The 57,323-nt window shown below is 71.6% G+C and carries 50 protein-coding genes and 1 pseudogene (2 of these 51 running past the window's edge); 27 read left to right on the top strand and 24 right to left on the bottom strand.

All coding sequences use genetic code 11. The features are described from left to right. Together IPQ09_10695 and tsaB are read left to right on the top strand one after the other, a co-directional pair. A protein-coding gene (locus IPQ09_10695) for an AAA family ATPase (GenBank protein MBL0194671.1) crosses the window boundary here: on the top strand, window positions 1-938 show its 3' portion. The gene continues 229 nt to the left of window position 1, outside the view; the window shows 938 of its 1,167 coding nt (coding positions 230-1,167); its start codon lies off the left edge, out of view; it ends in the stop codon at window positions 936-938. Between the two features lie 6 nt (window positions 939-944). Further along, a complete protein-coding gene (tsaB, locus tag IPQ09_10700) occupies window positions 945-1,598 on the top strand; it encodes a tRNA (adenosine(37)-N6)-threonylcarbamoyltransferase complex dimerization subunit type 1 TsaB (protein MBL0194672.1) in 654 nt (217 codons plus the stop codon). Window positions 1,599-1,689: 91 nt separating this feature from the next. On the opposite strand, the gene IPQ09_10705 is transcribed toward tsaB, so the two are convergent. Next, window positions 1,690-2,517 (bottom strand): hypothetical protein, encoded by an 828-nt coding sequence (locus tag IPQ09_10705; protein MBL0194673.1) that lies wholly within the window; start codon window positions 2,515-2,517, stop codon window positions 1,690-1,692. Window positions 2,518-2,690: 173 nt separating this feature from the next. Beyond that, window positions 2,691-3,353, bottom strand: a complete 663-nt coding sequence (locus tag IPQ09_10710) for a hypothetical protein (GenBank protein ID MBL0194674.1) — start codon at window positions 3,351-3,353, stop codon at window positions 2,691-2,693. A 126-nt stretch (window positions 3,354-3,479) separates the two neighbouring features. Between IPQ09_10710 and lon the strand changes: the two genes are divergently transcribed. Continuing rightward, window positions 3,480-5,840 carry an endopeptidase La gene (gene lon, locus IPQ09_10715; GenBank protein MBL0194675.1) on the top strand — a complete coding sequence of 787 codons (2,361 nt, stop codon included), beginning with the start codon at window positions 3,480-3,482 and terminating at the stop codon, window positions 5,838-5,840. Further along, entirely contained in the window at window positions 5,837-8,161 is a 2,325-nt protein-coding gene (locus IPQ09_10720) for a hypothetical protein (GenBank protein ID MBL0194676.1), read from the top strand. Before lon ends, IPQ09_10720 begins: the two co-directional genes overlap by 4 nt. Window positions 8,162-8,252: 91 nt before the next feature. Here IPQ09_10720 and IPQ09_10725 read toward each other — a convergent pair whose 3' ends face one another. Both IPQ09_10725 and IPQ09_10730 read right to left on the bottom strand, forming a co-directional pair. Next, window positions 8,253-9,935, bottom strand: coding sequence for a protein kinase (locus tag IPQ09_10725; protein MBL0194677.1), 1,683 nt, complete (start codon window positions 9,933-9,935; stop codon window positions 8,253-8,255). A gap of 167 nt (window positions 9,936-10,102) precedes the next feature. Next, the gene (locus IPQ09_10730; protein ID MBL0194678.1) at window positions 10,103-11,041 is read right to left on the bottom strand and encodes an SDR family oxidoreductase; all 939 of its coding nucleotides are present in this window, start codon (window positions 11,039-11,041) and stop codon (window positions 10,103-10,105) included. 251 nt (window positions 11,042-11,292) lie between these two features. Here IPQ09_10730 and IPQ09_10735 point away from each other — a divergent pair, with 251 nt between their 5' ends. Further along, complete coding sequence (locus IPQ09_10735; protein MBL0194679.1) at window positions 11,293-12,174, top strand: hypothetical protein; 882 nt, start codon at window positions 11,293-11,295, stop codon at window positions 12,172-12,174. A 72-nt stretch (window positions 12,175-12,246) separates the two neighbouring features. Here the strand turns inward: IPQ09_10735 and IPQ09_10740 are convergent, their stop codons facing one another. After that, entirely contained in the window at window positions 12,247-14,652 is a 2,406-nt protein-coding gene (locus IPQ09_10740; GenBank protein ID MBL0194680.1) for a DEAD/DEAH box helicase, read from the bottom strand. Between the two features lie 253 nt (window positions 14,653-14,905). Here IPQ09_10740 and lspA point away from each other — a divergent pair, with 253 nt between their 5' ends. The 5 genes from lspA to IPQ09_10765 all read left to right on the top strand — a co-directional run bounded on the left by lspA (window position 14,906) and on the right by IPQ09_10765 (window position 19,803). Next, the gene (lspA, locus tag IPQ09_10745) at window positions 14,906-15,823 is read left to right on the top strand and encodes a signal peptidase II (GenBank protein MBL0194681.1); all 918 of its coding nucleotides are present in this window, start codon (window positions 14,906-14,908) and stop codon (window positions 15,821-15,823) included. Further along, window positions 15,820-16,758 carry a prolipoprotein diacylglyceryl transferase gene (locus IPQ09_10750; GenBank protein ID MBL0194682.1) on the top strand — a complete coding sequence of 313 codons (939 nt, stop codon included), beginning with the start codon at window positions 15,820-15,822 and terminating at the stop codon, window positions 16,756-16,758. Before lspA ends, IPQ09_10750 begins: the two co-directional genes overlap by 4 nt. 42 nt (window positions 16,759-16,800) lie before the next feature. After that, window positions 16,801-17,679 carry a bifunctional methylenetetrahydrofolate dehydrogenase/methenyltetrahydrofolate cyclohydrolase FolD gene (gene folD, locus IPQ09_10755; GenBank protein MBL0194683.1) on the top strand — a complete coding sequence of 293 codons (879 nt, stop codon included), beginning with the start codon at window positions 16,801-16,803 and terminating at the stop codon, window positions 17,677-17,679. Between the two features lie 83 nt (window positions 17,680-17,762). Beyond that, window positions 17,763-18,740 carry a cysteine synthase A gene (cysK, locus tag IPQ09_10760; GenBank protein ID MBL0194684.1) on the top strand — a complete coding sequence of 326 codons (978 nt, stop codon included), beginning with the start codon at window positions 17,763-17,765 and terminating at the stop codon, window positions 18,738-18,740. A 175-nt stretch (window positions 18,741-18,915) separates the two neighbouring features. Further along, a complete protein-coding gene (locus IPQ09_10765; GenBank protein MBL0194685.1) occupies window positions 18,916-19,803 on the top strand; it encodes a serine acetyltransferase in 888 nt (295 codons plus the stop codon). Between the two features lies 1 nt (window position 19,804). On the opposite strand, the gene IPQ09_10770 is transcribed toward IPQ09_10765, so the two are convergent. After that, entirely contained in the window at window positions 19,805-20,593 is a 789-nt protein-coding gene (locus IPQ09_10770) for a GNAT family N-acetyltransferase (protein ID MBL0194686.1), read from the bottom strand. Window positions 20,594-20,672: 79 nt separating this feature from the next. Between IPQ09_10770 and IPQ09_10775 the strand changes: the two genes are divergently transcribed. The 4 genes from IPQ09_10775 to asnB all read left to right on the top strand — a co-directional run bounded on the left by IPQ09_10775 (window position 20,673) and on the right by asnB (window position 26,105). Beyond that, complete coding sequence (locus IPQ09_10775) at window positions 20,673-21,569, top strand: DUF455 family protein (protein ID MBL0194687.1); 897 nt, start codon at window positions 20,673-20,675, stop codon at window positions 21,567-21,569. Further along, complete coding sequence (locus tag IPQ09_10780; protein MBL0194688.1) at window positions 21,566-22,444, top strand: hypothetical protein; 879 nt, start codon at window positions 21,566-21,568, stop codon at window positions 22,442-22,444. The genes IPQ09_10775 and IPQ09_10780 overlap by 4 nt, the downstream gene beginning before the upstream one ends. A 194-nt stretch (window positions 22,445-22,638) precedes the next feature. Beyond that, on the top strand, window positions 22,639-23,922 hold the full coding sequence (locus IPQ09_10785) for a hypothetical protein (GenBank protein MBL0194689.1): 1,284 nt from the start codon (window positions 22,639-22,641) through the stop codon (window positions 23,920-23,922). 305 nt (window positions 23,923-24,227) lie between these two features. After that, a complete protein-coding gene (gene asnB, locus IPQ09_10790; protein MBL0194690.1) occupies window positions 24,228-26,105 on the top strand; it encodes an asparagine synthase (glutamine-hydrolyzing) in 1,878 nt (625 codons plus the stop codon). 531 nt (window positions 26,106-26,636) lie between these two features. Here asnB and IPQ09_10795 read toward each other — a convergent pair. Then, window positions 26,637-26,960: a hypothetical protein gene (locus tag IPQ09_10795; GenBank protein MBL0194691.1), complete on the bottom strand. Its 324-nt coding sequence runs from the start codon at window positions 26,958-26,960 to the stop codon at window positions 26,637-26,639. A gap of 77 nt (window positions 26,961-27,037) precedes the next feature. Beyond that, window positions 27,038-28,618, bottom strand: a complete 1,581-nt coding sequence (locus IPQ09_10800) for a glycerol-3-phosphate dehydrogenase/oxidase (GenBank protein ID MBL0194692.1) — start codon at window positions 28,616-28,618, stop codon at window positions 27,038-27,040. A gap of 318 nt (window positions 28,619-28,936) precedes the next feature. On the opposite strand from IPQ09_10800, the gene IPQ09_10805 reads away from it, so the two are divergent. Next, window positions 28,937-30,415, top strand: a complete 1,479-nt coding sequence (locus tag IPQ09_10805; protein ID MBL0194693.1) for a coniferyl aldehyde dehydrogenase — start codon at window positions 28,937-28,939, stop codon at window positions 30,413-30,415. Here IPQ09_10805 and IPQ09_10810 read toward each other — a convergent pair. After that, window positions 30,402-31,064, bottom strand: a complete 663-nt coding sequence (locus IPQ09_10810; protein MBL0194694.1) for a hypothetical protein — start codon at window positions 31,062-31,064, stop codon at window positions 30,402-30,404. The genes IPQ09_10805 and IPQ09_10810 overlap by 14 nt on opposite strands. Window positions 31,065-31,098: 34 nt before the next feature. Between IPQ09_10810 and IPQ09_10815 the strand changes: the two genes are divergently transcribed. Further along, window positions 31,099-32,307 (top strand): hypothetical protein, encoded by a 1,209-nt coding sequence (locus IPQ09_10815; protein MBL0194695.1) that lies wholly within the window; start codon window positions 31,099-31,101, stop codon window positions 32,305-32,307. 480 nt (window positions 32,308-32,787) lie between these two features. Here IPQ09_10815 and IPQ09_10820 read toward each other — a convergent pair whose 3' ends face one another. Beyond that, on the bottom strand, window positions 32,788-34,449 hold the full coding sequence (locus IPQ09_10820; GenBank protein ID MBL0194696.1) for a serine/threonine protein kinase: 1,662 nt from the start codon (window positions 34,447-34,449) through the stop codon (window positions 32,788-32,790). Window positions 34,450-34,500: 51 nt separating this feature from the next. Next, window positions 34,501-35,736, bottom strand: a complete 1,236-nt coding sequence (locus IPQ09_10825; GenBank protein MBL0194697.1) for a pyridoxal phosphate-dependent aminotransferase — start codon at window positions 35,734-35,736, stop codon at window positions 34,501-34,503. Window positions 35,737-35,805: 69 nt separating this feature from the next. Between IPQ09_10825 and IPQ09_10830 the strand changes: the two genes are divergently transcribed. Next, window positions 35,806-36,525 (top strand): DUF72 domain-containing protein, encoded by a 720-nt coding sequence (locus IPQ09_10830; protein MBL0194698.1) that lies wholly within the window; start codon window positions 35,806-35,808, stop codon window positions 36,523-36,525. Between the two features lie 36 nt (window positions 36,526-36,561). On the opposite strand, the gene IPQ09_10835 is transcribed toward IPQ09_10830, so the two are convergent. Both IPQ09_10835 and IPQ09_10840 read right to left on the bottom strand, forming a co-directional pair. Beyond that, the gene (locus IPQ09_10835; protein ID MBL0194699.1) at window positions 36,562-36,888 is read right to left on the bottom strand and encodes a YbjQ family protein; all 327 of its coding nucleotides are present in this window, start codon (window positions 36,886-36,888) and stop codon (window positions 36,562-36,564) included. A gap of 117 nt (window positions 36,889-37,005) precedes the next feature. Further along, entirely contained in the window at window positions 37,006-37,743 is a 738-nt protein-coding gene (locus IPQ09_10840; GenBank protein ID MBL0194700.1) for a phospholipase, read from the bottom strand. Between the two features lie 99 nt (window positions 37,744-37,842). On the opposite strand from IPQ09_10840, the gene IPQ09_10845 reads away from it, so the two are divergent. Then, entirely contained in the window at window positions 37,843-38,187 is a 345-nt protein-coding gene (locus IPQ09_10845; protein MBL0194701.1) for a DUF4286 domain-containing protein, read from the top strand. 19 nt (window positions 38,188-38,206) lie between these two features. Here IPQ09_10845 and IPQ09_10850 read toward each other — a convergent pair whose 3' ends face one another. Next, the gene (locus IPQ09_10850) at window positions 38,207-39,214 is read right to left on the bottom strand and encodes a tRNA-dihydrouridine synthase (GenBank protein MBL0194702.1); all 1,008 of its coding nucleotides are present in this window, start codon (window positions 39,212-39,214) and stop codon (window positions 38,207-38,209) included. A 74-nt stretch (window positions 39,215-39,288) separates the two neighbouring features. Next, window positions 39,289-40,386, bottom strand: coding sequence for a hypothetical protein (locus tag IPQ09_10855; protein ID MBL0194703.1), 1,098 nt, complete (start codon window positions 40,384-40,386; stop codon window positions 39,289-39,291). Between the two features lie 135 nt (window positions 40,387-40,521). On the opposite strand from IPQ09_10855, the gene IPQ09_10860 reads away from it, so the two are divergent. Next, a complete protein-coding gene (locus IPQ09_10860; protein MBL0194704.1) occupies window positions 40,522-40,848 on the top strand; it encodes an XRE family transcriptional regulator in 327 nt (108 codons plus the stop codon). A gap of 419 nt (window positions 40,849-41,267) precedes the next feature. Here the strand turns inward: IPQ09_10860 and scpB are convergent. Together scpB and IPQ09_10870 are read right to left on the bottom strand one after the other, a co-directional pair. Next, window positions 41,268-41,969 (bottom strand): annotated as a pseudogene (gene scpB, locus IPQ09_10865) (SMC-Scp complex subunit ScpB). 404 nt (window positions 41,970-42,373) lie between these two features. Then, window positions 42,374-43,669 carry a segregation/condensation protein A gene (locus IPQ09_10870; GenBank protein ID MBL0194705.1) on the bottom strand — a complete coding sequence of 432 codons (1,296 nt, stop codon included), beginning with the start codon at window positions 43,667-43,669 and terminating at the stop codon, window positions 42,374-42,376. 219 nt (window positions 43,670-43,888) lie between these two features. On the opposite strand from IPQ09_10870, the gene IPQ09_10875 reads away from it, so the two are divergent. Beyond that, complete coding sequence (locus IPQ09_10875; GenBank protein ID MBL0194706.1) at window positions 43,889-44,671, top strand: ATP-binding cassette domain-containing protein; 783 nt, start codon at window positions 43,889-43,891, stop codon at window positions 44,669-44,671. 34 nt (window positions 44,672-44,705) lie between these two features. On the opposite strand, the gene IPQ09_10880 is transcribed toward IPQ09_10875, so the two are convergent. Then, a complete protein-coding gene (locus IPQ09_10880; protein MBL0194707.1) occupies window positions 44,706-45,200 on the bottom strand; it encodes an acyl-CoA thioesterase in 495 nt (164 codons plus the stop codon). 87 nt (window positions 45,201-45,287) lie between these two features. On the opposite strand from IPQ09_10880, the gene IPQ09_10885 reads away from it, so the two are divergent. Both IPQ09_10885 and IPQ09_10890 read left to right on the top strand, forming a co-directional pair. Beyond that, window positions 45,288-45,977, top strand: a complete 690-nt coding sequence (locus tag IPQ09_10885; GenBank protein ID MBL0194708.1) for an alpha/beta fold hydrolase — start codon at window positions 45,288-45,290, stop codon at window positions 45,975-45,977. 58 nt (window positions 45,978-46,035) lie between these two features. Further along, a complete protein-coding gene (locus IPQ09_10890) occupies window positions 46,036-46,653 on the top strand; it encodes a hypothetical protein (GenBank protein ID MBL0194709.1) in 618 nt (205 codons plus the stop codon). Between the two features lie 58 nt (window positions 46,654-46,711). Here the strand turns inward: IPQ09_10890 and IPQ09_10895 are convergent, their stop codons facing one another. The 6 genes from IPQ09_10895 to IPQ09_10920 form a co-directional block, all read right to left on the bottom strand. Further along, window positions 46,712-47,494, bottom strand: a complete 783-nt coding sequence (locus tag IPQ09_10895) for a hypothetical protein (protein ID MBL0194710.1) — start codon at window positions 47,492-47,494, stop codon at window positions 46,712-46,714. 120 nt (window positions 47,495-47,614) lie between these two features. Continuing rightward, on the bottom strand, window positions 47,615-48,700 hold the full coding sequence (locus IPQ09_10900; GenBank protein MBL0194711.1) for a fatty acid desaturase: 1,086 nt from the start codon (window positions 48,698-48,700) through the stop codon (window positions 47,615-47,617). A 104-nt stretch (window positions 48,701-48,804) separates the two neighbouring features. Beyond that, entirely contained in the window at window positions 48,805-49,464 is a 660-nt protein-coding gene (locus IPQ09_10905; GenBank protein MBL0194712.1) for a hypothetical protein, read from the bottom strand. Then, window positions 49,440-50,120, bottom strand: coding sequence for a CPBP family intramembrane metalloprotease (locus IPQ09_10910; GenBank protein MBL0194713.1), 681 nt, complete (start codon window positions 50,118-50,120; stop codon window positions 49,440-49,442). The genes IPQ09_10905 and IPQ09_10910 overlap by 25 nt, the downstream gene beginning before the upstream one ends. Before the next feature lie 10 nt (window positions 50,121-50,130). Continuing rightward, window positions 50,131-50,883, bottom strand: a complete 753-nt coding sequence (locus IPQ09_10915) for an ATP-binding cassette domain-containing protein (GenBank protein MBL0194714.1) — start codon at window positions 50,881-50,883, stop codon at window positions 50,131-50,133. Further along, window positions 50,880-51,668 carry a hypothetical protein gene (locus IPQ09_10920; protein ID MBL0194715.1) on the bottom strand — a complete coding sequence of 263 codons (789 nt, stop codon included), beginning with the start codon at window positions 51,666-51,668 and terminating at the stop codon, window positions 50,880-50,882. The genes IPQ09_10915 and IPQ09_10920 overlap by 4 nt, the downstream gene beginning before the upstream one ends. Before the next feature lie 120 nt (window positions 51,669-51,788). Between IPQ09_10920 and IPQ09_10925 the strand changes: the two genes are divergently transcribed. The 5 genes from IPQ09_10925 to IPQ09_10945 all read left to right on the top strand — a co-directional run. Further along, a complete protein-coding gene (locus IPQ09_10925) occupies window positions 51,789-53,219 on the top strand; it encodes a serine/threonine protein kinase (protein ID MBL0194716.1) in 1,431 nt (476 codons plus the stop codon). Continuing rightward, a complete protein-coding gene (locus tag IPQ09_10930) occupies window positions 53,216-54,382 on the top strand; it encodes a hypothetical protein (protein MBL0194717.1) in 1,167 nt (388 codons plus the stop codon). Before IPQ09_10925 ends, IPQ09_10930 begins: the two co-directional genes overlap by 4 nt. After that, window positions 54,379-55,575 (top strand): hypothetical protein, encoded by a 1,197-nt coding sequence (locus IPQ09_10935; GenBank protein MBL0194718.1) that lies wholly within the window; start codon window positions 54,379-54,381, stop codon window positions 55,573-55,575. Before IPQ09_10930 ends, IPQ09_10935 begins: the two co-directional genes overlap by 4 nt. A gap of 62 nt (window positions 55,576-55,637) precedes the next feature. Next, on the top strand, window positions 55,638-57,023 hold the full coding sequence (locus IPQ09_10940) for a serine/threonine protein kinase (protein MBL0194719.1): 1,386 nt from the start codon (window positions 55,638-55,640) through the stop codon (window positions 57,021-57,023). 43 nt (window positions 57,024-57,066) lie between these two features. Next, window positions 57,067-57,323 carry the 5' portion of a hypothetical protein gene (locus tag IPQ09_10945; GenBank protein MBL0194720.1) on the top strand. It continues 841 nt past the right edge of the window, so the window shows 257 of its 1,098 coding nt (coding positions 1-257); the start codon lies at window positions 57,067-57,069; the stop codon falls past the right edge of the window.

Genomic DNA, 57,323 nt, shown 5'->3' on the forward strand with positions numbered 1-57,323 from the left:
CGAACGAGATCTTCGGCCCGGTCGACATCGCCGCGTTTCGCGAGGGGCGCTACCAGCGTCGCACCGAGGGCATGCTCCCGACCGCCGAGATCGTGTTCCTCGACGAGGTCTTCAAGTCGAACTCGGCGATCCTGAACTCGCTGCTCACGCTGCTGAACGAGCGTCGCTACTCGAGCGGCGGCGTCTCGCTGCGCTGCCCGCTCCTCTCGTGCTTCGGCGCCTCCAACGAGGTGCCCTCCGACGAGACGCTGACGGCCATCTTTGACCGTTTTCTCCTTCGAATTCGAAGCGATAACCTCGACGCTTACCACTTCCAGGACCTCCTCACGAAGGGGCTCCAGAACGAGGTGATGGGCATCACCGAGCAGCCCGTGCAGCCGATCGCGGCGGCGCGGGAGATCTACGAGCTGCACCGAGCCTCGGCGCAGCGGATGCAGTTCTCTGAGGAGTTCTTCAGCCAGTACAAGGGCCTCGTGTTCCAGATCCGGGCCGAGGGCATCACGCTGTCGGACCGCCGCGTCGTGAAGATGCTCAAGCTCTTCGCGGCGAGCGCGTTCCTCGACGGGCGGTCGCAGCCGGACGCGAGCGATTTCTTCGTGCTGAAGCACACCTGGAACAACGAAGACCAGGCCGCCATCCTCGAGGCGATCGTCACCCCCACGCTCGAGGCGCACTACCGCGACAACCCGCAGGCGAGGCGCGTGGGGTCGGCCGGCATCGGCATCGAGGCGATCGCCGCGGAGATCGACCGCGTGCGGCAGGTGCTCACGGGCGGCGGCGGGCTCTCGGACGTCCAGCTCTTCAGCCAGCTCAAGGCCCTGAACGAAATCAAGGCGGCGCTCGGCGCCTCGCCCGACCCGCGCGCCCCCGAGCTCGTCCAGCGCGTCGACCAGCTCCTCGAGGCCGCCTTCCGAAGCGGTCGCTTCGCCCAGCTCTGAGTGGCCGTGCGGAGGCTCGTCGCGATCGACACGGCCACGGCGCTCGGCTCGCTCGCCGTCTTCGAGGACGGTGTGTTGGTCCACGAGGAGGGCCGCCGCGTCTCGAACGCCCACGGCGAGTCGCTGCTGCCCATGCTCGCGAGGGCCCTCGAGGCGCGCGGCCTTGGCCCGGGCGACGTGCACGTGTGGGCCGTCGACGTCGGGCCAGGCTCGTTCACCGGGCTCCGCATCGGCGTATCGACCGTGATGGGCGTCGCGCTCGCGACGGGCGCGGCGCTGGTGGGAGTGTGCTCGCTCGAGGCGCTCCTCGAGCGGGCGGGCGAGGCGTCCGAAGAAGACGCGACGGTGGGGGTGCTGGCGTCCGTGCCGGGCGAGGTCTTCCTCGCGGCGCGAGACCGCGCGGGCGCCCGCGTGCCCCCGACGTGTCTGCGCGTGGGTGAGGTGGCCGCGCTCCTCGCGTCTCACGCGATCGCGCGCCCTCGGTTCGTGGGAGAGGCCGCCGAGGCGCTCCGCGAGCACTTCCCGGGCGCGCCGCTCCTCGTCGACGCGCCGCTGCACCTCCCGACCGCCGCGTCGGTGGGCCGCCTCGCGCTCGCAGGGCGGGGGGATGCGAGCCTCGCGCCGCGCTACCTGAAGCCCCCTTCCATTCACGGCAGGTGACGCGACAAAAAGGTGAAGAGGTGAGCCGCCTCGCGACCCACCTCTCGCCTCGCGCGCCTCGGCGCGCGTTACGCCGCGCGAGGGCGGAGATCTAAAGCTTGCCGGTGCAGATCGCCTTCGCCCCGCCCATCTTGTTGCAGTAGAACTCGAGCGCCATTTCGGTGCCGGGCCCCTGGTACCAGTCGATACGCAGCGAGTGCGTGCCCACGCGGAGGTGAACCGGGCCCGACTTCTCCTGCGTCGGGTGGACACCGTCGTTGTCGACGATCTTCGTGTCGTCGACGTACACGACGCTGCCGTCGTCGGAGCGCGTGGTGAGATCGTAGTCCCCCTCCGTCGCGACCGTGAGGGGCGCCTCGAAGCGGATCGCGAACCACTCGGTGCGCTTCGCCACGCCGGGGAAGCCCTCGGTGAACTGGCGGGTCGGGACGTTGAGCTCCTTCGCGAAGAGGGTGGCCGTGGGCTTGAGCGTGCCCAGATCGGGGAGCTTCTGGCTGTCGGCCGGGATGTCGTAGACGCTGCCGAGGAAGTTCGCCTCTTTCGGGTCACCGGAGCCGAACGGCGTGGGCCCGACGATGACCGGCGGCTCGCCGGGCGGGGTCGTGGGCGGCGTGGTGGGCGGCGTGACCGTGCCGGGCGTGCCCGGAGTGGCCGGCGGAGTGCCCCCCGGCCTGGCGAGGCCGGAGATGCGCCTGGTCGAGAGCGCGCCGAACGAGGTCCGCATGCTGAGTACGCGGGCCGACGGCGCGACGGGGGTCGGGGCGGGGATCTCGGCGGGTGTCGCCGCGCCTGGGGCGGCCGGCGCGGCCGGGGCAGCCGGGGTGGGCGACTGCGCGCCGCCCGTTCCGCCCGCCTGGATCTGACAAGCGACAAGGGCCGCCGAGGCCGTCGCGACGAGGAGCACGATGTGTTTCTTCATGAGAACGTAGCCTCCACCAAGGAAAAGGTGCGCGACGACGATCGCGCGTCCCCGTTCGACGGGGCACGGCCCGCCGCGATGCAATTCTCGCACGGGGAATGCCGCTGCGAGTCAGAAAATGCGCGCAGGAAGACACACCCGGGGCGACCCGCGCGAAGCCGATGTCGTCTCGGTCAGTCGAAATCTTCGATCTTCCACAGCCCGCGCTCGCGGACGAGCTGGAGAGTGCCGGCGCCGTACGGCATGGTCGCGCGGTCGCCGGTCTCCTCGATCGAGGCGGTCGGGAGGGCCTGCTTCAGCGCCGTGAGGACGTGGAGCATCTCCTCCTTGTCGGGGCCCTCCCACGCCTTCTTGAGGCGCTCCGCGTCGAAGCCCTCGCGGTGCGCGTCGGGGATGTAGCGGAGCACCACGTCGAAGCGTCGCCGCTCGAGGGCGCGGACGAAGCCCATGACCACGTGCTTGGGGGTGTCTTGAGCGTAGAAGTCGAGGCTCGCGGGGTCGAGCTTCCATTTGCCGTTCTCCAGCACGAGCACGAGCTGCTCGCCGTCCCCGCCGGTCACGGTGGCGGTGACGAGCGGAGCCGAGGTCGGTCGCGCGAGCGCGCGCCCAATCTCCCGGGCTTCGTCGGGGTTGTCCTTCATGATGCGCCGGAACGCCTCGAGGGAGATCCCGCGCCGCGCGTCGTCGCTGAGGAGGCGGTACGCGTCGTCGGAACGTCCCTGCTCGAGCGCCGTGGCGTAGGCTCGCAGCACGCTCTGCGGGTCCTCCGCGCGAGGCGCGCCGCATGCGCTGGCGAGCAGCGCGAACGCGAGGACGACCGAGGCTGTGCGGACCATCGCCCATAGCACTACCACCAACGCGCGCCCGCTTCGAGCGCAACCGCTGACCGGGCGCTCGCGTCGGGCTTCTCCCTTGGCGGCGTTTCGCGATAGCTTCCAGCGACATCCCTGAGGAGACGCCCCTTGTCGCAAGACCCACGGTTCGAGATCGAAAGCCTCCCCATCCTGCCGCTCCGGAACAGCGTGGTCTTCCCGGCGAGCGTGGTGCCTATCAACGTGGGGCGCGCGCGGAGCGTCCGCCTCGTGGAGGACCTGCTAGGGCAAGAGCGAGCGATCGTGGGGATCGTGAGCCAGCGAGACTCGTCGATCGACGAGCCCACCTTCGACGACCTCTTCGAGGTGGGCACCGTGGCGCGGGTCGTGAAGGTGATCCGCCTCGGGCCCTCGAACTACTCGGTCGTGCTCCACGGCCTGTCGCGGCTGCGCCTCGTCGGGCGCTCCGGCATCGAGCCCTACATGCGCGCGAAGGTGCGCCGCATCTCCGAGGACCTCGAGCGCGACGCGGAGCTCGATCGGCTGTCGAACCGCCTCCGCGACGGTACGCGCGAGCTGCTCGGCCTCATGCCGAACCTCCCCAAGGAGACGCAGGGCGTGCTCGACAACGTGCGCGAGGCGGGCAGCCTGGCCGACCTCATCACGTCGAACCTGAGCTCGGAGCAGGCGAGCGTGCTGGACAAACAGGCCATCCTCGAGACCTTCGCCGTGCGCGATCGTGTCCTCGCCGTGAGCCAGATCGTGCAGCGCCAGCTCGAGCTCTTTCGCGTGCGCCGCGAGGTGTCGAGCATGGTGGCCGACGAGGGGAAGAGCCAGCGCGAGCAGATCCTGCGCCAGCAAATGCGGAGTATCCGGGAGGAGCTGGGCGAGGGCGAGGACGACGAGATCGAAGACCTCCGTGAGAAGGTGCGCGTGGCCCAGCTGCCCGAGGACGCCCTCAAGATCGCGAAGAAGCAGCTCGGTCGCCTCGGCGGCATGCACCAGCAGTCCGCCGAGTTCAACGTCACCCGGACGTACGTCGAGTGGCTGGCGGACCTGCCGTGGCAGAAGACCACGACCGACAAGCTCGACGTCGAAGACTGCCGGCGGTGCCTCGACGAGGACCACTTCGGGCTCGACAAGGTGAAGCGCCGCATCGTCGAGTACATGGCCGTGCGCAAGCTGCGGAGCGACAAAAAGGGGCCGATCTTGTGCTTCGTGGGGCCGCCGGGCGTAGGGAAGACCTCCCTCGGGCGGAGCATCGCGCGGAGCATGGGGCGGCGCTACCACCGCATCGCCCTCGGCGGCGTGCGCGACGAGGCGGAGATCCGCGGCCACCGGCGCACGTACGTCGGCGCGCTCCCCGGACGCATCATCCAGGGGCTCAAGAAGGTAGGCGTCAAGAACCCGGTCTTCGTGCTCGACGAGATCGACAAGATGGGCGTGGACGTCGCGGGCGATCCCGCGTCGGCGCTGCTCGAGGTGCTGGACCCGGCGCAGAACAACGCCTTCCAAGACCACTACATCGACACGCCGTTCGATCTGTCGCAGGTCACGTTCATCGCCACGGCCAACAACCCCGACACCATCCCCGGACCGCTGTGGGACCGCCTCGAGGTCATCGAGGTGCCCGGCTACACGCTCGCCGAGAAGCGAAACATCGCCCGTGAGTTCCTCTGCCCGAAGCAGCTCTCGTCGCACGGCCTCACGGACGAGCGCCTCGAGTTCGACGCGACCGGCATCGCCTCGCTCATCGACAACTACACGCGCGAGGCGGGCGTTCGCGGGCTCGAGCGCCAGATCGGCAGCGTGTGCCGTCACGTCGCCATGAAGCTCGCCGAGGGGGAGGACGTGCGCGTCGTGGCCGACGCCGCGCGCGTGCAGGAGATCCTCGGGGCGCCCAAGTACGTGCCCGACCTCGCGGAGCGCACGAGCGCTCCGGGGGTCGTGACAGGCCTCGCGTGGACGCCGTCCGGCGGCGACGTGCTCTTCATCGAGGCGACGAAGATGTCGGGGCGCGGCGAGATCGCCGTCACGGGCAACCTGAAGAGCGTGATGCAGGAGTCGGCGGCCGCGGCGATGTCGTTCGTGCGCAGCCGCGCGAAGGACCTCGGCCTCGACCCCGAGTTCCTGCGTACGATCGATCTCCACCTCCACGTGCCGAAGGGCGGCACTCCGAAGGACGGCCCCTCGGCGGGCGTCACGATGTTCACCGCCGTCGCCTCGCTGCTGCTGCACGCGGCCGTGAAGCGCGAGGTCGCGATGACCGGAGAGATCACGCTCCGCGGGAACGTGCTGCCCGTAGGCGGCATCAAGGAGAAGCTCCTCGCCGCCCACCGCGCGGGCATCACGGAGGTGCTCATCCCGAGCCAGAACGAGCGCGACCTCGGCGACGTGCCGAAGGACGTGCTCGCCGACTTGAAGATCCACTTGATAAAGCGAATTGACGAAATTCTCCCGCTCGTCCTCGAGCCGCCCGCTCCGGCGGAGGAGGTCGCGGAAGAGCCGTGAGCTTTCGCGGTGCGCTCCCGGCAGCGCGGCGCTGGCTCGCGACGCCCGTCGGGGTCGGCGCGCTCGCGGTCGGTGCGCTCGGTGTGCTCGTGGGCTTCGTGCCGCTGTTCGGCGGCGTGGGCTACGAGCACGATCTCGCGGCCGGTCTCTTCTGCCCGAGCGTCGCCGCGATCGCGGTCGGACGCGAGTCGTCCCGCGCGCCGGGCGGCGAACCGCTGCGCCACGTGGTCCGGGGCCTCTCCGTCGGGCTGCTGTACGCGCTGCTCACGCTCGCTCTCGCGCTCGGGCACGGGCTCCGTTTGCGCGCCTGCGATCCCGTCGGCGGGGTCACGGTCTACGCTCTCACTGCGGGGGCCGGGACCGTGATGGGCGGGGCTTGGGGCGCGCTCGTCGGGGAGCTCGCGCGAGGCCGTCGCCGCGGGCGGCTCGCGTGCGCGACGTTGGGGATCGCCCTGCCGCTCGCGACCGCGCTCTTCTCGTTCGGGCGCTTCGTTCGGTCGCCGATGATCTTCGCCTACGACCCGTTCGTCGGGTTCTTCAGCGGCACGCTGTACGACACCGTCGTCGACGCGGGCACACCGCTGCTCGTCTATCGGCTGGGCTCCCTCGCCACGCTCACCGCCCTGCTGACGCTCGCCACGCTCCTCCGTCGGGCCGAGTCGGGTCGGCTCGCATGGGCCCCCCGCGGCGCGACGCTGCTCCACGAGCGGGCCATCGTCGCCGCCTCCGCCGCGGCCGCGAGCCTCTGGATCACCGCGAGCGGCAGCGAGCTTGGGCACTACCAGTCGCGCGAGACCGTCGCGGCGGCGCTCGGGGGCGCGCTGACGGGCGCGCGGTGCGATATCGTGTTCCCGAGCTCGCTCGCCCCCGAGGAGTCCGCGCTGCTGAGCCAAGACTGCGAGGAGCAGCTCGCCGCGGTCGAGGCTCGGCTCGGCGCGCGCGGCCCGGCGAAGATCACAGCGTTCTTCTTCCGTGACGCCGGGGAGAAGCGTCGCTTGATGGGTGCAGAGCACACGTACATCGCGAAGCCCTGGCGCGAAGAGGTGTATCTCCAGCTCGACAAGTACCCGCACCCGGTGCTCGGCCACGAGCTCGCGCACGTGGTCGCCGGCGCGTTCGGGCAGGGACCGTTTCGGGTGGCCGGATCGTTCTACGGGCTCGTGCCGAACCCTGGGCTGATCGAGGGGATCGCGGTAGCCGCCTCGCCGGACGACGATGACGTCACCGACCTCGCGTGGGCGAAGACCATGATGGATCTCGGTATCTTGCCGCCCATGCAGCGCGTCTTCTCGCTCGCGTTCCTCGGGGAGGCGTCGGCGAAGAGCTACACCCTGGCCGGGGCGTTTGTCGGCCACATCCTCGACACGTACGGAGCGAACGCGGTGCGCGCCTGGTACGGGGGCGCGTCCCTCGAGCAGGTGACGTCCGCCTCGTGGGAGGCGCTCGACGCAGCCTTCCGCGCGCGCCTCGCGACGATCGCGGTGGCGCCGGAGGCGGCGGCGATCGCGAGGGCTCGCTTCGACCGCCCGTCGCTCTTCGGTCGCCGCTGCCCGCACGTGGTCGACGCGCTCCGCCGCAAAGCGGACGGCTGCCGCGACGCTCGCCAGGTCGACGAGGCGCTCGCTGCGTACGCCGCGGTTCTTCGGGAGGATGCCCGTGACGTACCCTCACAGATCTCAGTGGCGTACCTGCAGCGCCGCTACCGCGACGCGGCGGCGGGCCGCGCCGCGCTCGATCGCCTCGCGGGCGACGCGTCATTGCCCATCGTGCACCGCGATCGGGCCGCCGAGGCGCTGGCCGACACCGACTTCTTGGACGGCGCGTACGAAGACGCCGCGCGACGCTACACAGAGCTCGCTGCGCGCTCCCTCGCCGAGGACCACGCCCGCACGCTCGAGGTGAAGGCGCTCGCCGCCCGCAGCGCCGACCTCCGCCGCCCGGTCGGACTGCTCTTGCTCGGGGACGGTGCCCGCGCGCCCGATCCGTTCGTGGCGGCGCTGGCCCTCGGTGCTGCGCTCGAGGCGCGCCCCGAGGATGCGGTGCTGTACTACCTCGCGGGTCGCAACCAGATTCAGCGCGCCTTCTACCCGCAGGGCATCGAATTGCTCGAGCGAGCGCTCTTCCTCGGCACGCTCCCGTCGCCCAGGCTCGTGCGCGAGGCCCTGTGGCAGCTCGCGGTGGCGGCCTGCGCGACAGACAACAAGCGGGTCGCCCAGCGGACGCGCGCGGCGATCGTGGACGGCGCCTCGCCGTTCCACCCTGGTGGTCGTCGCGACGCGGCGCTCGGGCTCCTCGGGCGATGCGCGGCGGGGCGACCGTAGCGCCCTAGAGGGAAAATTGCCTTAACTACCGAAGCGTTAGCGTGCCCTTTCGCGAGCGACCGGGGTCGCGCGCGAGAGGCTCACGAGACGATCAAGGGACCGGCTTGGGGTCGGCGGGCTTGGGGTCGGCGGGCTTGGGGTCGGCGGGCTTGGGGTCGGCGGGCTTGGGGTCGGCGGGCTTGGGGTCGGCGGGCTTGGGGTCGGCGGGCTTGGGGTCGGCGGGCTTGGGGTCGGCGGGCTTGGGATCGGCTGGCTCCGCTGGCTTGTCGGGCGCCTTCGCGCCCGCGTCGGCGCCTGACCGCGAGGCCGCGTCCGCACCGCCGTCACGGTGCCGCCGCACCAGGCCGGCGCCGTTGAGCCGGGGGAGCCCCGCGTCGTCGATGTCGCCGAAGTCGATGCTGTTGTCGCCCGTGGGCGGCGGCGCGGGCGTCGACGCCTCGAGGTCGACCGAGGGCGCGGGCGAGAGGACCGAGGCCGACGGAGCGGCGGTCACGGACGCGCTCCCCGTGGGGACCACGGGCGGGACGTTGTTGGCGTCGATGCGCTTCGAGACGATGACGGCGGTGGTCGCGGCCACGATGGCGACGCCGACGAGCGCGGCACCGAAGAGCGCGTTGCGGCGCCTGCTCGCGGCGCCTACGGCGTCCTGCGTGCCTGGCTCGGTCGTCGAAGCCGAGGTGGAGGTCGACCGGGACGTGGCCGAGGAGGAGAGCGTGGTGTTGCCCGCTTGGGGCTGGACCGAGGCAGACGATTCGGAAGGCGGCGCGATCGAGGGGGCGTGCGAGATGCGGGCGGGGTTCAGCGTGGTGTAGGCGCCCGAGCCCCCGGCGTTGCTGAAGCCCCCGGGCCCTTCGAGGTCGGAGCTCGGCGGCGGCGGCATGCTGAGCTGCCCGCCCTGGAACGCGGCCTGCCGCAGCGCGTGTTGCATGGCCTTGGCGCTCGTCCAGCGGTTCGCCTTGTCGAACGCGATCGCCTTGTCGACCACGTCGACGATGGCCTTGGGCGTGGCCGGCGCCGCGACGGCGAGCGACCGGGCCGGGGTCGTCGCCGTGAGGATCATGATCTCGTTCGGCGTGCTCGCGTTGTGCACGATCTCGCCGCAGATGAGCGCGAACATGGTCGAGCCCACGGACCACACGTCGGACTGGGCGTCGATCTCTTCGATGCGGCCGCGCGCCTGCTCGGGCGGCATGAACGCCGGTGTGCCCAGCAGCGTGCCGTCGTTCGTGGAGAAGGCGGAGGGCGCGGTCGCGTCGCGGAGGCGCGCGATGCCAAAGTCGAGGACCTTCACCAGCCGGTCCTTCGTGAGGAAGATGTTCTCCGGCTTGATGTCCCGGTGGACGACCCCCACCGCGTGGGCGGCGACGAGCACGTCGAGGAGCGCGTCCATCACCAGGATGGCGTCTTTCAGAGGGAGGCGCCCGCCGAGGCGGTTCGCCCGCGCGTCCGCGGTCTCGCCCTCGAGCAGCTCCATCACGAGGAACACCGAGCCGTCCTCGGCGATGTCGTCGTCGAGCACACGCACCACGCCCGGGTGGTTCACCGTGTTCGCGACGTAGCCCTCGCGGCGGAAGCGCGCGGTGAGCGCCGGATCCATCGACATGGTCGGGTGGAGCATCTTGAGCGCCACGCGGGAGCCGTTGCGGTGCGTCGCCGAGTACACGGCGGCCATCCCTCCGGTGCCAAGGAGGGCCTCAACCTTCCACTTCTCCTTGACCATCATGCCGACGCGTCGTTCGACGAAGTCGACAAACGATCCGCGCGGGTTACTCATGGGGGCACTTCGGAGTCATACAAAGACCAACCACCACGGTACCAACTTCCCGTGGGGCTGGACACGCTTTTTGCCCCGCCGCGGAAAGAAAGCGAAGGGCCGCGTGTGCGCTGCAAGCGTTGGGAAACACGAGGGTTTCGCCTGCGGCAACGCCAGGGGCGCGGCGCTCAGGCCGTGGGGGCGAGCGATTCCACGAGCGCCGCGAGCCCGTCGCGCATGGTCACCCGAGGTGCGTAGCCGAGATCGCGGCGAGCGCGCCCGATGTCCGCGAGCGAGTCCCGGACGTCGCCCGCGCGGGGCTCGGCGTGCGTGACGGTGAGGGGCTTGCCCGACACGTCGGAGAGCGTCGCGGCGAGCTCGAGGAGGGTGGTGCGCACGCCGCAGGCGACGTTGTAGGCCTGCCCGGAGGCCACGGCAGCGGGCGCCGTGCTGGCGAGGAGGTTCGCGGCGACCACGTCGTCCACGAAGACGAAGTCGCGGGTCTGCTGGCCGTCGCCGTAGATCCGCAGCTCGGCGCCGCGAAGGATCCGGTCGGCGAAGATGCTGATGACGCCCGAGTAAGCGGAGCCTGGATCCTGGCGCGGGCCGAAGACGTTGAAGTAGCGGAGCGACACGGTCTCGAGGCCGTAGAGGTGCGCGAAGGCGCGGAGGTACTGCTCGCCCGCGATCTTTTCGACGCCGTAAGGGGAGACCGGCTCCGGGCGCATGCCCTCGTGCTTGGGGAGCGTGGGCTCTTCGCCGTACACCGCGGCCGAGCACGCGAAGACCATGCGGCGAGCGCCCGCGTCGCGCGCCGCGAGCGCCACGTTCAGCGTGCCGAGGACGTTCACCGCGTGGGTCTCGCGGGGGTGCTCGACCGAGTACGGGACGCTGACGATCGCCGCCTCGTGGAACACCACGTCGACGCCCTCGGCGGCGCGCGCGCAGGCGGACTCGTCGCGCACGTCGCCCACCTGGAGCTCGACGTCGCGCGCGATGGTCGCCAGGTTCTCCCGGTGGCCGCTGGTGAGGTTGTCGAGCACTCGCACGCTGTGGCCCTCGCGGACCAGGCGCTCGGCGATGTGCGATCCGATGAACCCCGCGCCTCCTGTCACCAGCACCTTCATGCCGTGCTCCCTTCGGTCGCGTGGCATAGGCACGCCGCTCGCCTGCGGCTCGCTTGCATGTTCATGGCGCCACCTCGCCTTCGGCTCGGGGTCGCCATAGACCTACGTTCGCCGCTTCGGGGCTCACTTGGCGGTTCATCGCTTCCTTTGTATCGCGAGGACGGACCCGGAAACGAGCGAAACGCGCCGACGTCGCGAAACGGCGAGGAGCACATTGACGGGGCCGTCCGGCCGGGAAATGCTCCGCGCCCATGAGCACCGACGCGATCGCGCTCCTTCGGCCCCGCGACTTCCAAGCGCTCGCGCCGTTCCTCGATCTCGACGAGGACAGCGAAGAGAGCGACGGCCTCTACGCCGACCTCCTCGCGGACGGCGCGGTGCTCGTCCACACGTTCCAGCCTTACGAGGCCTTCGCCGCCGACCCACGCGTGGGGCGCGCGTGGCTCGCCCAGTTCGGTGAGAGTCTGCCCCTCGTGCACGACGATCCGCGCGGCGTGCTCTTCTTCCCCGACGACCTCGAGCCGGACGCGACGAGCTACGCGGCGGTGGTGGAGGCCATCGAGGAGGGCGGCGTGTGGATCGCGCCTGGCGCGCCCGCCGAGCCCGGCGAGCCCGGCCACCTGCTCGAGAAGCTCGCGGCCTCGCTCCAGTTCGGCGCGAGCCCGCACGACCTCGCGACCGCGGTGAGCGCCATGCAGAAGAGCGTGTTCGACGCGCTCGGCCTCGGAGCGCTCGGCGGGGACGACGACGACGACGAGGTCGGGCTCGTGGTCCTCCTCCGCAGCGCGGCTTCGGTCGCCGCGAAGCTCGACCTCGACGGCTTCGCGCTCGGCGACGTCGCGGCGCTCCAGGACGGCACGGCCGTCGTCTCCACCGTGTACACACCCCTCGCGCACGACCTCGTGGCGCTGCGGCTCGCCGAAGACCTCCCCGCGCTCACCGCCGGCCCCGTGGACCCGCGCGGTGTGCTCGCGTGCAGCACGAGCGATCTCGACGCGCTGGCCGAGGCGCGCACGTACGACGAGGCGCTCCAGGCGCTGGGCGACCGGGCGGTGTTCCTCGACCTGGCCGCCGCGCGCGCGCTGCCCGACGCGGAGAAGGCGCGCCTGCGGAGCTTGGGCGAAGAGGGGTGAACGACCGGGACTGCGCCCGGTCTGAAGGCCGGGGCAGGGAAATTCTGGGGTGGCCGCCTTGGGCTGGTCGAGCTACCCCAGCATCTTCCCCAACAAAAACAACGATGTAGCCTTGCGCGCCCCGTCGCTCGTGGGGCCCACGCACGAGGGGCAGCCGGCCTCGCACGGGCAGCCCGCGACCAGCCGCTCGGCGCGGAAGAGCAGCTCGGCGCGGTTCTGCCAGATTCGCTCGGAGAGGCCTGTGCCGCCCGGGATGTGCTCGTGCACGAACAGCGTCGGATCGTAGCCCGGTCGCGGCCCGCCGCGCGCGGCCTGGGGGGGCGCGCGCGGAGCGTCGTGCTCGCCGCCGGCCTCGCCGTCGTCGAGGCCCGTGTCGCCGAGCGTCGTTCCTAGATCGCGCGGATCGCACATGAGCGCCAGCGTGGAGACCAGCTCGAGCGCGACGCCCACGCCCCGGAGCCCGTCGATCGCCTGCGCCCGCCCGCCGGCGACCTCGGCGGCGAGCCCCTCGGGCACCGAGAGCCAGAACGAGGTCGTGTGCATCTGCATTTCGGGGAGCCGCACCTCGCCGTAGCCCGTGTTCTCGTGCGTGTGAAACTTGATTTTCTTGTATCCTACAACCTTCTCGACCACGCTCACCTCGCCGTGGCCGGCGCGGAAGCCAGCGTCGGCGGCGCCGTCGTCGCGGTCCGCGGCGCCGCGCTTACCGAGCGGGCCGAGCGGGCCGAGCGGGCCATGCGCGGTCTCCTCGATGACGGCGATCTGCACGTGGGTCATGGCGTCGGTGAAGTAGTCGGGCTCGACCTTCCGCACGTACGCCTTGTGGTTGTCGTAGTCGAAGCGCTCGACCTGCCAACACTCGCCGTCGTGTTGGTAGATGGCCTGCTCGTGCACCATCGTGTGGGCGCCACGGAAATCGATCTCGGCGAGCACCGCGTCGTGCTCGGCGTCGATGATGACGACGTTGTCCCAGCTCACCGAGCGGAGCGACACGTGGTTGGCGGGGTAGGCGTCGGCCGCCCAGTGGAAGGTGCCCTTGGCCTCGTGGAGCACGTGGTGCTGCGCGAGGAAGCGCAGCGCCTCGCGGGTGTCGTCGGCGGGCAGGGGACCGAACGCCTCGCCGGCCTTGAAGGGCAGCTCGAACGCCGCACACTTCAGGTGCTGCACGAGGATCTCGGCGTTCTCGGGGTCGATGCGCGCCTCCTCGATCGGCGCGCCGAACAGGAACGCGGGCTCCCTCGCGAGGTACTGGTCGAGCGGCGCGCTCGAGGTCACGAGCACGCACACGCTGCCCGCGCCCCGCCGGCCCGCGCGGCCGAACCGCTGCCACACCGCCGCGATGCTCCCCGGGTAGCCGGCGCACACCACCGCGTCGAGATCGCCCACGTCGATGCCGAGCTCGAGGGCGTTCGTGGCCACCACGCAGAGCACCTCGCCCTCGCGGAGCTTGCGCTCGATCTCGCGTCGCCGCTCGGGCAGGTAGCCGCCGCGGTAGCCCATGATGGCCTGGGGATCGAGCTCGCCCGCCACGCGCTCGCGGAGGTAGCGGAGCATGACCTCCACGTTGTTGCGCGACTGCCCGAACACGATGGTGGGCACCCGCGCGCGGACAAGATCGGTCGCGAGCTTCACGGCCTGCTTCACGTAGCTCGCGCGGACGCCGAGCTCCGCGTTCACGACCGGCGGGTTGTAGACGAAGAAGCGCCGATCGCCGTGGGGCGCGCCGCTCTCTGTGAGGGCCACGACGTCGTCTTCCTCGAGCCCGAAGAGGCGGGCCGCGTGCTCGCGCGGGTTGCCGATTGTGGCCGTCGCGCCGATGAGTCGCGGCCGCGCGCCGTGGAAGTGGGCCACGCGCAGCAGCCTGCGCAGCACGTTCGCCACGTGCGAGCCGAAGACGCCCTTGTAGGTGTGGAGCTCGTCGACCACCACGTACTCGAGGCTCTGGAAGGTGCGCGCCCAGGCGGTGTGGTGCGGCAAGATGCCCGCGTGGAGCATGTCCGGGTTCGTGAGGACGATGCCCGAGCGCTCACGCGCCGCGCGCCGCGCGTCGCCCGGGGTGTCCCCGTCGTAGACCACGGCAGGCACGTCGATGCCCGCGTCTCGCGCGAGCTCGCGGAGGCCGGCCTCCTGGTCTCGCGCCAGGGCCTTTGTAGGATACAAGTAAATCGCGCGGGCGCCCGGGCGCTTCACCATCGCGTCGAGCACGGGCAGGTGAAAGCAGAAGCTCTTGCCGCTGGCGGTGGGCGTGGCCACGACCAGGCCACGCGGTCCGTCCTCGCGAGCTCCTTGGTGAGCGAGCGCGAACGCTTCGGCCTGGTGCGCGTAGAGCTGGTCGATGCCGCGCTTCGCGAGCGCGCGCACGAGGCCCGGCGCGAGGTCGGCGGGGACCGCGCGGAGGTGGGCCTCGCGAGGGCCCCGGGCCTCGTCGGCCGTGATGCATGGGCGCACCGCGCGGCTCGCGAGCCACCGCGCGAGCACGGCGTCGACGCCGCGATCGTCGTGTGCCCAAGGGGAAGAGGGGCGGGGGAGGTCGGCCGAGGTCACGCTGAACAAAAAAGCAGGAGGGGGGCGGCGGCGCAAGTCGGCGCGCTCGCGCGGCCGCGAAAAGCCAGCCCGCGGGGCTGGGTAGTAGCGACTTCAGGCGAACTGGCGTACATGGGGGGCCTCGCGTCGCGCGCAGATGCGCGTCGCGCTCGGTGGCCTCCCGCCGCTCTCGTCCCTCGATTTCCTCATGAACGACGCCGCTCCCGAACCGACCGAAGAGACCGCACCCGCGGGGCTCGCCCCCTCCGTGCTTGCCAGCTCCGCGGTCGCCCCCCCCGCGGTCGAGCCGGCGCCGGCCCCTCCCGCCCCGCCGGAGCCCGCGCGGCTCGCCCCGGACGAGCCCCGCTTGGCGCCGCCGCAGTTCACAGCGAAGAAGATCGCCGATCCGCTGGCGGGCCGACCCTCGCGCTCGTTCCTGCTCATCGTCGCGATGGTGTCGCTCGTGGCCGACGTGGCCTCGAAGCTCTGGGCCGAGAAGGCGCTCGACGGCTACCCCGGGTTCGTCACCGTGCTCGAAGAGCACCTCATGTTCATTCTCGCGAAGAACAAGGGCGGGGCGTGGGGCCTGCTTCAGGGTCAGAGCGAGAACGTACGCCGGCCCTTCTTTCTCTTGGTCTCCGTCGCCGCGATCGCCTTCATCATGACGCTCTACCGGCGCCTGACGCCGCGCCAGCACGCGCTCCGCTGGGGGCTCCCGTTGGTGCTCGGCGGCGCCCTCGGGAACGTGTTCGACCGCGTTCGCTACGGTCACGTCATCGACTTCATCGACTACCGGGCCGAGTGGGTGCGCTCGATGAACACGTTCATCGCCAAACACGTGCCCGGCCACTACGTCACCGATCACTGGCCCACGTTCAACGTCGCGGACGTCGCCATCTGCGTGGGGGTCGGGCTCATGGCGGTGGACATGTTCACCGCGCGCCGCGGGCGCGAGCCCGGACCGGCCGCGCTCGTCGCGGCGCCCCTAGTCCCGGCCGCCGATGGCCCCGCGATGGAGGTGGCCCCCACCGAGGCGGCGGCGTCGCCCGAGGCGTCGGCCCACACGTCCGCTCCCGCGTCCCTGAAGCCCTCGTCCGAGGGCGAGGTGGCGAAGGAAGACGCTTGAGACCGGAGCTGTTTCGTCTCTTCGACGTCGGCTTCCCGTCCTACTTCGTCCTCCTCCTGACCGGCTTCGTGTTCGCCACGGCGCTCGGCGTCCTTTGGGCTCGTCGCATCGGCCACAACCCCGACGTCATCGTCGACCTGTCGCTGGCGATGCTCCTCTCGGGCGTCGTCGCCTCGCGCCTGCTCCATGTGGTGGCCGACGGATACTTCATGGATTACGTGCATTTGTGCACCGACCCATCGAAGGTGAGTTGGCCGCTCGAGCGCGCCGAGTGCCTCTCTTCGCGGTACCAGGGCGTGTGGGACGAGGCCGCCCGCACCTGCCACCCGTCGCAGACCGACTGCTTCGCGTGGGCGAAGTTCTGGGCCGGCGGCCTCACGTATTACGGTGGCTTCCTCGGCGCCACGGGCGCGGCGGTCGTGCTGCTCCGCCGCGACAAGTTCCCCTTCTGGAAGGCCGCCGACATGGCCGGCTTCGCGATCCCGATGGGGCTCGCCTTTGGCCGCATGGGCTGCCTGCTGGCTGGCTGCTGCTTCGGGGCGCGCTCCGGCTTGCCGTTCGCGCTCTCGTTCCCGCCACGGAGCCCCGCGAGCGAGGCGCAGGCCAAGCTCGGGGAGCTCGCGTCGGCGCGTGAGTGGAGTCACCCCGTGCACTCTACACAGATTTACGAGAGCGCCTTCTCCCTGGCTATCGCGGCCTTCTGCCTGTTCTACGTGCTCCCTCGCAAGCGCTACGACGGGCAGGTGTTCGTCGCGTTCATGGTGCTCTACCCCGTGGCGCGCTTCCTCGTGGAGATCCTCCGTCGCGACGCGCGCGGCGGCGCCCTCGGGCTGTCGACCTCCCAGCTCATCGGCCTCGGGCTCCTCGCGGCGGCGGCCCTCATCCACAAGGCGCGCGCTCCCGCGCCGCGCCCCGCGGCCGCGTCGAGTGATTGAAAATTCCGCCGTGGTCGGGTCGGGCTGATTTAGCCTGCCGCTATGGCCACCCTCCTGGACGGGAAGAAGATCGCCGAGTCGGTTCGTCTCGCGGTGAAGCACCGCGTCGCCGCGTTCACCGCTTCGGCCGGGCGGCCGCCGGGCCTCGACGTCGTGCTCGTGGGCGACGATCCCGCGAGCCACGTGTACGTGGGCGCGAAGGAGAAGGCCTCGGCCGAGGTGGGCGTGCGAGGCCGGGTCCACCGGCTGCCCGCCGACACCTCGGAGGGGGCGCTGCTCGCGCTGCTCGCCTCGCTCTCGTGCGACGACGCGGTCGACGGGATCCTCGTGCAGCTCCCGCTGCCGAAGCACATCCGCGAGGCGCCGGTGCTCGAGGCGATCTCCCCATGGAAGGACGTCGACGGCTTCCACCCGGAGAACGTGGGCCTCCTCGCGCTCGGCCGTCCGCGGCTCGTGCCGTGCACGCCCCTCGGGTGCATGCGCATCTTGGCGACCGCCGGCGTGGCTGTGGCGGGGCTCCGCGCGGTGGTCGTCGGTCGCAGCAACATCGTCGGGAAGCCTGTCGCTCAGCTGCTGCTCGCCGAGAGCGCCACCGTGACGATCGCGCACTCGCGCACCCGCGACCTCGCCGCCCTGTGCCGCGAGGCCGACCTCCTCGTCGCCGCCGTGGGCAGGCCGGAGCTGCTCACCGGCGAGTACGTGCGCGACGGCGCGGTCGTGCTCGACGTGGGCATCAACCGCGTGCCCCGGCCCGACGAGCCCGGCAAGACGCGCCTCGTCGGCGACGTCCACTTCGCGCAGGCGTCGGAGCGCGCCTCGGCGATCACGCCCGTGCCGGGCGGTCTCGGCCCGATGACCATCGCGTGCCTGCTCGAGAACACAGTGCGGGCTGCGGAGCTGCGCGCGGCCCTGTCGCGGTAGGCTCGACGGCCAAGCTTGCCCGATGTTTTCGTTCGCTATAGTATCGACAGTTCCAGTATAACGAACGACAGCAGGAGGGCACGATGGCGCGCATTTACGAGGACAACTCCCGAAGCATTGGCCGCACACCGCTCGTCGAGCTGCGGCGCCTCGCGAAGGGCGCTGGCGCGCGCGTGCTCGCGAAGATCGAGGGGCGGAACCCCGCGTACTCGGTGAAGTGCCGCATCGGCGCGTCGATGGTGTGGGACGCCGAGGAGCAGGGCCTCCTGCGGCCGGGCGGCGGCATCGTGGAGGCCACGAGCGGCAACACCGGCATCGCCCTCGCGTTCGCCGCGGCCGCGCGTGGGTACCGCTGCGTGCTGGCCATGCCCGACACGATGAGCCTCGAGCGGCGGAAGGTGCTCGTCGCGTTCGGCGCCGAGCTCGTGCTCACGCCGGGCGCGCAGGGCATGAAGGGCGCGATCGCCAAGGCCGAGGAGCTCGCGAAAGCCGACCCGACGCTCCACCTCATGCGCCAGTTCGAGAACCCCGCCAACCCCGCCATTCACGAGAAGACCACGGGCCCCGAGCTGTGGGACGACACCGACGGCGAGCTCGACGCGCTCGTCGCGGGCGTGGGCACGGGTGGCACGATCACGGGCGTCTCCCGCTACTTCAAGCAGACCCGCGGGCGCGCGATCGTCTCGGTCGCCGTCGAGCCGAGCCACTCGCCGGTCATCACGCAGACCCGCGAAGGCAGAGAGCTCGCGCCCGGGCCGCACAAAATCCAGGGGATCGGCGCAGGTTTCGTGCCCAAGAACCTGGACCTCACGCTCGTCGATCGGGTGGAGCAGGTCTCCAACGACGAGGCGATCGCGACGGCGCGCAGGCTCGCGAAGGAGGAGGGCATCCTCTGTGGCATCTCCTGTGGCGCCGCGGCGGCCGCGGCCTTGCGCCTGGCGAACGAGCCCGCGTTCGCCGGGAAGACCGTCGCGGTCATCCTCCCGGACGCGGGCGAGCGCTACCTCTCGGGCGCGCTCTTCGAGGGCATGTTCGACGGTCTCGACAAGGCGACCGGCTAGGGCCAGGCGCCCGGGCGCGACCGGGCCGCGCGGCGAGACCACGAGACCTTTGGCAGCGCGGGGCGGTCGCGCTATGGGGGCTGCGATGTCGCACCCCGAGCTCGATTCGTTCGTCGCGGCCATGGCGCAGAGCTACGCCGGCGATCCTCGCGGTCACCGCCTCAATCGCCGGTACATGCCCTCGAAGGCGGTCGTCGCCGAGATCGTGGAGCTGTGCCTCGAGGTGTTCTTCCCGGGGTACTTCGGGCGGCAAGACCTCACCGACGAGAACCTCACCGAGCACCTCCGCGGGCTCTTCGACGAGCTCCACGCACGCCTCGCGGTCCAGATCGAACAGTGCCTCTGTCACGCCATCGAAGAGGGCGAGGGCGACGGCTCGCGCGCCTACGCCGACTGCGCCGAGTACACCGCGAAGCTCTCGGGGCGGCTGCTCGCGCGGCTCCCGGCGCTCCGCGCGATGCTGCTCGACGACATGCAGGCGGCGCTCGAGGGGGATCCCGCGGCGCACGGGCTCGACGAGGTGATCCTCGCGTACCCCGGCTTCCTCGCCGTGGCGGTGCACCGGGTCGCGCACGAGCTCTACGAGATGGGCGTGCCTCTCATGCCGCGCATGATGAGCGAGTGGGCCCACAGCGTGACGGGGTGCGACATCCACCCGGGCGCGAAGATCGGCCACCGCTTCTTCGTCGACCACGCGACCGGCACGGTCGTCGGCGAGACGAGCGTCATCGGCGACGGGGTGAAGCTCTACCAAGGGGTCACCCTCGGCGCGCTCTCGCACCCACGTGACGCGTCCGGCCGCGTGATCCGCAACGTGCGGCGTCACCCCACCGTCGAGGACGACGTGACCATCTACGCGAACGCCACCGTGCTCGGCGGCACGACCATCGTGGGGCGCGGCAGCGTGATCGGCGGCTCGGTGTTCGTCACGAAGAGCGTCGCGCCGGCGTCGCTGGTCTCTCGCGGCGAGAGGGGGCACTCCTCGCGCCCGCTGCCTGCCACGGGGTCGCCCGCGTCGCCGGACGGGGACGCGGTCCCCGGCGCCCCCGAGTTTGACATCTGACCTATTCTCGAACGTCCGGGCGCCTCGTCGAGGCGGGCTGGCGCTCCCCCTCGGCGCTGACGAGCCCGCGAAGCCGAGAGGCCATCGAGGCGGCCGCCGCGCGCACGATCTCGAGGAGGCCGTCGTGCGGTTCGTGCGCGCGCTCGCCCTCGCGCCCGCCGCCCCTCAACGGGACCGCGAAGCCTAGCGTGGCGGTCTCCTGGGAACCGGCGCGCTCGCGGCGCAGGGCGGGGAGGTCGCCCTCCGAAGGCGGTCCCGCCGCGTCCTCGCTGGCGCTCAGCGTCGCGCCCACGCTGCGGAGGATGCCGAGCATGGGCTGGTTCGTCGCGAGGACCTCCCCGCGAAAGGTGTGCACGCCGCGCGCGAGGGCGGCGCGCGCGAGCTCGACGAGGAGCAGCGCGCCGAGGCCCCGGCCTTGAAACTCGTCGACCACGGTGACGGCGGCTTCGGCGACCGCGGGCGCATCCTTCGCGCGCACGAACCGCGCGACGCCCACGCCGCGCTCGGTCTTCAGGTCGGCCGAGGTCACCGTCGCGGCGATCGCGACGTGGTCGTGCTGGTCGACGTCCGTGAGATAGCGGAGCACGTGCTCGGAGGGCTCGGTCACGACTGAGAAGAACCGCAGGTAGCGGGTGGCCGGTGATAGCCCGCGGAAGGCCTCGCGGAACGCCTCCTTGTCGTCGGCGTGGAGTGGCCGCAGCGTGACCGCGGTCCCGTCTCGCAGCACGCGCCCGACCGACCACGGCTCGCGCTCGAACGGGGCGTCGTCGGGATCGCGGCTCGCGCTCATCCGCTGTACTCTAAGGCCGTGCGCGCGGGAGCACCCACGAAGTTGAGAAGGGTGGCTCGCGCGCGCGAGGGGGCTGGCCGTGCTTGACACGCGCGACGCGGCCGACGCGGCCGCCTGGCCGAGGTCCGGCACGTTGGAGCGCTGGGCGCTCGACTACGTCGCCTCGACAGCGCTCGTCACGAAGCTCGCCCCGCCGTCGCCGCCGACCCGGGCGGAGGCTCTCCGCGCCGAGGCCGACGCGCCGCGGTCCGCGCCCGTTCGCGTTCGCGTTCGCGCGCCCGGGCGCCCCCCCGAGCTTCGGGTTGTGGCCCGCGTGAAGGTCCCCCGGGGGCCGAACGCGGCGCGCGATCCGCGTGCGCGCGCCCACCTGCTGCACACGTTCCACCACCACGAGCTTCAGGCCGCGGAGCTAATGGCCGCCGCGCTCGCGGCGTTCCCCGACGCACCTTGGGCCTTTCGGGTGGGGCTGCTCCGGGTCTTCCACGACGAGGTGCGGCACATGGCGCTCTACCGCGAGCACCTCGGACGGCTCGGCTTCGCCATCGGCGACTTTCCGGTGCGCGACTGGTTCTGGGAGAAGCTCGGCGCCGTGCCCACGCCGCTCGCGTTCGTGGCGGCGCTCGGGGTCGGCTTCGAGGGCGGCAACCTCGACCACTGCGCGCGGTTCGCGGCGGAGCTCGACGCCGTCGGCGACGCGCAGGGCGCGGCGATTGTCCGCCAGGTCGGCGAAGAAGAGATCATGCACGTTCGCTTCGGGCTCTCGTGGTTCGCGCGGTTCTCGGGGCGACCACTCGTCGAGCTCGCGCAGCTCCGCGCGGCGTTGCCGCCGCCGCTCACGCCGAGCGTCATGCGGGGCCCCTCGCTGAACCGGCCGGCGCGACTGCGTGCAGGATACACGGAGCACGTGCTCGACGAGCTGGAGGAGTTCGCCGCGGCGCATCCCACCCGCCTGCCTTCGCCGGTGGTCCGCGCTTGAGCTCGACGGCTCGCGCGCGCGCCTGGGTCATGAACCTCGACGCCAACGAAGAGCTGGCCGGCCGGACGCCGGGGGCGCGCGCCGCCGCCGCACGCGCGCGCGCGGCGCAGGCCCCGGAGCTCGCGTTGCTGGTCGAGGGCGGGGTCGTGCTCGGCGCCGGGCGCGACGACGACGCCCGGGGGCTGGCCGGGCTCGCGTTCTGCCCCACCGCGAGGGCGCTCCGGGCGCTCGCGGCGGCCGGAGCCACACCGCCCAAGGCGCCCTCGATGGACGCGCTGCTCCGCGCCAACCACCGCAGCCTCTCCGCGGCGCTCGGGCAGGGCCTCGAGCACGGCGCGTTCGTGACCGACCTCGCCTCTCTTGGGGAGGTGATGGTCGGTCTCCCGGGCGCTGAGTGGGTCCTCAAGCACCCGTTTGGCTACGTCGGGCGTCTCCGCCTGCGCACGCACGCGCTCGACCACCGCGCGGCCGCGTTCGCCCGGCAATGCCTCACCGAGGCGGGCGGGCTGCAGGTCGAGCCCTGGGTCGAGCGCGTGAGCGACTTCGCGCTGCACGGCTTCGTCGACGAGGGCGGCCGTGTGACGCTCGGTGACCCGACCGCGCAGGTGTGCGACGAGGCCGGCGCCTGGCGCGCGACCTCGCGGGCGCACGACCTCGGCGCCGACGAGGCGGGGCGCCTCGCGCGGGAGGCGGCCGCCTCGGCCGCGGCGCTCCACGCCGTCGGATACTTCGGTCCCTTCGGCGTCGACGGCTTCCGTTATCGGGGGCGGGCTGGAGACGAGCGGCTGAACCTGCGGTGCGAAGTCAACGCGCGCTACACGATGGGGTGGGCGGTCGGCATGGCGGGCCGCCGGCCGGACCTCGAGCGAGCCTGAGCGCGGCCGTTGCCGCGGCAAGGCGCCTCGGCTCGGCGCCGACCTCGAGCGAGCCTGAGCGCGGTCGTTGCCGCGGCAAGGCGCCTCTGCTAACGCACCGACACCTTGTCGCGCGCCCGCCAGCTCATCCGTCCGGCATCGCTAGCAGCCGTCGTGCGCTGCTCGAGCGGGCCGACCCGGCCGGAGGTGGCGAGGTGGTAGACATCGTCTTCGGCTCACTGTGCTTCATCGCGCTCATCGCGGCGGTGTACTTCGCCCGCGAGCTCTCTACCGGCTTCGGCGCGTACTTGATCGGGTCGTACATCGCCCGCATCGTGATCCATTTCGTCTCCACCAACGTCCAGTTCTTCCACCACGAGATCGCGGGCGACGCCCGCATCTACGAGTGGCTCGCGACTTGGATCGCGACCCAGTGGGAAATCAGCGGCGTCCAGTACATGACGGCCCACGAGAACCCGCACATCGGCCCGACCGACCTGCCGCCGAACATCTTCGCCATTTTCATCTACCTCGCCGGGGGGCAGTCGGCGCGCATCGCCTGCACGTCGCTCGTCGTGCTGATCACCTGTTTGACCGCGCTCTATCTCCACCGGCTCGCCATCGAGCTCGGCGCCGCGCGCCGCACGGCCAGCGGGGTCACCATGGTCCTGTTCGGGATGCCGGGCGTCCTCTACTACTCGAGCGACATGTACAAGGACCCCCTCGTCCTTGGCTTCACCGTCGCGGCCGTCGGGAGCGCGATTCGGGTCTCGCGGAAGTTCTCGCTCCTGCACGCCGGCATCGGCGTCGTCGCGCTCTTGGCGCTCTGGCACGTCCGTTTCTACATGGTGTTCCTCGCGATCCTCCCGATCGTGGTCGGGTACATGGGCTTCGGCTCGGGGAGCTGGCTTCGGCCCGCCATCTCGGCGGTCCTCGTGGGCGTGGCGTTGTGGGCGCTCGCGGGTAGCCAGGGCGGCGCCGAAGCCTCATCCACCGTCGAAGCGACCTTCGATTTCGCGACGGGGCGAAAGGGCGACACCGGCGTCGGCAACGCCTACGGCGGCTCGGCGGTCGAGCTCGACAAGGGGGTCGGGAGCATCCCCATTCGTGTGATCTACACCTTGTTCTCTCCCTTCCCGTGGCAGGGGGGCACGATCGGCCTTCACCTCGGCAAGGTCGACGCCCTGATCCTCACGTTCCTCATCTACCGCGCGGTGCGCGCCACCAAACTGCTCGCCAAGGTCGATCGCGCCACGTTGCTGAGCCTGCTCGCGTACATCATGCCCACCACCCTCGCTTACTCGCTGACGATGGCGAACATCGGGCTCATGCTCCGCCAGCGCATCCCGGTCGTCGTCATGATCGGGCTCCTCGCCATGTTCAGCTGGCCGCTTGCGACGCGGCGAGCGACCGCGAAGCCGACCAAGGGGCGCGGCGCGGGCGCCCCGCGCCTTGGCCCGCGGCGCTTCCCGCGACCTCCTGCCCAGCCGGCCGCCTGATGCCCGCGCGCGCGCCTCGCGACTAGAGCGCCGAACCGCTTGATGATCGAGGAGTTTTACCGAGTTGCGAGCCGTGCGAGGCGCGACGACGAGGCCTACTGCTGCTAGACCTCTCGCAGATCTATGTATTCTACAACGCGAAGGACGACCGTGGGCGTGCGGGCTACCACCCCGCGATGATGGTGGCGCTGCTCGTCTACGCGCACTGCGTGGGCAAGGCTCGCCGGCGGCCTCGCGGATTTGCCTTTTCGAGCCGCTGCGCGGCTGGTATCGCATCGGTCGATGACGCCTCACGAGGCCCGCTGATGTGTGGAATCTTCGGCGCCATCGGCGCCACCCGCCCGGTCAATGCGGAGGCTGCACTCCGCGTGATGACCCACCGTGGTCCCGACCAGCGCGCCGTCCTCCGGCTCCCTGGCGCCGAGGGGCGCCCCGCCGCGGAGCTCGGCTTCGTTCGACTCGCGATCCTCGATCTCACGGAGAACGGCGCGCAGCCGATGCGCAAGGACGGCCTCGCCATCGTCTTCAACGGGGAGATCTACGACCACGCCAAGCTCCGGGCCGAGCTCGAGGCCACCGGGGTCTCGTTTCGCTCGCGCTCCGACACCGAGGTCCTCCTCGAAGGTTTCCGCGCCTTCGGCGAGGCGGTCGTCGATCGCGTCACGGGCATGTTCGCGTTCGCCGTGTGGGACGAGCGTACGGGCAGGCTCTTCGCCGCCCGCGATCCAGCGGGCAAGAAGCCCCTTTTTTTCGCGTCGCGCGCGGACGGATTCTTCTTCGCCTCCGAGATCAAGGGCATCGTCGCTTCGGGGCTGCGCACCGCGGTCGACGAGGCCGAGCTGCCCGTCTTCATGGCGCTCGGGCACGGCCACGGCGATCGCACGGCGCACGCCGAGGTCCGCGAGCTCCGGCCCGGGCACACGCTGCGGCTCGAGCCCGGAGCCCGCGAGCCCGTGGTGCGTCGCTACTTCCGTGCGCCGTTCGGCGCGCCCCCGCTCGACATCGGCGTCGACGAGGCCGTGGTGAAGGTGCGCACACTCGTCGACGCGGCGGTGAAGCGGAGGCTGGTGGCCGACGTCCCCATCGGCGCGTTCCTATCCGGCGGCATCGACTCGACGGTGATCGTCGGCCTGATGGCGAAGCACACCGCCGGGCGGGTGAAGACCTTCTCCATCGGCTTCCAGGGCGACCCCGCCTACGACGAGACCCGCTTCGCGCGGATGGCCGCGCGCCAGTTCGGCACCGAGCACACCGAGTTCATCGTGGAGCCCAAGGCTCTCGAGCTCATCGAGCCGCTCGTCAACGTCCACGACGGCCCGTTCGGCGACTCGTCGGCGCTTCCCACGAGCATCGTCTCGCGCCTCACCCGCGAGCACGTCACCGTCGCCCTCACCGGCGACGGTGGCGACGAGCTCTTCTGCGGATATACGCGCTTCCTCGCCGCGGAGATCTCGGAGCGCATCCCGCAGGCGCTGCGGTCGGGCGCAGCCTCCGTGGCGAACCTCGTGCCCCCGGGGGCGAAGGAGCGCAGCCTCCGCGCGAAGGCGAGGCGCTTCTTCGTGACCGCCGAGCGGCCCCTCGAAGACCGGCTGTTCGCGTACTCGCCGTATTTCCTCGATCGACTCGACGAGCTCTTCTCGCCAGAGGTCGCGGAGCGCGCCCACGGGACCGTGCGCGGGTTTGCCCGCGAGAGCCTCGACGCCTGCCCCGATGCCACGGCGCTTTCTCGCGTGCTCGCGTTCAACTACGAGACGTACCTCCCGTACGATCTGCTGGTGAAGGCCGATCGATCGTCGATGCTCCACTCGCTCGAGCTGCGGTCGCCGTTCCTCGATCGCGAGCTCACGCAGTTCGCTGCCAGGCTCCCCGATCGCTACCGTCGACGCGGCCTCAACAAGAAATGGCTGCTGAAGCGCGCCTTCCCGGAGCTGCTCCCCGACGCGCTGGTCAACCGCCCCAAGATGGGCTTCGGTGTCCCGCTCGCCGACTGGTTCCGCGGCCCCCTGCGCGAGCTCTTGAACGACCAGCTCGGGCCGAGCGCGAGGCTGTACCGCTATCTCCGCCGCGACGCCGTGATGAAGGTCCTCGCCGAGCAAGACGCGGGCACGTCGCATCACGCCCACCGCGTGTGGCTGCTCCTCACGCTCGAGGTCTGGCTGAAGTCCATGGAGCAGTCGGTCTAAATGGGGGGCTCAAGGTCTTCGAGCATGCCGCTGATCTAGTCTCCTGGAAGCGTGATCCCTTCCAGAAGTCGCGCGGCTCGGCCTTTCGCCACGAGGGAGCGAGGGGATGTCCCGTTTTCGGCGGCGGTGGGAGGATACTCATGTTCGAGGGTCGGCGTTCTCGCGCGGTCACACCCGAAACCACTGTCCCCTGAGCGCAAAGCGCCGCCTCCACCGCGCGGAACGACGTCCGAGTTGAGGACGGGCCCGCCGCCGCCGAAAACGGGGCACCCTCGCTCCCCCCCTCGCTCCTCGGCATGACACCGAAGACCGGACTTCTGATACGAACCACGACTCCAGGGGACTAGTCTGACTTGTCAGCGGAGGGCTCCGTCCGCGCGCCCCGCGCGAGAGCGGGGAGCCCGCTCGCTGGGGCCCCACCTCCTGGTCTTGGCGCCGGGCCCGAACGGCCGCGCTGCCCGTGCCGAGGATCACGCTCGGCGACCTGCCCGAGGACTCGACGCGCTCGAATCGTGGAGGGGCGCGGCTGGCTCAGTTCAACAGCGGGGGGGCCACCTCGAAGAACCTCTCGAGCCGCGCGCTGCAGCCCGAGCACTCGACGCGCCCGACGCGCAGCCTCCGGCCGGCCCGCTCTTCAGCGGTGTGCCCCACGACACGCACGCTCGCGCCGCAGGCCGGGCAGGGCAGGCCTCGCGCGGTGGGCTCGACGAGCGCCGCGGTCGACACCACGAGGGGGCGCTCCGGGGAGCCGCCGGGCTCGAGCCTCGCGAGCGCGAGCCGCTCGGTGCGGGAGTTTTCGGTCGCGCGGGCAGCTTCGCGCCGCACTGTGCGATCACGCTTAGGCTTCTTCGGCACGGGGGCCTCCAAGGGAGGGCGGGGGACTCGCTGGCTCTCGGCGTGCCGGACGCGGCGTCCGCGCCGCGCCCCGTCGCTCACGGGGGCGAATACGCCGCCTCCCACTCGCGCAGATAGCGCCGCTCCTCGAGCTCCCAGGTCTCGTCGGACCAGCCGAGCTCGGGCTGCGCCACCGCGCGGATGCCCGCGAGCTCGCCTTCGCCGCCGCGGGGCAGAGTGAGCCCCACGCGCACGCGCCGCAGCAGGAGATCCCCCAGGCTCACGCAGCCCTCCTCGCGGGCCGCGAGCCGGAGCTCGCCGAAGAGCGACAGCCCGCCGCCGATCGACTGGCGGAGGTGCGCCTCGCTTGCGGCGCCCACGGCCTCCTCGCCCAGGCGCCCGATCAGGCGCCGCTTGGCCGCGGGCGTGAGCTCCGCCGAGAGCGCGTCTTCGCCGGGATCCTCCGCGAAGATCCGCGTGCGCTCCGGGAGCGGCCCGAGCTCTGCGCGCGCGGCCTCGAGCGCCTCGCGAGCCATGAGCGCCCACGTCGTCAGCTTCCCTCCCGTGATCGTGTAGAGCCCGTTCTCCTGCCACACCGCGTGCTCTCGTGACTCCTTCGACGGGTCGGGGTTGCCCGTGTCGATGACGGGGCGCACGCCCGCGTACGTGCAGAGTACATCGGTCTCGGTGAGCCCCAGGGTCGGGAACACCTTCCGCGCGCCCTCGAGGATGTACTCCGCCTCGGCGGTGGAGATGCGGGGCTCGAGCTCGAGCGACGCGTCGTGGTCGACGTCGGTGGTCCCCACGAGCGTGACGCCCTCCCAGGGGACGGCGAACACGCCTCGCTGATCGCGCGGGTGCATGAAGCTCATCGCCTCCTGGACCGGGATCTTGCCGCGCGGAAAAACGAGGTGGCTCCCGCGGATCTTGCGAAGGCGCGGCGACTCCCCGACGGCGCCACGGAGGTCGTCTGCCCACGCGCCCGTGGCGTTGATGACGGCCTTGGCGCGGATTTCGACCGTGCGGCCGCGCCGCGGATCGCCCTCGGGGGCGCCGTCGTCGCGGGCCACCGCGCCGACCACCCGGCCGCTGGCGTCGCGAAGGAGATCGACGACGCGCGCGTAGTTGAGCGCTGTGCCGCCGGCCCGCACCGCCTCGCGGATGACGCGTACGGTGAGGCGAGCGTCGTCGGTCTGGGCGTCGAAATAGCGGTACCCGCCGAGCACGCCCGACTCGGCCATCGCCGGGAACGCCCGCAGGATCTCCGCCGCGTTCAGCCGCTCGTGCTCCCATTTCCACGCGAGCGCGTCGTAGATGCTGAGCCCCACGCCGAACATCCACCGGGGCATCTGGTCGCCCTCGAACGCGGCCAGGGAGAAGGGGAGCGGCTCGACGAGTCCGCGGCCCTCGTCGAGCATGCGCTCGCGCTCTTTGACGCTCTTGCGGGTGACGAGGAACTGCCCTTGGCGCAGGTAGCGCAGCCCGCCGTGCACGAGCTTGGTGGAGCGGCTCGACGTGCCGGAGGCGAAGTCGCGCGCCTCGAGGAGCACGGCGCGCAGCCCGGCGCGGGTGGCCTCCGCGAGGATGCCGGCGCCCGTGATCCCGCCCCCCACGACGACGAGGTCCCACGGATCGCCGAGCCGGCCCCACACACCGTCACGAAAGCCCTTGCCCCACATGCGCGTCCTCCCATGCCCGCCGCCTCGCGCATGCGCGAGGCGGCGCTCGGCGTGGCGATTGCACCACGGAGTGCCGGGGGGCGGGGGGGGAAGATTCATCAAAATGCTGAGCGTCTCCGGCCACCGGGTCGACCCGCCGAGCTCTCCCTGGGGTCCGCGCGCGCTTTTCCGGGCGAACGGCGTGCGCGACGCCGGATGTGTCGCTACCGTGTCTCGGCGAGAGAGACCGGGCCGCTCGTGGCCTGGTCGCGAACGCGAACGCGAACGCGAACGCGAACGCGAACGCGAACGCGAACGCGCGAACCGAGGGAGACCGCCATGTCGCTTGCCCAGGAACCCACCCCCGAGAACGTCACCAAGGCGCCCGCCCCTACCGACGACGGCCCCGTGTCGGGGGCGCGGTCGAGCTTGTCCGCCACGCTCGCGACGCTGAAGGCGGCGCAGCGCAAACAAGGCGCGCCGAGCTACGAGAAGCGCATCGCGCACCTCGACGCGCTCCGCAAGGCGCTGGTCTCTCGGAAGGAAGAGATCGCGCGCGCCATCTCCGCCGACTTCGGCGGCCGCTCACGCGTCGAGAGCCTCGTCGCCGAGATCTTCGTCACGATCACCGGCCTCGACTACGCAAAGGAGCGCCTCCACGAGTGGATGGAGATCGAGCCCCGCGAGGTGGCGTGGACCTTCCTCCCCGGCCGCGCGGAGGTGCAGAACCAGCCGCTCGGCGTCGTCGGCATCATCGCGCCGTGGAACTACCCCGTGCAGCTCGTGTTCGCGCCGCTCGTCGCTGCGCTCGCGGCAGGCAACCGCGCGATGCTGAAGCCCTCCGAGCTCGTCCCCGAGACCAGCGAGCTCATCGCGAAGCTCGTGAAGGACACGTTCGCCGCGGACCACGTCACGTGTCACCTGGGCGGCGTCGACGTCGCGACCGAGTTCTCGTCGCTGCCGTTCGACCACCTCGTGTTCACCGGCTCCACGCGCGTGGGCAAGGCCGTCATGCGCGCGGCGGCCGAGAACCTCGTCCCGCTCACCCTCGAGCTCGGGGGCAAATCGCCGGCGATCATCGGGCGTGACTTCTCCCTCGCCACCGCGGCCGAGCGCATCATGGGCGGGAAGCTCTTCAACTCGGGCCAGACCTGCATCGCGCCGGACTACGTCCTCGTGCCGCGGAAGGACCTCGAGCCGTTCGTCGCCGAGTGCAAGGCGGCGGTCGCGCGCATGTACCCCACGCTCGTCGCCAACGCCGACTACACCGCCATCGTGAACGACCGGCAGAAGGCCCGCCTCCAGGGCTACCTCACCGACGCGAAGGAGGGCGGCGCGCGCCTCGTGCCCATCAACCCCGGCAACGAGTCGTTCGACGGCACCCGCAAGCTCGAGCCGACGCTGGTGCTCGACGCGAAGGAGTCGTCGGCGATCCTCCAGGAGGAGATCTTCGGGCCGCTCCTGCCCATCGTGCCGTACGAGGGCCTCGACGAGGCGATCGCCTATGTGAACGATCACCCGCGGCCGCTCGCGCTCTACTACTTCGATCACGACACCGACGCGGTGAACCGCGTCCTCGCCGAGACCGTCTCCGGAGGCGTCACGATCAACGACACGATGTTGCACATCGCCCAGGACGACATGCCGTTCGGCGGCGTCGGTCCGAGCGGCATGGGCCACTACCACGGCAAGGAGGGCTTCGACGCCTTCACGAAGAAGAAGCCGGTCTTCCACCAGGCGCGCCTCAACGCGACCGGACTCATGCGCCCCCCCTACGGCAAGTCTATAGAATATTTGATGAAATTCATCGTCGGGTGAGCTCGTCGGCGGGCGACTCCTCGCGGTTCGCCGGCGCGGCCGCGCGGGGCCCACGCGGAGAGCGGGTCGCGCGCGCGACGAACGTCGGGTGGAGCCCGGTGAGCCACGCGGCCCGGTCGCGCACCACCTTCGACCGCACGATGAACGGGTCGAGGCGGGCGCGCCGGAGGAGCGTTCCCCCCACCAAGATGCCGGCGAGCCCCAGCATCGTGAGGAGCCCGAGCGGGCCGCGCGCGTCCTCCTCGGCGCCGAGGAAGAACACGAACGGCACGACGGCCACGGCCACCATGGCGAGTATTGCGCGCCCGAACGCGCGCTGGTGCTCGGTCCAGCGATCGGTGCACGCGCCACAGAGCGGCAGCGGGATGCGCGCGACGCGACGGAAGACGAGCACGGCGAAGCCGCCGACGAGCAGGTGCCCCCACCACGGCACGTGCTGAAACTCGCGCACGGTCGGCTTCGCGTCGCCCTTCTCGCCGCACTTGGCGCAGCGCCTCGGCAGCGGGCTCTCCTCGTGCACGACGAGGGCGTCGTCTTCGACGCGTGGGAGCGGACCCGGGCCCATCGAGGATGGCGCGGGCCGCGGTGGAATCGTGCTCGCTGGCGGGGCGTAGGGGTTGTGCTCGCTCGTCATCGCAGATTGAGGCACGCTCGCGTGCCTCCCACCATGAGAGGATAGCTCGATGCCCCACGCGCCCTCGTCGTTGATGCTCGTAGCGCTCGCCGCCCTCACGATCCCGCTCGTCCACTGCAAGGACACCAAGCCCGAGGCGAGTCCAGCAGCGAGCAGCGCCAGCGTTGGCGCGGCGTCCACGGGCGCGTCGGCGAAGGCGGCTGCGAGCGTCGTCGAACCGGGGCCCGCCCGCCCGACGCACTCCGGCCCGCGAAAGGTGTTCGCCAACGCGCCCAGCGTCGTCGCCGTGGCCGGAGCGAGCGATCCCGACGGCGGCGCGCCCGCGCCCGCGCCCACGGTCACGCCGGCGAGCGTCGGGCTCCCCACGGTCGACTTCGGGCCCCCCGGCCCCCTCGTGATGAAGGGGTATCCGGCGCCTATCGGCAGCGGTATGGACGATCCTGCCACGGTGTTCGGCTATTCGAAGGACGGCGCGGAGGTCATCGCGTGCGGCCACATGGGCGCAGGCTACGGCGACGGCCCGCCCAAGGGCACGGAGCTCGGCGATCGCTGCTACTTCGCGGCCGCCACCGGCCCCACGAAGATCGTCGGCGTCGACCCCGACAAAGGCGTCGTCGGTCCCGCGTTCGCGGAGAAGATCACGGCGCTGAAGGGCGGCTCGCCGACGCACGTCGCCAAGGGGATGGGGGTGCTCCCGCCGGCGGTGGTCACGCCATGGGCGTTCGCGAGGGACCTCACGGTCGAGGTCAGCTCGGACAACGGTCTGCGCATCGGCGGCCGAGTGGGCGCCGAGGACCCCGTGTTCTCCGTCACGGTCAGCGTCAAGCCGCCCACCCCCGACCTGCAATACAGCGGCAGCTGGAACGGCATTCTGGCTTCTCCCGATCGCTCCGAGCTCGCCTTCATCGGTCACTTCTTCTGCATGGAGTGGTGCAACGAGGTGTCGATCGTGCGCCTCCCCCTCGGCCGGCTGGCGAGCCTCATCTACAACGACACGGGCTTCCGCCATCACCAGAAGAAGGACTACGCCGGCTCGCGCGACCTCTTCCTCAAGGCGACGTGGGCCAACCCGTCGGCGGCGCTCCCCCCGTACAACCTCGCCTGCGCGTACGCGCTCACGAACGACGCGGTCAACGCCGAGAAGGCGCTCAAGCTCGCCATCGCCGTCGGCGGGCCCAAGGTGAAGGCGCGCGCGCCGAAGGACCCCGACTTCAAGAGCGTCGCCACGGCCAAGTGGTTCGTCGATCTCACGAAGTAGACCCGACGGACCGAGTCGCTCGCGCCCAGGAAGCGATGGCATCGCCTCGTCCTTCACGGGAACCGCCGCGTGGGCGCGGTGGTGAGCCCGTCTCGCGCGAGCGCCACGCGCGGCGGCGGCGGGCCCGTCCTCAACTCGGACGTCGTTCCGCGCGTTGGAGGCGGCTTTGCGCTCAGGGGACAGTGGTTTCGGGTGTGACCGCGCGAGAACGCCGACCCTCGAACATGAGTATCCTCCCACCGCCGCCGAAAACGGGACACCCCCTCGCTCCCTTGTGGCGAAAGGCCGAGCCGCGCGACTTCTGGAAGGGATCACGCTTCCAGGGGACTAGAGCGCCGAACCGCTTGATGACCGAGGATTTTCGCCGAGTTGCGAGCCGTGCGAGGCGTGACGACGAGTCCTACTGCTAGGCGAGGAGGAGCAACGAAGTACGGCGACGTAAATCGGCGAAAAGCCGATCGAATCAAGCGGTTCGGCGCTCTAGTCGTTCTTCTTCGACTTCAGCGCGGCGCGCAGCTCCTTGCGGAGGGCGCGAGCGTCCGGCTGCCGGTCCTCCGGCTCGCGCGACATGGCGCGCATGATCGTGGCCTCGAGCCCCGGGTCGATGTCGGGGAGGTGCGCGCGCAGCGGGGTCGGATCGGCCATGAGCTTCTTCGCGAACAGGTCGGTGAGCCCGATCGCGTCGTGCGGGTATTTCCCCGTCAGCGCTTCGTACAGCGTGACCGCGAGCGAGTAGATGTCCGTGCGCGCGTCGAGCGGCTCACCGCGGATCTGCTCGGGCGACATGTACGCGGGCGAGCCGCAGACCGCGCCGCGCATGGTGAGCTCGGCGCTCTCCGCGTCGGGATCTTGGAGCTTGGCGAGGCCGAAGTCGCACACCTTCACGATGTCGCAGGGGTCACCGTCGTCATCCTTGTGCGGCACGAGGAGGATGTTCTCAGGCTTCACGTCGCGGTGCACGATGCCCTCGTCGTGTGCGAAGGCGAGCGCGCTGCACGCCTGCATCGCGACGTCGAGGACCTTCGGGACCGGGAGGGTGCCCCCCGCCCAAATCAGGAACTCCAGGCTCTTGCCGGTGATCATCTCCATCACCAGGTAGAGCAGCCCGCCCGGGTCCTCGCCGAAGTCAATCACGCGGGCGATGTTCTGGTGCTCGAGGCGGCTCAGCGTGCGGCCCTCGGCCTTGAAGCGCTTCACGAACTGATCGGAGCCCTGGTTCTCCTGGTGGAGGATCTTCACGGCGACGGGCCGCTTGAGCGTGACGTGCTCGGCGCGGAAGACCTCGGCGGAGGCCCCGCGGCCGATGGAACTGACGATCTCGTATTTCCCACCGATGACGCGCCCGATGAGGCCCGACTCGCTGTCGGGCGAGCGCTCCGCAATGGGGAGCGAGCTCGACGAGATCGGCGCGGCGGGCAGGCTGATGCGGCGCGCGGGCACCGACGACGACGGCGGCGGTCCGTACGAGTCGCCCGGGTTGCCCGACAGATCGAGGTCTGAAGGCATCAGTGTGGCGGAGAAGGCCTCGGGCCCTGTGGAGCGTAGGCGCGAGGACGAAGGGATCTCTTCCGGCGTGTCCTCCGGAGGCGGCGCGAGGGTCTCCGCGCGGCTCGCGGCTTGGCGAAGGAGCGTGGGCTCGTCGTCGTCCGCCGAGTGGGGTTCCGGCTGGGGCGGTTCGGGCTCGGGCTCAGGCTCGGGCTCGGGCTCGCCCGCGACGAGCACGTACGCGCCAGGCCGGCGAGCGGGCGAGGGGCCCGTGCCCGCCGCGGCGATCTCGCTGGCGGCCGTGGCGGCGAGAGGCTTTGGCGGCGCGCTCGTCGGGCGGGCGGGCACGCTCGAGTACGCGCCGAGCCGCATCGGCGCGTCGAGTCGCTCGATGAGCGCAAAGATTTCGGCCATTTGCGTCTGGCTGGACGGGCGCAGGTCCATCGGCTGGCCGTCCGGGCCGCCGGGCCCCATCGGCTCCACCAGCACCTCCACGACCTTGCCGCCGCTGAAGGCGATCTCTAGGACGTGGGTCCCCGAGTGCTCCACCGCGCTGGTGAGGGGCACGATCCCGCGTTCGTGCCGAAGCGCGCGCTCGAGGACGCGCGCGGCCGCCCGATCGTCGGCGAGCGATGCGCGTAGCCGGGGGAAGGACATGTGGGCGAGATTATTCGTGGAACCGGCGGCCCTGGCAAGCACGGTGACCGGTCACGCCAGCGCGGCGTCGGCGCGCTGCCGGAGCGCGAGCGTCCCCGCGCGAAATTGTGCTGGTTCCGTGAGCAAGCTGAGGACGACGTGCGCGCCGTCGAGCTCGAAGAACGACCCGGGGTGGACGTAGACGCCGTCGCGCTCGAGGAGCTCGAGCGCGAAGTCCTCGTCGAGACGCTCCGGTTCGTGCCCGAGGTGAGGTCCCGACACCTCACCTTCGCGCGAGCGCGCCGCCTCACCACGCGGCACGCGCGGCAGCCGCACCGTCACATACCAGCCGCCCTCGACGCGCAGGCGCGTCAGCGGGGAGGTGGATCCGAGGGCAACGTCCAGCGCGGCGAGGTTCTCTCGGAGGCGATCGAGGATCGCCCCGCGCGCCGCGCCGGCCTCCTCGAGCAGCGTCGGCGCCGCCGCCTGTACCGGCGCGCCCACCGAGAGGAACGTGTCGGCGGTGATTTCGAGGCGCGCGAGCGCCTCGTCGACGCGATCCGGCGCGCCCGCCGCCACGAGCCACCCGAGCTTCAGCTGCGGCAGCGCCGCCTCCTTGGAGAGGCCTGAGAGCGCGAACACGAGCCCTCGCTGCACGCCTGCGACGGTGTCGACGCGACCTCGCGCCTCGAGCAGAGGGTAGCGCGCGAACACCTCGTCGCTCACGAGCGGCACGTCGAGGTCGAGGAGCGCCTCGAGCTCGTGACGCTTCGTATAGGAGCCCGTGGGGTTGTTCGGCGACACCAGCACGACGGCGCGCGTCCGCGGCCCCACGCGCGCGCGAAGCTCGGGGAGGTCGATGTGCCAGGCGCCGTCGTAGCGGAGCGGGTAGGGGACGGGGACGACCGACTGGTGGCGCGCGAGGTAGGCGAAGAGCGGGTAGCTCGGCTGCGGCACGAGCACCTCGTCGCCCGGATCCGCGAGGAGACCGAAGAGCCACGAGTACGCCTCGCTGGTGCTCGCCGTGCAGACGACGCGAGCCGGGGTGACCTGGGCGCCGAGCGAGGCGTAGCTCGCGGCGATCGCTGCGCGCGCGTCGGGCAGCCCGAACGGCAGCGGCTCGTACGTCGCCACGCTCGGCGCCGCGAGGGCTGCGCGGCCGCGCTCCGAGAGGCACGGGAGCCCCACGGTGGTGGGGTTCGACGCCGTGAGGTCGAGCACCGGACCGCGGGCCCGCGCCCTCGCGAGCGCGCGCGTGAGCTCGTTCTCCGTCAGGTCGTGCGTGGAGCGCGCGGAGAATGGCCTCACCGGGCCCCCTCGGCAGCCCGGCTGCCGGATGACGCGCGCGGCGACGGTGGGTTCACGTAGACTTCGCGGATGGGCATTCGGGTGGGCACGAGCGGGTTCTCGTACGCGGAGTGGAAGGGCACGTTCTACCCCGAGAAGTTGCCGCAGAAGAAGATGCTCTCGTACTACGCGGAGCGGTTCTCCACAGTGGAGATCAACGCGACCTTCTACCGCATGCCCAAGCCCGAGCTGCTGGAGGGCTGGGCCGCCGAGGTGCCGCCCGACTTCACGTTCGTGCTGAAGGCGCCCCAGCGCATCACCCACCACCGGCGGCTCGTCGACGTTCAAGACTCGGTCGATCGCTTCTGCGCCGTCGCCGCCTCGCTCGACGCGCGCCTCGGGCCGCTACTCTTCCAGCTGCCGCAGCACATGAAGAAGGACCTCGCGCTCCTCGGCGCGTTCCTCGAGGCGCTGCCGCGACCCGCGCCCGTCGTGGTCGAGTTCGGCGACGCCTCGTGGTTCTCCGACGACACGTTCGCGTTGCTCCGCGAGCATGCGGCGACGCTCTGCATCGTCGACGACGTCAACCCGCGCAAGGCGGCGCCGTTCGTCGAGACCGCGCCTGTAGGGTATCTGCGCCTGCGACGTGTAGAATACACCGACAGCGATCTCGCCGCGTGGGCGGAGCGCTTGCGGGGCGCGTCGTGGACCGACGCGTACGTGTTCTTCAAGCACGAGGACGCGGGCACGGGCCCGAAGCTCGCGGAGCGACTGAAGGCCGCGCTCGCTCCCCGAGGCTCCCCGGCCTGAAGGCAGGGCAGAAACGCTGGAGCTGAGCCGCGCGGGTCAGAGCGCCTCGATGCGCACCGCGGTGCCGTACGCCAGCACCTCGGTCGCGCCCTGCGAGAACTCGGTCGCGTCGTAGCGCATGCCGATGATCGCGTGCGCGCCGATCGCCTCGGCGTGCGTGACCATCATGCGGTACGCGTCTTGGCGCGCGGTGTCACACACCTGCACGTACTCCTCGATGTTGCCCCCGCCGAGCTGCTTGAAGGCGCCGACGAACCCCTGGCCGAAGCTCACGCTGCGCACGACGATGCCGCGCGTGACGCCGAGGTAAGCGGTGATGCGGTGGCCCTCGATGTTGGGGCCCGTGGTGACGATGAGCGGCATCGTAGAGGACGGGGCCGTGCGGTAGTCGGGGGGCTCGTGCATGGCGCCGAGTGTACGCGCGCGCGCGGTCTCGCGGTCGTGTTCTCCGCGTTCTCCGCGTTCTCCGCGTTCTCCGCGTCAGGCGTGGGTCGGTCGACGGCTCGAGCGCACCGTGGCTTTCGCCTTCGTAGGCGGGGTATTCGCGGGGGAGGCCTTCGTGGGCGTGGCCTTCGTGGGCGAGGGCTTCGTGGGCGAGGCGGCTCGTTCCACGAGGAGATCGATGGGGTCGGGGCACTCGCCACGCAGCTTGCAAGCGCCGCACTCGGCCCCGCGCCAGATGCGGTCGAACCGCGCCTGCGCCGCGTCGAGCAGCACGTCGTCGGAGGTGACCAGGCCGAGCTCGAAGTTGCGTCGCTCGTCGCCGCGTTCGCCGAGGCCCGCACCGGTGAAGTTCGCGCTGCCGAGGTAGAGGCGCTCGCCGTCCTTGGCGATCATCTTCAGGTGAACGCGGGGACACGAGCGCAGGCAACGCCCGAGCGCGGGCCACCGCGCGAGCGACGCGCGGAATGGTCGCGAGAGCGCGCCGGCGTGCAGAAAGCGTAGCTCGAGGCCGTCGCGGACGCGCTCGGCGAGGAGGCCGAGGAGCGAGACGTACCTGCCCCGCGCGCGGTCGCGCGTGCCCACGGGCGCGGGGACGCGGACGTCTTTCGCGTTCGCGGTGGAGAGAAAGAGGGAGCGTCGGGCGCCGAGCACGAGGTCGCCGAGCACCCGGGTCGCGTGCGCCTCGTCCCACACGAGCTCGACGCCCACCGTTCGCGCGTCGGGCGTCGCGTGTCGCGGCGGTGGCGGTGTTCGCCCGGCAGTCCTGACGGCCATGCGCGCAGGATAAGGGCGGCGTGAGCGCCCACCCAAGCGCCGCGTACGTTTCGCCCGCTTTCACTTGCCCGTTAGGCCGCGCGGCGCGATACAGCCTGCATGACGGCGCCCCCGAACCGCGAGATCTTCTACGAGGTTCGGTGCCTCCTCGCCGACCCCGCGGATCGCGACCCGTACGTCGCGTGGCTCTGCAATACGCACGTCCCCGAGGTGTGCGCTGCAGGGGCCGGCTCGGGCGAGGTGCTCGTCTCCGACGAGGTGCCGCTCGAGGTGCGTGTGCTTTACATGTTCTCTTCGCGCGACGCGCTCGCGACCTACGAGCGCGACGAGGCGCCCCGCCTGCGCGCGGCCGGCGTTCGTTTCCTCACGGCCCTCGGCGCTGCAGAGCGCGTGACGTTCACGCGCTTGCGGGGCGAGCGCCTCGCGGTCGCGTGCGGCGCCTGATCGCCGCGCGCGACGCGTTCTACGCGGCGGCCGAGCGGGCGCCGTCGAGGATGGCGAGGCACCCCTCGAGCGAGTCGCAGAGGTTCAGCTCCTGACGGAGGCGCGATGCCCCGGGCAGGCCGTGGAGGTACCCGGAGAGGTGCCGACGCGTGCACCTCACGCCGAAGGGCGCGCCGCGCTCGGCCACGTTCGCCATGAGGTGGGCTCGGCAGAGGGCGAGGCGCTCGCCCGGCGTGGGCTGCGCGATCGCCGCGCCGCCTCGTAGCACCGCGTACGCTTCGCGGAAGACCCAGGGGTGCTCGATCGCCCGGCGACCGACCATGACGCCGGCGCAGCCGGTCTCGGCCAGGGCGCGCTCGGCGTCCTCTCCGGAGCGCACGTCGCCGTTCACGATCACGGGGATGCCCACCTGCTCACGTGCACGCCGCGCCCACGACCAGTCGGCGGGGCCGGAGTGGCCCATCTGCGCGGTGCGGCAGTGCACCGTGAGTGCGCGCACGCCGACGTCCTCGAGCCGCTTGGCCAAATCGACGATCGGCATGTGCGACTCGGGGCCGTAGCCGATGCGAGTCTTCACCGTCACCGGCACGTCCACGCTGCGCACCACCATCGCGGCCATCTCGACCATCGCGGCGGGATCGCGGAGCCAACCGGCGCCGGCTCCCCGGCCTGCGATCTTGGGCACCCAGCAGCCGCAGTTGACGTCGAGGTAGAACGGGCGCGCGTCGGCGGCGATGCGCGCGGCCTCCGCGAGGCGGATCGGGTCGGAGCCGTAAATTTGGATCGCGGTGAGCTGGTCGTCCGCGGAGAGGTGGATCTTGCGCTTGGCGTTGCGGCAGCCGCGCAGCAAGCCCTCGACGTTGACGAACTCGGTGACGCACACGTCGGCGCCTACGGTGCGGCAGAGGCGCCGAAATACGTCGTCCGTGATGTCCTCCATGGGCGCGAGGATCACGGGCTTCGACGCGAAGACGGCGTCGAACGACGGGGGCGCGGTCGCGGCGGTCGCGGCGGACGGGGCAGGCATGCTCACGCGGCCTCCCTAGCGCAACTCACGCGCGCGCGCACGCCCGCCGGTGCGCGCGCCGCCAACGCTGCGGCTCACGGGAACGCGAGCACGAAGCACTGCGTGCGGGGCCCCACCGTGTTCACGTCGTTGCAGTAGAGGATCGCGCTCTTGTCCCCATCGCGCACGACGAACGCGGTGTGGAGCGATCCACCCGTGAGCCCGAGGTCGGCCTGCGCGCTCAGCGACGGGCTCGGTGCGCCCTCGTCGCGGAGGCCTAGCGTGGTTGGCGGCGGTCCAGGGTCGACGGACGCGTAGCCGAGGGTGTCCACGGGCGCGGCGTCGGACTCGGCCCGCAGCGCCGAGAGGGGCGCGAGCGTGCCGAGCGTGGTGGTCCGCGTCGCGTACAGCGTCGCGGTGAGCGGCTTGACCCCGGCGGACGCGTAAATGAGCCGCAAGGTCGCGCGGTTAGGGAACACGTCGGGGGCGTCGTCGAAGGCCGCTACGCCGGCCGCCGCGCGACCCGCGTCGGCGCCGGCGTCGGTCGGGCCTGCGTCGGCGGTCGCGGTGCCGGAGTCGGCGTTGCCAGCGTCCGGAGAGAGGGGGCCCGTGAGGTGCACGACCGCGGTCTTCAGCTTTCCTGGCTCGAGCGTGATCGTGCCCACGGCGAGCGGCTGGGCGCAGGAGCCCGAGCCCGCCGCGACCATCGCGATCTCGACCGTGCCGGAGCCCTCGACCGACACGTATTGCGAGGCGGTCAGGAAGCTCACTCCGACGGCCGCGCCGTCGGGCCCGTTCGCCGTCGCGTCGCGCGCGTCACTCGCGTCGGAGGCCTGCGCGTCGCCCGCGTCGCCGTCGCCCGCCTCGGCGGCGATCCCGCCATCTCGTGAGCGCCCCCCGCCGAGGAACGGGCCCGCGTAGAGGTCCTGTGGGCCGGTGCGCGTGCAGAAGTCGAGCGCCGGCAGCCCGACCGCCGCATGGACCACCCGGAGCGTGCCGAGCCGCGCCCCTGCTTCCGTCGGCACGAGCGACCCGTCGCGTGGGAGGGGCGTCGCGCCCGTGTCGGGCTGGAGGATGATCGTGGCTGGATCGCCGGACCTTCCGCACGCCACGACGGCGGCCGCGCTCGCCGACAGTGTGACGGCGCCGAACGCCAGGACGGCGCGCTTACGAAAGCAGCAGAGGAGGCGCAAGGCGGTTTCCAAAGCGCGGCCGGAGCCGCAAGAGGAGCGAAGAGCCGCTGGGTCGCGGCCAGATGAACTAGGATAGCGCACCGGCAGGCCTCTGTCGCGAATCGCTCGCGCGCGTGGCCCCGAAGGAGCACCCGCTTGCAGCCCGAAGACCTCAAGGCCCTCCGCAAGGAGCTCGCGTGCACCGCGAAGGAGCTCGCCGCCGCGCTCGCGATCGAGCAGTCCATCGTGATGGCGTGGGAGCGAGGCGAGCTCTTCCCCACCAAGGCGTTCGTCGAGCAGATGGAGACCCTGCGGGCGAAGGGACCCTCGTCGATCCCGCGCAAGTCCAAGGGGCCGGACGCGATGAAGACCCTGGCCGACCCCGGCTTCTGGGGGCTCGTGCGCAAGCTCGCGGCCCACAAGAGGCTGCGCGACGAGGCGCTGAAGCTCGCCGCTGGCTACGCCGATCCCGCCGACGACTGAGAGGCGCCGGAGCGCCTCGCTCAGGCGGCGTCGTCGTCGTCGCCCGGACCCTCGCCGACGTCGCCGGCCTCGGGCTCCTCGTCCCCGAGGTCGAAGCCGTCGTCGTCTGCGTCGTCGTCGTCGCCGCCGAGGACGTCTGGCGCGTCGTCGTCGCCCGCCGCGCCCGCCGCGCCCGCCGCGCCCGCCGCGGCAGCGAGGGCGTCGCCGAGCGCGCTCTCCTCGGGATCGGCCTCGGTCGCGAGCGACGCGCGCTCGAGCTCCGCGAGCGCCTCGTCGACGCGCGTGTCCCCCACGAGCTCGTCGGCCGGGGCGGTTGTGCCCTCCTCCGGCAGACCGAGGTCTTCGCTCGGCGAGGCGGGGTCTTCCTCCGGCGCGAGCGTCTCGCCCTCCGGCGCGGGCTCCTCGTAGGGCTCACCGAGCTCGCGCTCGATGACGCGCTTGGAGTCGTCGTTGAGCTCCGTGAACTCGCGCAGCGTCGGGAGATCTTTCAGCGAGGCGATGCCGAAGAACTCGAGGAACTGGGGGGTCGTGCCGTACAGGATGGGGCGCCCCGGTTCGTCCTTTTTACCAAGAATTTTAATGAGATCGCGCTCGAGAAGCATCTTCAGGACCGGGCCGGAGTCGACGCCGCGGATGTCGTCGATCTCGGGCCTCGTGATCGGCTGCCGGTAGGCGAGGATCGACAGGGTCTCGATTTGCGCGCGGGTGAGCTTCACGGGCTTCTGACCCGTGAGCTCGCGCACGAACGGGGCGTACACCGGGTTCGTGCGGAACACCCACGCGCCGCCGACCTCGTCGAGCTGGATCCCACGACCGAGGTACGTCGCGCGGAGGCTCGCGAGGACCCGGCGGATCTCCTTCGTCGTGCTCTCGGCGCGTCGGGCGAGCTCGGCGGGCCGCACCGGCGAGTCGGAGGCAAACACGAGCGCCTCCACCAGGCCGCGCAGGTGGGTCTCGGTGACGTCCTCGGTCTCGCCGGTGGCGCCACTGTCGATGATGACGACGTCGTGGGCGCCGCCCTCGGCGAGATCGTCGCGCTCGTAGAGGGCGGGCAGGCCGCCGGTGAGGTTCACCGTGACGTCGACGTCGTCGGGCCAGCGGAACCCGGCGAGGGACGTCACGACCTCGTCGGGGCCGTCGTCGGGGCCCGCCGGCGCCGGGGGTACGACTGAGTCGGGGGTCTCGGGCCACTCGCCGTCTTCGTCGTCCTGGGCCGCGTCCTGCGCGGCGGGGGCGCTTTCGCTTGGTTCGGCGTCGTCGCCGTGCACCCCAGGCGGCCCGTCCGCGTCGGACGCGGCGTGGTGGGTCGCGGGGGCGTCGGCGCCGTCCTCGTCGTCCCCGCCCGGTTCGCCGTTGGCCTCGTCACGGGCCTTCGCCGGCGCGGTCGCCTCCGCCTCGCCGCCGAGGTCTGGCGCGCTCGCGGTCTCGACCGCGGCGGGCGCGGCGTCCGGCGGGGCAGCGGCGCTCTCGGAGCGCGGGGCCGTCTTCTTTCGCGCGGCGGTGGCCTGCTTCTTCTTGCGACTGGTCACGGGGTGCGCCTTCTGTCGGTCTCGTCGTCGGTCTTGTCGTCGTCGGTCTTGTCGTCGTCGTCGCCCGCGAGCGGCGGCCGCGGGTCACCGAAGATCGCCGCTTCTCCATCGTGATTATTGTCGTTTTTGTCGCCTTCCGGAAGGCCGGCGTCCTCCGCTGCCGCGACATCGGCGCGCGTGGCGGGCTCTGAGTCGGGCTCTCCTGGGGGGGGGGCCACGGGCGGGGGCTCTTCCGTCGCCAGGGGCTCGCCGGCGACCTCCGCGCTGCGCTCAAGCGCGGGCTCGGTGTCCTCCGCGCTGGGCCCAGGCGCGGGCTTCGCGTCTTTCGCGGCGGGCTCTTCGGTGGCCACGGGTTCGACCGCGTCTTCCGCGACGGCCTCTCCCGCTTCGGCGGGCGCGTGTGCGTCCACAGGCGACTCTGCCGTCGCGCTCGTCGCGATCGCCGCCTCCGTGGGTGCGGCCGCGTGCGCTGTCGGGGGAGGGGAGGCGGTGCTGGGCGCCTCGAGCCCCTCGGGCAGCGGATCGCCCGCTGCCGCGCGGTACTCGACGTACAGCGGGGAGCTGGCGTCGGTCTGGAAGAGCCGCGTCATGCGCAGTCGGGTCATCTCCAGCAGCGCGAGGAAGGTGATCACGAGGTCGAACTTGCTCACCAGGCCTTCGAACAGCTCTTCGAATACCACCTGGCGGCGCGTCTCCAGGATCGCGAGCAGCTCGTGGATGCGGTCGGTGATGCTGATGCGGTCGGCGACGATGTCGTGCCCGATCTTGACCTTGCTCTTCGCGAGGACGCCCTGAAAAGCCTCGATGAGTCGGAACAGCGGGATCTCGGCCAGCGGCGGCAGCGCGGGCTCACCCAACGCGGGCTCCGGGGGCGCGCCGCGCAGGAACACGTTCTGCGCCGCGATGCCCTGCGCCTCGAGCTGGGCGGCCGCGAGCTTGTACTTCTGGTACTCGAGCAGCCGCCGGATGAGGGCCTCGCGGGGGTCCTCTTCCTCCTCCTCGGATGCGTCGTCCTCTTGCCCGGGCGGTGGCAGCGGCAGCAGCATCTTCGACTTGATGTGCGTGAGCGTCGCGGCCATCAGCAGGTACTCGGACGCGACGTCGAGCTGCATGTGCGTCATCACGTCGAGGTACTCGAGGTACTTCTTCGTGATGAACCCCATGGGGATGTCGAGGATGTCCAGCTCATGCTTCTGGCAAAGATGGAGCAAGAGGTCGAGTGGGCCCTCGAACTGCGGAAGGCTCACCGAATAGGTCGCGGCGCCTGCTTCAAACTCGACCGGGTCGGACACGTGGGAGGCGGCACCCTAGCCAAACGCGGCGCCGGGGGAAAGTCGCGACACGCGCGCGCGCCCGCGCGGCCTGTGGACAACCTGTGCGCTCCGCCCCGCGCGTTCCCAGCGCGCCCCCGCCACGCCTTGTGATCCCCGCCCGAGAGGGGCACGTTTCGTGTTCGAGAATCACGCTCGCCCATCTAGAGTTGGTGCGTGCAGCCCGACGTCAAGACCGCCATGGGGGACGTGCTCATCCGCTTCTCCCACGTGAAGAAGGCGTTCGGGCCGAAGGAGGTCTACAAAGGGCTCGATCTCGAGTTTCGCCGAGGCGAGACCACCACCGTGATGGGGCCCTCCGGCACGGGCAAGAGCGTGCTCCTGAAAATGCTCATCGGGCTCATCTCGGTCGACTCCGGGACCATCACGTTCGACGGCGAAGAGATCACGCGCATGAGCGAGCGCAAGCTCTTCGACGTGCGGCGCCGCGTGGCCTACCTGTTCCAAGGCGCGGCCCTCTTCGACTCGATGTCCGTCGGCGACAACGTCGCGTACGGCCTGCGCGAGCAGTACTGGGCGACGATGCCCGAGCGCGACATCGCCGCGCGCGTGGACTGGTCGCTGGAGGCGGTGGGGCTCCCGGGCATCGAGGCCATGCGCCCGTCCGACCTCAGCGGCGGCATGCGCAAGCGCGTCGGCTTGGCCCGCACGCTCGCGCTTCAGCCGGAGGTCATCCTCTACGACGAGCCCACGACGGGCCTCGATCCGATCAACACGGCGCGCATCAACAACCTCATCATGAGCATCCAGCGCCAGCTGAAGCTCACGAGCATCGTGGTCACGCACGACATGGGCACGGCGTTCAGCGTCTCGAATCGCCTCGTCATGCTGAACCAGGGTCGCGTCGCCCTCCACGGCACGCCCGACGAGTTTCGCGTCACGAAAGACCGCTTCGTGCGGGACTTCATCGACGGCCGCGCTCCCGAGGACGAGGACGTCTCGGTGCTCCTCGCGAGCTCCTAAAATCACCGCGTCCCTCCCCCCTGTCGGCGCGTCGCTAGCCGCTCGAGTCGCCGGGGGACTCCGTGGTCGGGGGGGCCTCGCGCGGCGTGCGCGGCATGCCGAACGCCTCGCGCACGCTGTCGGGGATGCGCGTGGGGCGGAGCGCGCGCACGTCGATGTAGCCCCAGGTGGTCTCCGCGCGCACGAGCACCTCCCCGGTGAGGCGCCGCACCTCCGTCTTCCGCAGGACCTTCGCCGCCATCGATCTGGGAATCCACGTACGCACCTCGAGCACCTCGCCGTGTAGCGCGGATCGCAGGTAGTCGATCTCGTGGCGCCGCACGACGAACACGCCGCCGAGCTCACGGTAGCGCTCGAAGGTGAGGCCCACGGCGTCGGAGTGCGCGACCGCCACGTCCTGCACCCAGCGCAAGTATGCGACATTGTTAGCGTGACCGAGCACGTCGATGTCCCGGTCGCTCACCTCGACGCGGATCGCGTGGGCTGGGCGCTCAGGTGTGCCACCTCGCACGTCGTCGGCCTCGTCCATAGGTCACCTCCTACTTGCCCACACGCGCACGTCGCAAGGCGGAAAACTTGGAGCCCTCGCACGCTTCGTGCTTTGTGGAGCGCACCGATGCGAGCCCTACTACCGCGCCGGGGGGACCTCACCGAGACCCTTGCGACGCTTCGCGAGGTCGTTCTCTCACCGCTCGACCTCCTGCCAAGCCTCCCTCAAGGCGTCCGCACGGGCGACGACGTCGTCGTGCTCATCCACGGATTCCTCGCCAGCGCCGGGGTCTTCCGACCGATGCGCCGAGCGCTCGAGGAGGCCGGCGCGAAGGTCGCGACCTTCTCGCACGCGCCCGGCGAGGGCGTGGCGCGTATCGCGAAGAAGCTCGTGCGCCTCATGGCTCACTTGCCGCACGGCGCGAGGGTGCACCTCGTGGGGCACTCGCTCGGCGGCGTGGTGGCGCGCTACTACGTGCAGGAGCTGCACGGTGCCCGCAAGGTGGCGCAGACCATTTCCATCGCGAGCCCTTTCTTCGGCACCCGTCACGCGAAGCTGTTCCCCTACCTGGTCGGGCGCGACTTGCACCAGGAGAGCGAGGTGCTCGACCGGCTCCGCGCGGGCGCGCACGATCACGACGTGCCGCACCTCTCGCTCGTCGCCGAGGCCGATCGCGTCGTGGTGCCCGAGACTTCGGCGATGTTCCCCACGGGCGAGGTGGTGAGCTTCCGCGACAAGGGCCACAACTCGCTGCTCTACGACGAGCGCTCGATCGCGCTCATCGTCGATCGCGTGCGGGGCTTCGTCCACCGCTGATCGCGGTCGAGGAACGCGACCCCTTCGCGGTCGGACGTGTGGTAATCGACGCGGGCGTATGAGATCGCCGCTTCCCTTCGCCGTCCTCGCTTCGGCCGCGCTCGCCGCGCTCGGCTGGAGCGCGCCCGCCCACGCCGAGCCGTCGGCGTGGTTCTCGGGCGGAGGCGGCGTGGCCTTTCAGCGAAACGGGGAGCTTGGCGGGGACCTCGAGACCCGCCCGGCGATGAGCTTCGCGTTCGGTGTCGGCACCACGCCGGCCGCGCGGGCCACGGTGGGGCTCGGCCTCCGCATGACGACGTTCTTCTCGCAGGGCACCGACTTGGCCATCGCCCCGCGCCTGTCGACCGGCGGCTTTGCGCGCGGCGACTTCGGGCTCGCGGTCGAGCTCGGTCTCGCGCTGCGCACCTACAAGGACGGGGCCTACGGCCGCGTGCCGCTCCAGGTCGTCGCGCTCTTCGGCGCTCCTTTCGGCCTCCAGCTCGGGCTCGGCGCGCAGAGCCCGAGCCTCGACGGCGGCGCCAGCGGCGGCCTGATGGCCCTGTTCGAGGTCGACCTGCTCCGCCTCACGGTGCTGCGCCAGGGCTCGTCGACGCGCTTCTGGGAGAACCCGATGCCCCTCGGGGGCGCGGTCAAGGAGCTGTCCGACGAGAGGGCCGCTCCTCCGCCGCGGCGGTAGGCGGCTGACGAAGCGCCGAGGCCAGTGGTCGCCAGCAGGTGCGAGCTCTGGCGCTCGCTCAGGGCTTGGGCGCGCAGTACGAGGCGCTCCCGTCCGTTGGCTGCGAGCGCTCGAGCTGGCGCTGGCTCCCGTCCCGGAGCACGAGGGTGATGGTCTCGAAGGGGTAGTCGGACGAGGTGTCGCAGGAGACCCCGAAGAACGCGAGGCCCTCCGGATCGTTCCGCACGCTCACGCACGAGGAGGAGTACGGACCGCCGCCCGTGTGCACGGCCTCGGCGACGGACTCGATGGGCGCGAGGAACGGTACGAGGTCCTCCCGGGTGGTGATCGCGCGCACCTCGTCGCCGCGCGTGTACACGTAGTGCGCGTAGCTGGGCTCCGGCGGGCGAGCGCCGCCCGAGTAGCCGGCGTTGCTCGACCACGCGGTCATCCCGCGGGGGGCGGACGCGGCGGAGAGCTTCGCCTCGCACTCCTCCCGGTTTGTCGCGGTGGCGCAGGGCACGCCCGCGAAGGCGAGGCGGCTTCCGTACGAAGGGCCCGGCGGGCGCGCTGCGTCGGGCGCGGCCGCGTCGGAGGACCCGGCGTCGAGCGAGGCGTCGATGAGCTCGGGTGAGGGCTCCAGCGTAGGCCCGCCGCCACCGGAGGCGACGATCGCGAGGTAGTCGACGGGGAAGGCGGGCTTCAGGTCACCGATGCCTTCGACGCACACCTTCTGAAATCGACTCACGTCGAGGTGCTTGTCGCTCACGACGGGGGACGACGCGCTGGACGAGCAGGCCCCGAGCGAGGCTAGCGAAGCGAGCGCGAAAAAACGGAGGAGCCTCGATGGGTTGGCGTGCATGGCCCGCGCTCTAGCGAGCGCCGTGCCATCGGGTGAGCGCGTGGGTTTGCGGGCGGAACGTGCCTCGCCTTCGCAGCTGGCGCACCCTGGCGCGCACCTCGCGACTCGCGGGTCGTGGGTCTACGCGGTCTGCTCGGCGCCGATCGACTCGAGCTCCCAGCGCGCCACGGGCTTCACGCGCTCGCGGAGGAGCGCCTCGACCTCGGCGTCGGTCATGGGCGCGCCGAGCCGCACGTACCTGCGCGACAGCACGTCGTAGCGGCCGGCCCAAAGCAGGACCGACACCAGGAAGAAGTCGATGCCTCGGAACACGATCGCGCCTTGCTCGGCGTACTTCGCGCGGTTCTTCAGGAGCTCGGCGGGGTGCTCGGTCCAGTGGCGCGCCGGCATGAGGTGGTGGCTGATGTGGTAGCCGTCGTTGAAGCAGCGCTCGTTGTACACGGAGTTGATGCAGGTGATCGAGTTGGCGATCCCGTTGTTCTTCCGCGCCACGTTGATGAAGGCGTGCTGACCCCAGTTGCCGACCATCATCATGAAGCGACACATCACGACCGGGATGACGAACGCGACGAGGCCAAAGCGAAAATCGAGCGCGACGGCGGCAGCGGCCACCGAGAGCTGCCCGACCTCGCCGAGGAACGCGCGCTTCGCCATGCCCTTCTTCTTGTGCCGCGCGAGGTAGGTGGGCAGCTCGATCGAGGCGAGGAAGAAGAAGCGCGAGAAGTACACGAGGAAGTGGAGGAAGCTGTCGCGCTGGAAGCGGATCGTCGACGACAGGTCCTCGCGCATGTTGTCTTCGGCGTGGTGCATGCCGATGTGGTGTTCCCGGTACCCCGTGGGGATGCCGAAGAAGAACGACATGATGAACGGGTGCGCCCGGTCGAACCACTTGTGCTTCTTGAGGAACGGCCGATGCATCGTGTTGTGGAGCATCAGGATGACCGGCGACACGAAGTAGCCCCACACGGCGAGGTACACCGCGATGGGGAGGAGCTGCTGCGCGCCGTGCAGCGGCCCGAAGCGGAGCGTGGCGTAGAGGCCCGCCATCATCGCGGTCATGAGGAGCAGCATCCGGATCGTGAGGTGGATGAACACCTGGTCGCGCTTGTCGTGCAGTACGCCGTCGCACCAGCGCGAGAACGCGCCGTCCCCGTAGGTGGGAGGGGCAGCCGGATCGGTCAGCGTGAGGGGCGACTCTTCAGACATCGCGCGGTTCATAACGCGGACGAGAGGCACGTGCCAGCGCGCGCGCGTGCGTAGCCAGCTTCGCGCCCAAACCGTTCGCTGGGCGTGCCGATCCGGCGAGCGCGTCAGGTCGCGAACGCCGCGAGGGCGAGCCGCAAGCAAACATAATACACGACGACGAGCAGCGCCGACGCGCCCTGTTGGCGGAGCACCGCCTGCGGCCACCGCCCCGCGAGGGTCACCGCGACGACCAGGGGGACCAAGCCGAGCCACTCGAGCGCGCCAAGGTCGAAGCGCGCGCCGTCGGCGAAGCGCACGGCGAGCAGTCCCTCGGACGCGCGACCCAGGTGGTCGTGCGCGAGCGCGCAGCCGGTCCGCGCGACGAGCAGCGCCGGCGCGAACGCGAGCGCCGCGTGGTCGAACGCGGGGCGCATCGGCGTGCGCGTCGCGAGGCACGCGCCGAGGAGGCCGAGCGCCCCGAACGGCGCCGCGCCGAGAGTGCTCAGGGTGGCCTGCGCGCCCACGCGGGCCGCGGCCCCGGTGAGCGCGGGGAGCACGACGAAGAGCCCGAGCAGCGCAGCGCCCTCGGTCGCGATCGCGAGGCGATCCCCGACGCCGCGAGGCAGGCGCGAGCGTCGCACGAAGCCGACGTGGAACACGATGAACGCGAGCGTCATCAGGGCGCCGAACGCGTGCACCTCGACCGGACCGAGCGAGAGCGCGGCGGGGGCGGAGAGCTCGGGGAGCGCGACCGCGAGGCTCAGCGCAGCCTCGGCGCGATGCACACCACGTTCACCGTGACGGCGAGCGCGACGTGCGCGGCGAACGGCGCGAGGACGCTGCGCGATCGCAGCGAGAGCAGGCCGAACGCGAGCCCACCGGGGAAGGCGAGGGCCAGCTCGATGGTGGGCTTGCCGAGGTGGGCCAACGCGAACACGGCTGCCTGCGCGACCAGGCTCGCCCGCCCGAGGAGCGGCGCGGCCCCGAAGAGCAGTACGCCGCGGAACGTGAGCTCCCAGGCGAAGGCGTACACGGCGAACACACACGTCGAGAGCGCCAGCGCCGCGGCCGAGGACCGCGCGGGCTCGTAGAGTGGATACTGCGCGCGCACGGCGTCGAGCTGCCCGAGGGCCACCCCGCCCACCACGGCGGCGAGCACGGCGAGCGCCATGAGACGTCGTCCCCGCGCCGCAGGCCACTGGACGCCGAGGTCGATCGGCGAGTGCCCGAGCGCCCACGCGCCGGCGAAGCCCGCCCCGAGCACCGCCGCCTTGGCGAGCACCACCGCGAAGAGCTCGAGCTCCCGAGGGACGTAGGGAAAAGTGCGCAGGTTCCGCTCGAGCGCGAGGGCGAGCGCGACGCACACGAGCAACGCGAGCGTCTGCTGCGGTCGCCGCGCCGGGCCAGGGCGCTCGTGCTCCGTGCGTGAATGCCGCGCCATGACGGCGGCGCTACAGCGGCCCCTCGGTGAGGCCGTGCACGAACTGCCGGACGTACGGCTGGGTGCTCGCCTTCGCCTCGGTCGTCGTGCCGTCGAAGATGAGCTCGCCCTTGTACATCATGCCCACCCGGTCGGTGACCGTGAGCAGGCGATCGAGATCGCTCGAGACCATGATGACGGTGGCGTTGCGCGCCCGCTGCTCCTCGCGCAGAAGCTCGAAGATCTTCTGGGAGGTGACCGGGTCGAGGCCGGCCGCGGGCTCGTCGTAGAGCACGATCTCGGCGTTCGTGATTGTGGCGCGGGCGACGCCCACGCGCTTCTTCTGGCCGCCCGAGAGCCCGCCAGGGAGCCGCGCGCCGAACCCCGAGAGCGCCACGCTCGACAGGCGCTCGGCGACCCGCGCTTGCACCTCGGCTTCGGGGAGCGAGTAGAGGCGCCGCAGGGGGAACGCGATGTTGTCGTCGACCGTGAGGTGGTCGAAGAGCGCGTTGTTCTGGAAGAGCATGCCGAACTTGAGGCGCAGCTTCTGGAGGTCGAGCTCGGTGAGCTGGGTGACGTCCTGGCCCGCGACGTCGATGCTGCCCGAGTCGGCCTTGATGAGCCCCGTGATGAGCTTGAGCAGCACGCTCTTGCCGGCCGCGCCCGGCCCGATGAGCCCGTAGAGGCACCCCTCCGGCACCGTGAGCGTGAGGTCCCGCACGACGTGCGCGAGGTGCCCGCCGGCGGAGCGGAAGCTCTTGTTCAGACCGCGGATGCGGATCATGGCCTCGCCCCCTGGAGCCGAGAGAGCCTGAGGTAGAGCAGCAGCGTCGCGCCCGCGAGCAGGCCGACGAGGAGCACGAGCGCAGCGAGGACGAGGCGGAGCGGCGCCGCCGAGCCGGCCGCGACCGCCAGCGGGCCCACGTGCGCGAGCGCCCCGCCGGTCGCGCTCGGAGAGGCCTGGCGCTGCACGGTCACCACGACCACGTCGTCGGGGGCGAGCTCGGGCGCTCCGGCGGCGACGAGCCGCTTCACCTGCGCCTCCGCGAGGGGGCTCGTCGCGCCGCGGTGGGTGAGCAGCACGCTGGCCGAGGCCTTCTCTTTCTTCTCGCGGAGCGGGCCGTCGGAGGGGAGGTTCAGGTGCACGCGGGCCGCGAGCACCCCGTCGACCTGGAGCAGGCTCTTCTCGAGCTCGCCGGCGAGGCCGGCCGCCAACGCCGCCCGCTCGGCGGAGAGCGTCGGCACGAGGGCGCCGCGGCCCACGTCGGCGAGCGAGGCGTTGCGGGGGCGGGGGAGCCCCTCGTCGGCGAGGATGCGGAGGGCCTCGCTCGCTTCGGAGTCGGAGACGACCACGCGGAAGCGCCCGTCGCCGGCCCCGTCGGGCTCCTTCCGCGCCCCCACCGCGCGGGCCTCGAGCGCCACGACCACGCGGTTCGCCTCGGGGTCGTCCAGGCCAGCGGCCACCGGCGACGCGCACGCCGCACCCAGCGCACCCAGCGCAAAGAGCGCGCAGGCGAGCGCGCGGGCCCACGCGACGCTGCGTGGCGGGGAGGCAGAAGGCGGGCGCACGGGCGGCATCCTACGATCACGGCCGCCGGTTTCGTGAGCGGAATTGGGCGGCCGAGGCACGCTCACAGAAACGACGGGGGGAGAGCCCGCCCTTCGGGTACACTTCCGCCTGAGGCGCACGTGAGGCAAGCTCCCACGCAGATGGCGGATCCCACGTCCGAGTCGAAGCTCGAGTCGTGGGCGCCCCGACCCGGCGAGGTCGTCGGCGGCCGTTTCCGTGTGCTCCACACGCTGGGGCAGGGCGGGATGGGCGCGGTCGTCGCCGCGGCGCACCTGCAGCTCGGTCAGTCCGTCGCCATCAAGTTCCTCCACCCGAAGCTCGCTCGCGACGCCGGCAGCGTGGAGCGCTTTCACCGCGAGGCGAGGGCGACGATGCGCATCAAGAGCGAGCACGTCGTCCGCGTGAGCGACGTGGGGACGTCCGACGCCGGCCTGCCGTTCATCGTCATGGAGCTGCTCGAAGGGGCCGATCTCGGGCACGTCGTGGCGGCCGGTCCGCTCGCCATCTCCGACGCCGTCGATTACGTGCTGCAGGCTTCCGAAGCCCTCGCCGAGGCGCACGCCGTGGGCATCGTCCATCGCGACCTCAAGCCGACGAACCTGTGGCTTGCCAAGCGCCCCGACGGGACGCCATTGGTCAAGGTTCTTGACTTCGGCATCTCGAAGCTTTCGACGCACGCGCCGGGCGACGTGAAGCTCACCGAGACTCAGTCGGTGTTCGGGTCGCCCACGTACATGTCCCCGGAGCAGATCCGGAGCGCCAAGCGGGTCGACCACCGCACCGACGTCTGGGCCCTCGGCATCGTCCTCCACGAGCTGCTCACCGGCCAGCTCCCGTTCGACGGCGACACGGTCTCGGGTGTGCTCGCCAGCATCGCGGCCGATCCGCCGCTCCCGCTCCGCCACTCCCGTCCTGACGCGCCGCCCGGCCTCGAGCAAGCCATCTTGCGGTGCCTCGAGAAGGACGTCACGCGGCGCTGTCAGTCTCTCGCCGAGCTCGCGGCGCTCCTCGCGCCGTTCGCTTCCCCGGTGGGCACGCTCTCGGCTGGCCGCATCGGCCGGCTCGGCGCGCCTCAAGGCGGGAGCTTCGCCCCGAGCCCGGCCAGCTCGGCCGGCGACGTCGGCGCGTTCGGTATCACCGAGCGGAGCATCGTGACGCCCGGTCGCGCGCGGAGCCCGGTGTTCGGCGTGGCGCTCGGCATGGGCCTCGCGCTGCTCATCATCGGCGGCGTCGCGGGGATCGCGAGGCTCGGCGCCGCTCGCGGCGGGACCGCGGCCGCCGCGCCCACCGCCTCCGCAGGGGTCGCCGCGGCGCCGCCGTCGGCCCGGATCCTCGCGGCCGCGACCCCGCCTGCGAGCGCCGCATGGCCCGGGTCCTCCGTGGCGCCCGCCGCGTCCGCCGCGCCCGCCGCGTCGACGGTGCCCGCCGCGAAGCCGGCGCACCCCAATCCCCGACCCGGGCGCCCGTCCGTCCCCGCCAAGCCGGGGGCCACCGCCGGACCCGCCGGTGCGCCGACCGTCGCGCCGACCGTCGCCGAGGGGCGAGATTGACCGTCCGCCGCGCTCGCACGCTGCCCACCGCGGCCACGCTGGCCACGCTGGCCACGCTGGCCACGCTGGTTTGCCTGGTCACGCTCGCGACGAGCGCCCACGCGGAGGGGCCGTCGCCCGCCCAGGTCGCTCAGGCGGAGGATCTCTTCCAGCGCGCCAAGGCGCTCATGACCAAGAAGTCGTACGCGCAGGCCTGCCCGATGCTCGCCGAGAGCTACACGCTCGCGGGCGGCGGAGGCACCCTCCAGAACCTGGCCGTTTGCTACGAGGAAGAGGGCAAGCTCGCGTTCGCCTACAACCGCTTCATCGAGCTCAAGGGGATGTCGAAGAAGGCGAACCGCGCCGACCGCGTGAAGCTGGCGGAGGCCCACATCGCCAAGCTCGAGCCTCGCTTGTCGAGGCTCCGCCTCGTCGTGAAGAAGGACCGACACTTCGAGGCGCTGCAGATCGAAGTCGACGGCGACGAGTTCGGTCAGGCCAGCTGGGACGCGGGCGTCGTCGTGAACCGTGGCGCTCACACCATCACCGTGCGCGCGCCCGGGTACCAGACCGCCACCCTGGAGCGTAGCGTCGATGAAGGCACGACCACCACGGTCGAGGTGCCCAAGCTCGTCGCGATCCCCAAGCCGGTCGCGCCGAAGGTCGTCGCCCCGCCGCCCGTGGCGCAGCTCGCGGAGCTCGACGAGATCTCCGGGCAGCGAGCGCTCCGCACGACCGGCTTCGTGGTGGGCGGCATCGGCGTGGTCACGCTCGCGGCAGGCAGCGTGTTCGGCGTGCTCACCATCACGACGAACAGCGCCGCGAAGAACGCGTGCGTCGACAACACCGGCGGCTCGCTCACGAACCCCGGGCCGTACAACGATCCGCGGCTCCCCATTCGTCAGGGAGGTGGCTGCTTTGCGGCGCAGCCTGGCCTCGCCCCGAGCGCCGCGCTCACGCGCTCGAACGCGCTCCGCGATGACGCGCGCACCTTCGCGAACGTGGCGAACGTGCTCATCCCGGTCGGCGTGGTCGCGCTCGGCGTCGGCACCTACCTCGTCGTGCGCTCCTCGGGTGGGCTCAGCACTCCGAAAGATCAGAAGAAAACGAGCGCCGCTTCGGGCGTCGAGGCCGTCCTCGCGCCCACCCTCGGCGGCCTCTCGCTCAGCGGTACGTTCCAATGAGACCGACCCCCTCACGGATTGCCCTGGCCGGTGCGCTCGCCGCGAGCATCGCCGCCACCACCCTCGTCGCCTGTCAGCTCATCGTGGGCGTGAAAGACGACCCGGGCGCGCCGCTCCTGCCCGCGCGCCCGCCGCCGGTCGACGGCGGCCCCACGCCCGGCGATCCCTGCGCGCACGCGCGCCCGCCGCCCAAGCCCACCGTGAACGACGGAAACGACGCCAACGAGCTCGTGTTCGCGGCGCGCAAGGTGGCCGTCGGCCAGCGCGTCGACGGTGGCGGGCCCATCGGCTTCGACCTAGACGGAGTGTGCAGCTGCGAGAACGCCCCGCGCGACGCCGCGGCGCCCCGCACGCTCTGCAAGCTGCCCCCCGGCGTGAACCTCTGCCCCCCGGACAAGCCGCTGGACGATCCCTTCGGTCGCGACCTGGGGGGCGTGAACGCGTTTCAGCCGCTCGCCCTGCTGAACGTCGACAAGAGCGCCTCGATCGACGGGCAGCTCGAGCAGGGGCAGCGTGGCCTCCTCGTGACCGTGACGGGCTACAACGGAAAGGCGAACGACACGTCCGTCGGCGTCTCGTTCCAGCTCTCCCCCGGCACCACGAAGCGCGGCACGTGCGGCGACGCTTCGGCGCCGCTGCCCGACGCGGGCGACGGCCTCCAGCGCTACCAGCCCTGCTGGGACGGCAACGACGAGTGGTCGCAGGCCTCGAGCTCCCAGGCCGGCCGCACCCTCGACGGCTACGTGACGAACTACGAGCTCGTGGTGGAGGACAAGATCGGGACGACGAAGGTCTTCGCGGGCATCGGGACCATCGAGATCGAGATGGCGGGCCCGGTGTTCCAGGCGACGCTCGTGCCCCCGGCGGGCGGCAAGCCTTGGCTCCTCGACGGCGTCCTCGCCGGGCGGATCGACGCAAACGCCACGCTGAAGACCGTCGGCGCGCTGCTCGACCCGCTCGGGAAGGTGCAGTATCTCTGCGAGCAGACCGTGGGCGTCTACCCGATCGCGCGCGACGCGGTCTGCGGCGCCCGCGACATCTCTTTTCGGGGCGCAGACCCCGACGCGACGTGCGACGGGATCTCCGTCGCCGTGGGGTTCGTCCTCGAGGGCGCCAAGAAGGGCGCCACCGTGACGCCAATGCCGCCCCCCGTGTTCGAGTGCGACGCCGGGCAGGCGCTCCGCTGCCCATGATTCCGCGCGTTTCGCGGGAAACGCTTCGTTGGCAGCTACGGCGATTCTGGTAAGCTGAGGTCGTGAGACCGCGCCGCACGCTGCCGCCCGCCGCGCCGCCCGCCGAGCAGGCGTGGGCGCCGCGCGCGGGGGACGTGATCTCCGGGCAGTACGTCATCCAGCGCCTCATCGGCAAGGGCGGCATGGGCGCGGTCGTCGCGGCGCAGCAGGTCCCGAACGGCGGGCATGTGGCGATCAAGTTCCTGCACCCGCGGCTCGCGGGGGACGCGCGCGCCACCGAGCGCTTCTTTCGCGAGGCGAAGGCCACCACGCTCATCCGCAGTGAGCACGTGGTCCGCGTGTTCGACGTGGGCAAGTCGGAGGGGGGCCTGCCGTACATCGTGATGGAGCTCCTCGAGGGCGTCGATCTCGGGCGCCTGCTCGACTCGGGGCCGCTGCGCATCCCCGACGCCGTCGACTTCATCCTTCAGGCGGCGGTCGGCCTCGCCACGGCGCACGCCGCCGGCATCGTCCATCGCGACCTCAAGCCGTCCAACCTGTGGCTCTCCCAGCGCCCCGACGGCAGCTCATTGGTAAAGGTTCTTGACTTCGGCATTTCGAAGCTCTCGGTCGACGCCGAGGAGGACCTGAAGCTCACCGAGACCCAGTCGATCTTCGGCTCCCCGCTGTACATGTCGCCGGAGCAGATCCGGAGCGCGAAGCGCGTCGACTTCCGCACCGACATCTGGGCGACGGGCATCGTGCTCTACGAGCTGCTCACCGACGCGCTCCCGTTCGACGCCGACAGCGCGGCGGCGGCGCTCGCCGCGATCACCGCCGATGCCCCCGCGTCGCTCGTGGCGATCCGCCCGGACGCGCCGCCAGCCCTCGAGCACGCGATCGCGTACTGCCTCGAGAAGGACGTGAACCACCGCTGCCCGACGCTCGCCGAGCTCGGGCGACTGCTCGCGCCCTTCGCGTCGCCGATCGGCCGCATCGCCGCCGAGCAGCTCACGCGCATCCCCGTGCCCGCCGTCACCACGGTCGCGCCGGCGACGAGCGCCGCCTCCCTGCGGTACCTCGGCGACGGCCGCGCGACGGAGGCCGGGTTCTCGACGGTCTCGGCCGCGCGCCGCCCGCGCGGCTCCCCCATCTTCGCGGTGGCGCTCGGGATCGGCCTGGCCTGCGTCATCGTCGGGCTCGTGCTCCTCGGGGTGCGGCTCGGCACCGCGCCGAGGCCGGTGGTCGCCGCGGGTCCGTCGAGCGTCGCGCCGCTGCCTTCCGTCGCGAGCCCCGTGGTCACGACCGTCCGCCCCCCGGTCACGGCTCCGCCGCCCGTGCAAATCGTGGCCGTGGGCGACGCCGCGCCGCCGGCGCCCGTGGCGAGCGCGAGCGCCGAGCCCGCGAGCGGCCAGCCGACCGTCAAGCCCACGCCGAGGACCGGGAGGTATGCGAATGGCCGCGACTAGCGGTGCGACGCGTGCGCTCCGCCTGGCCAAAGTCCTAGGTGCGATGAGCGCGATGAGCGCGATCACCGTGCTGAGTGGGACCGCGCGCGCCGACGGGCCCAAGCCGGTGCCCACCGCGGAGGCCGAGGCCGAGGCGCTCTTCCAGCGCGCGCGCGCGCGGGTGCTCCAGGGCGACTTTGCCTCGGCGTGCCCGCTGTTCGAGGAGAGCTACCGCCTCGCGGGGGGCGGCGGGACCGCGCAGAACCTCGCGACCTGCTACGAGGACCTGGGGAAGCTGGCGCTGGCCCACAAGACCTTCGT

Source organism: Myxococcales bacterium (assembly GCA_016720545.1).
In the GTDB taxonomy this organism is placed as follows: domain Bacteria; phylum Myxococcota_A; class Polyangia; order Polyangiales; family Polyangiaceae; genus JAAFHV01.

Coding starts and splice junctions, on each gene's coding strand:
- IPQ09_10770 (MBL0194686.1), bottom strand. CDS start 20,593: ATGAGCGCGAGCCGCGATCCCGACGACGCCCCGTTCGAGCGCGAGCCG.
- IPQ09_10900 (MBL0194711.1), bottom strand. CDS start 48,700: ATGTCTGAAGAGTCGCCCCTCACGCTGACCGATCCGGCTGCCCCTCCC.
- IPQ09_10885 (MBL0194708.1), top strand. CDS start 45,288: ATGCGAGCCCTACTACCGCGCCGGGGGGACCTCACCGAGACCCTTGCG.
- IPQ09_10915 (MBL0194714.1), bottom strand. CDS start 50,883: ATGATCCGCATCCGCGGTCTGAACAAGAGCTTCCGCTCCGCCGGCGGG.
- IPQ09_10710 (MBL0194674.1), bottom strand. CDS start 3,353: ATGGTCCGCACAGCCTCGGTCGTCCTCGCGTTCGCGCTGCTCGCCAGC.
- IPQ09_10875 (MBL0194706.1), top strand. CDS start 43,889: ATGGGGGACGTGCTCATCCGCTTCTCCCACGTGAAGAAGGCGTTCGGG.
- IPQ09_10935 (MBL0194718.1), top strand. CDS start 54,379: ATGAGACCGACCCCCTCACGGATTGCCCTGGCCGGTGCGCTCGCCGCG.
- IPQ09_10880 (MBL0194707.1), bottom strand. CDS start 45,200: ATGGACGAGGCCGACGACGTGCGAGGTGGCACACCTGAGCGCCCAGCC.
- IPQ09_10850 (MBL0194702.1), bottom strand. CDS start 39,214: ATGCCTGCCCCGTCCGCCGCGACCGCCGCGACCGCGCCCCCGTCGTTC.
- IPQ09_10765 (MBL0194685.1), top strand. CDS start 18,916: ATGCCCTCGAAGGCGGTCGTCGCCGAGATCGTGGAGCTGTGCCTCGAG.
- asnB (MBL0194690.1), top strand. CDS start 24,228: ATGTGTGGAATCTTCGGCGCCATCGGCGCCACCCGCCCGGTCAATGCG.
- IPQ09_10910 (MBL0194713.1), bottom strand. CDS start 50,120: ATGGCGCGGCATTCACGCACGGAGCACGAGCGCCCTGGCCCGGCGCGG.
- cysK (MBL0194684.1), top strand. CDS start 17,763: ATGGCGCGCATTTACGAGGACAACTCCCGAAGCATTGGCCGCACACCG.
- IPQ09_10840 (MBL0194700.1), bottom strand. CDS start 37,743: ATGGCCGTCAGGACTGCCGGGCGAACACCGCCACCGCCGCGACACGCG.
- IPQ09_10735 (MBL0194679.1), top strand. CDS start 11,293: ATGAGCACCGACGCGATCGCGCTCCTTCGGCCCCGCGACTTCCAAGCG.
- IPQ09_10835 (MBL0194699.1), bottom strand. CDS start 36,888: ATGCCGCTCATCGTCACCACGGGCCCCAACATCGAGGGCCACCGCATC.
- IPQ09_10890 (MBL0194709.1), top strand. CDS start 46,036: ATGAGATCGCCGCTTCCCTTCGCCGTCCTCGCTTCGGCCGCGCTCGCC.
- IPQ09_10800 (MBL0194692.1), bottom strand. CDS start 28,618: ATGTGGGGCAAGGGCTTTCGTGACGGTGTGTGGGGCCGGCTCGGCGAT.
- IPQ09_10725 (MBL0194677.1), bottom strand. CDS start 9,935: ATGAGTAACCCGCGCGGATCGTTTGTCGACTTCGTCGAACGACGCGTC.
- lspA (MBL0194681.1), top strand. CDS start 14,906: ATGAACGACGCCGCTCCCGAACCGACCGAAGAGACCGCACCCGCGGGG.
- IPQ09_10815 (MBL0194695.1), top strand. CDS start 31,099: ATGCCCCACGCGCCCTCGTCGTTGATGCTCGTAGCGCTCGCCGCCCTC.
- IPQ09_10845 (MBL0194701.1), top strand. CDS start 37,843: ATGACGGCGCCCCCGAACCGCGAGATCTTCTACGAGGTTCGGTGCCTC.
- IPQ09_10730 (MBL0194678.1), bottom strand. CDS start 11,041: ATGAAGGTGCTGGTGACAGGAGGCGCGGGGTTCATCGGATCGCACATC.
- IPQ09_10820 (MBL0194696.1), bottom strand. CDS start 34,449: ATGTCCTTCCCCCGGCTACGCGCATCGCTCGCCGACGATCGGGCGGCC.
- folD (MBL0194683.1), top strand. CDS start 16,801: ATGGCCACCCTCCTGGACGGGAAGAAGATCGCCGAGTCGGTTCGTCTC.
- IPQ09_10830 (MBL0194698.1), top strand. CDS start 35,806: ATGGGCATTCGGGTGGGCACGAGCGGGTTCTCGTACGCGGAGTGGAAG.
- IPQ09_10705 (MBL0194673.1), bottom strand. CDS start 2,517: ATGAAGAAACACATCGTGCTCCTCGTCGCGACGGCCTCGGCGGCCCTT.
- IPQ09_10805 (MBL0194693.1), top strand. CDS start 28,937: ATGTCGCTTGCCCAGGAACCCACCCCCGAGAACGTCACCAAGGCGCCC.
- IPQ09_10895 (MBL0194710.1), bottom strand. CDS start 47,494: ATGCACGCCAACCCATCGAGGCTCCTCCGTTTTTTCGCGCTCGCTTCG.